This window comes from Paenibacillus profundus (assembly GCF_021369635.1).
Classification (GTDB): domain Bacteria; phylum Bacillota; class Bacilli; order Paenibacillales; family Paenibacillaceae; genus Paenibacillus_B; species Paenibacillus_B profundus.
This window is the reverse complement of the sequence record NZ_JAJNBZ010000005.1, coordinates 115,344-173,014: the sequence shown is the minus strand read 5'-3', so window position 1 is coordinate 173,014 and position 57,671 is coordinate 115,344. Positions and strand designations below refer to the sequence as shown.

Genomic DNA, 57,671 nt, shown 5'->3' with positions numbered 1-57,671 from the left:
GTCGCCAGCCGATGCGAAGCGGCAAGGCATTCATTGCGTGTACCAGGAAGTGGATACGGCTCTGGTGCCACAGCTTACCGTTGCGGAAAATATTATGATGGACCGTATGGGACAAGCCAATCGTTCTTGGTGGGTGAGTCCGCGGCGTATTCGTCAAGAAGCCGAGAAAGCGATGCAGTCATTAGGCGCAGCGATACCGTTGACGAAGCGAGTGGAGCAATGTACGTTGGCGGAGAAGCAGATGGTGCTGCTGGCAAGAATATTGGCGGAGCAAGCCAAAGTCGTCATTTTTGATGAACCGACTGCTCCGCTAAGTCATGAAGAGGCAATGCGGTTGTTCCAAATGATGCGTTCGATGCGCGATCTCGGTGTTGTCGTCATCTTTATTTCACATCGTCTTCCTGAAGTGTTTGCAGAAAGTGATCGTATTACAATCATGCGTGACGGCCAGATCGTCCACTCCTCGCAGACCGATGAGACGACGCCTGAAGAAGTTGTCCGGCATATGCTCGGCAAGACGTTTGAAGAAGAATTTCCGAAGGAACAAGCGGTGATCGGCGATGTTCTCTTGCAGGTGCAAGGCATTACACGCGGCCGGAAAGTGCGTGACGTCAGCTTTGACGTCCGACAAGGCGAAATTGTAGGCATCGTTGGAGTGGTAGGTGCGGGCAAGACGGAACTGTCCCGGCTGCTGACTGGAGTGGATGTGTATGAACGAGGAAGCATGTCATTGAATGGAGTGCCGCTTATACCGAAGGAACCGGCCGATGCCGTTCGGGCTGGCATTGTGCTTGTCCCGGAAGAGCGAAGGAAGCAAGGCGTATTTGTCCAGGAATCGATCCAGCACAACATAAGTGTTCCTTTATTGAAGGCGTTAAGCTTGCTTGGATTTGTAAGGAAGCGGAATGAATCGTGCTTGGCGGAACAAATGCGCGACCGGCTAACAATTAAATCCTCATCCGTCAAGCAAGAAGTGAAATATTTAAGCGGCGGCAACCAACAGAAAGTGTCTATTGGCAAATGGCTTGAGACCCCAGCACATGTGTATGTTCTGGATGAGCCGACCAAAGGTGTGGACATCGGAGCGAAGAGCGACATGTTTCGAATCATCGGCAAGCTGGTGCAGCAGGGGAAAGGAATTGTGTATTTAACGTGTGAATTCAATGAAGTGATAGGGATTGCAGATCGCATATACGTCATGTATGACGGTGAATTGGTGCAAGCCTTTCAGCGGAATGAAGTGACGCAGGAGCAGCTCATGTTCTACGCAAGTGCGGGTCAGGGAGGAGAATGGAAATAATGAATACGGGCTTCAAGGACAGACTGCTGAACTTTTGCTTTCGATACGGTGCAATTATCGTCATCATTGGTGTAGTTGCTTTCTTCTCAGTGCGACTTCCTTATTTCTTCTCCAGTGCGAATTTGGCGGACATTTTACGCTCGATCTCAATCGTTACCTTTGTCGCTATCGGAGTAACACTTTCACTCATTGTCGATGGATTCGACCTGTCCGTCGGTTCTACGGTATCGTTAACAACGGTCGTAACGGCATCGCTTATGATTTGGTATGAAATGCCGCTAGTTATCGTCATTATCGTTCCGCTGCTTGTCGGAGCGGTGATTGGGTGCATCAACGCATTCTTTATCGTCAAATTACGCATACCGGATCTATTGACCACGCTGGCTGTCATGTATATCGTAGCAGGAATTCATAAGACGTATACAAAGGGATATACCGTTTATAACAACATGCAGTTCGAGGATGGAACGAAGGCTCCGGGGAAAATGTATGAATCCTTCTTGCAACTGGGCAAGGGCGAAGTATCATTTGGATTCTTCTCTGTACCGATTCCGGTGCTCCTTATGCTCATTGCCGTCATCGGCGTCCATGTGATGCTGAAGCACAGCCGATTCGGCCGACAAATGTACATGACCGGGGGGAATGAAGAAGCGGCCCGCCTTTCCGGAATTCGCATAAACAGAATAAGAACCATCGCTTATATTTTGTCAGGCATGTGCGCGGCTATAGGGGGATTGATCTACGCGGCACGAGTAGGGAGTGGACAAATCGATGCCGGATCGCCATTGCTAATGGAGGCGGTCGCCGCTGTTTTTGTCGGTTTTTCCGTCTTTGGGGCAGGGAAGCCTAATATTATCGGCACATTTTTTGGTTCGGTCTTAATCGGTGTGCTCGTAAACGGCTTGACAATGATGAACTTGCAATATTACACACATGACATTGTGAAAGGGACGGTACTTATCTTGGCGCTGGCTGTCACATTTTATGTTATACACCGTGCTCGAACCGCCTAACTGAATATTGTTGGGCTTTAATGAGCACATCTCCTCTTGCAATTGTGATTGCAGTATATTACTATAAATTTGTTCCTCAACCATGAAAGGCGGCAGAATGAAGCGTAATCTGACGTTTTTAGGGTTGAAGAGGTATAAATTATCTGCAAACAGTGAAAAAATGGGATAATGATGCTAACTTAGATCGGGAGGTGAACAGAATGAATAAATCCGAATTGATTTCTGAAGTTGCGGAATCGACAGAATTGTCGAAAAAGGACGTAACGAAAGTGGTTGATGCTGTATTCGAAGCAATCTCCACAGCTCTTCAAAACGGGGACAAAGTGCAATTGGTTGGCTTCGGTAACTTTGAAGTTCGCGAACGTTCCGCTCGTAAAGGACGTAACCCGCAAACGGGCGAAGAGATCGAGATTGCTGCCAGCAAGATTCCAGCGTTCAAACCAGGCAAAGCACTTAAAGATGGTATCAAATAAGTGATTACATACTTTTGTCAATTAGGGGAACGCAAGTGAAAGCCGCGACATGTGTCGCGGCTTTGTTCCATTTCACACCCTTGTTACGCTTTACCGGATCGTTGTTCGTCGTTGTTCGTCGCGGACACTTCAGCGTCGTTATCGCTGTATGCGACAAGAACAATTTTCTCGCCGCTGATGCGGCTAAGTTCATGCTCCCATTGCTGCAGTTTCACTACATGACTTTCTTGCAGATGTGCTGGATGCATATGTGATGCTCCTTTCTACATTAACCCCAATCGAAGATAGTATATCCATTGTTGTTGTGGGTAGATAACAATACGTTAGGGAACAAGTTCCATAATTCCGTGGTATACGTGTTATAATACATTACAGAAGAGGAGGGAAGGATTATGGAGAATGACTTTATTGTCATTAAGGCGAAAGACCAAGGCGTTCAGGTCATAGGTCTCACACGCGGGAATGATACGCGGTTTCATCATACAGAGAAGCTCGATAAAAATGAGGTGCTCCTCGCGCAATTCACCGATCATACGTCCGCGATCAAAATTCGGGGAAAAGCGGTAGTTATGACGAAGCATGGAGTTATCCATACGGATCAGGATTAATACACAACTTTAATCGTTACATAACGCGTAGAGCAGGCATAGCCTGCTTTTTTTAATTGTACAATGAGGTATGGACATCCTCACATGCGTCGAAACTGACTGTTAACGAGTCTGGCTGCGGTGATGTCATAATGTGGAGGTGTAAAAGGATTCATGAACAATTTGTTGCGTTTGCGTTCGGTGGCATTGGCGCTCACCGCCACGATTGTGGTAATGTTAGGCTTGGGTTTCATCTCTTCAATGAATGAGAAGAAGCCTGCAATGAATTCGGATGTGGCTGCATTTACACCGGTACCCCGCTTGATTTCGATGAATGATCGGCAGCTCGTCGATCATTTGTCTGACGTGCCTCTGCAGCTGCGGCTCAGCCGTGCGGCATGGCATGAGGGGAAATTAACGGTAGACATTAAGGTGGCGGCAAGTATTGTGCATCCCGAAATCATATATCAAGATATGTATGAGCTGCTGCGGTACTCCTTCACACAGACGAACAACGTCAATCGGTTATTGCTTCGCTTCGTCATACTCGACGAACGCTTGAAGAAAAAGCACGTCCTGTTGGCTCTTGATGCGTTGAAGTCTGAGACGACGCCGGAACGATTGGATCAAATCAAAAAGAGTAATCCGGACATTCCGACAGAGGTGTCGGAAGCGTTGCGCATTATTTACACTCCATTGTGGGAGAAGAAGTTTTCAGCTTCCAAGCCGAATTCCGCGTTGGAACGTTTTTGAACGTGTGTGATCAAAGGGGAACTTTTTAAACAACCTAATTAAATATGTGTTTAAAAAGGTAACTTTTCAGCACCGAGAAGGTTGCAAGAATCCGAAGAAGGAGGAGCGGAGTGTAGGCAAGACTACATGAGCACCGGACTGCGAGGGTGAATGCAAGATTCGATGTTGGATAAGCCGCGGGGTTATACTTCGTGATCAAAAGGGAACTTTTTAAACAACCTCCTATAGGAAGAAAAGTTGTCCCATCAAGTAAAACATATGCTATAATGGTTTAGATTGTGACATCCGTCAGGATGACTAACCGCTACAGTCGGAGGCACTCAGATGAAAGGTAATCACATTTCGCAATTGGCAAAGCGGTATGTTGAACATGACATGATACAGGCGCACACCGACCTGCCTGCGTTTCCGAACGCAAGAGCAGAGTTGTTGTTCGCCTTTTTAAACCGCAGCAAGCCAGCAGATGAACATAGTGAATTATATGCGTTGGTCACTTCACTTGTACAGGTTGGCCTGGATACTCACGATATGATTGAGATGGCTTCCGTTCAAGGAAATGATCGGAACCTTCGCTCACGGCAGTTGAAAGTGCTTGCCGGAGATTATTTCAGCAGCCGCTTCTACAATTTGCTGGCACAAGCTGGACAGATTGAAGCGATTCAGTCGCTGAGCCAAGCCGTATGCAACGTGAACCGTCTCAAGATGACGATGGTTGATAAAATGAAGCAATGGACGATGACGGCTGAAGAATATTTACGCACCTGCGTTTCTTTAAAGAAAATGTTGTTTCAGTCGTTTAACGAACGTCTATCTGCAAAAGATGTGCCCGCATGGGAAGTATTGCTTGACCATGTGACAGAGCTGGAAGTGATGGAACAAGAGAAGGAACGTGCCGAACATTTCGGGCGCTTTGTGGGCAGCTGGTCTTATTGGCATGTGTGGCAGCAAGGAACGGAGGAAGAAAGAAGAAAGCTGAAGCAGAGTGCATTTGATATGTCCTTCTGGCACACGCTGATGTCGAAGTACGAAGTTCACGAGCAGCTCGCCTATCAAGTTCGTGCCGCACAGGACAAACTGCAGACGATTGTGTCTACTTTGCCAGTTGATTCCGTCATGAAGCAGCGTCTTGGCTCTTTCCTCAGCTCCATATATTTTCCTTCGGCTCAAGCACGCTCCGCTTCGGTTCAACAGAGCTAGAAAGAATAGGCGAAGAAAGGGTAAGGTGACATATCGTGGAGACGCATTCGCCTAAGACAGGCGAGTCGAAAGAAAAGTTTGTTCAAGACGTATTTCAGAGCATCGCGCCGAAGTACGACATTATGAACGATATTCTAAGCTTCCGGCGGCATAAAGCATGGCGCAGATTTACGATGCGCAAAATGAACGTGCAACCGGGCGATACCGCCGTTGACTTGTGCTGTGGCACCTGTGATTGGACGATTCAGCTTGCCAAAGCAAGCAAGACAGGCCGTATCGACGGGCTTGATTTTAGTGCAAATATGTTGTCTGTCGGTAAGAAGAAAATTGATCAATTGGGGATGAACAATCAAATCTCTTTAACGGAAGGCAATGCGATGGCGCTTCCGTTTGCGGACAACAGCTTCGATTACGCGACTATCGGATTCGGGCTGCGCAACGTTCCTGATTACGAGCAGGTGCTGCGCGAGATGAAGCGGGTTGTTAAGCCGGGGGGAATGGTCGTATGCCTAGAGCTCAGCAAGCCGACTTGGCAGCCGTTCAAAGCGATTTATTATTTCTATTTCCGCAATATATTGCCAATGATGGGCAAATTGATTGCAAAGCGGTACGAGCAGTATAAATGGCTGCCTGAATCATTGAATACGTTCCCTGATCACAAACAATTAGCCCAGATGTTTCGCGATATCGGTCTGACGCATGTGGAAGCATATCCTTTAACCGGAGGAATCGCTGCGCTTCATATCGGGAGTAAGGGGAATGATGATGTTTAAAAAAGTGCGTGTTTTTCTGGAAATGATAAAAATCGAACATACGTTGTTTGCCCTTCCGTTTGCATTCATGGGGGCTTTGCTCGGATCGATGGTGATGGACAATCGCTTTCCGACACTCCCGGAATGGGGTTGGATCTTGTTGGCGATGGTTGGTGCGAGAAGTGCCGCCATGGCGCTGAACCGCCTTATCGATGCGGCAATTGATGCTAAAAATCCGCGAACCGCGAACCGGGCCATTCCTGCCGGACTGCTGAAAGCGGGCGAAGTGATTCTTTTTACGGCCGTATCATTCGGTCTTTTATTTTGGGCGGCGGCTAACTTACAGCCGTTGGCGGTGTATTTGATGCCGATTGCCGTCTTCATGCTCGTTTTTTATTCATTTACGAAACGCTTTACTTGGTTATGTCACGTTGTATTAGGTTTGACGATTGCTCTGGCGCCGCTTGGCGGATGGGTTGCAGTAACGAATGAAATCAATTGGACGTCGATTATTTTCTTCTTGGCGGTGGCCTGTTGGACGACAGGCTTTGATATTGTATACGCGTGTCAGGACTATGAGTTTGATAAAAATGAAGGTTTGAAATCAATTCCAGTTCGATTCGGCATCGCGAAATCGCTGTGGATCGCGCGTGGATTTCATATTGTTACAGCAATCGGTTTTGTTCTGCTATTATTCTTAACTCAACTTAGCTGGTGGTACATCATCGGCACAATAATTGCCAGTGCCCTGTTAGTGTATGAGCATATGCTAGTGAAGCCTAACGATTTAAGCAAGATGAATACGGCATTTTTCACGATGAACGGAGTGCTCAGCATCGTAGTGTTCAGTTTCACCTTAATTGATTTGGTGGTGTATCAGCTATGAGCCACGTGGAAAGGCAGTGCTTTATCGTTGGGATTACCGGAGCCAGCGGTGCCATTTACGGCATCCGGTTAGTGGAGTCGCTCTTGCATGCGGGTTACGGTGTGCATCTTGTCGTGTCCGACGCAGGGTGGCGCGTGCTGAAGGAGGAGCTAGGGTGGGATGTGACCCGACGCCAGCTCGCGATTGAGTCGGCGTTCGGCGAACAAGCGGCCCACATTCAGTACCATCCGATTCAAGATATCGGTGCAAGCATTGCTAGCGGCTCCTTTCGGGTACGGGGCATGATTATTATGCCTTGCTCGATGGGAACATTATCATCCATCGCCCACGGATCCTCCGATAACTTGATGAGCCGTGCGGCAGATGTGATGATAAAAGAGGGTCGTCAGCTTGTTATCGTCCCTCGCGAAACGCCTATGCACGCTATTCATTTAGAGAACATGCTGAAATTGGCAAATATGGGCGTTCGAATGGTGCCGGCGATGCCTGCTTTTTATTACCATCCGAAAACATTGGATGATATCGTGAACTTCCTTGTCGGCAAAGTGTTGGACTGCTTGAACATAGAACATCAATTGTTTACAAGGTGGGGAGAATCGGATGAATCAGAAAATGGGAACGATGAGTAACCATCATCCTGCTGCCATTACGATCGGTGTCATCGATTACGCGAACGTATGGCCGCTCTTTTATCATTTTCATCCGAAAGGAATTGCAGCGGACATTGAGATGATTCCCGCCGTCCCTTCGGGTTTAAATGTCGCCATGCGAGAAGGCAGCATCGATATGGGGCCGATATCGGCCTTCGCCTACGGCGAGTCATCGGAACAGTATTCTTTGTTTCCGAATTTATCGGTAAGCGCGCACGGTCCTGTTCATTCGATTTTGCTGTTTCTAAAAAAACCTTTACTCGAGGCTTTAAAAGGTACGGTAGCTCTGACGACAACATCCGCAACATCCGTCAACTTGTTCAAAATTATCGCCGCCAAGTTCTATCATGCCGCTCCGGAATACGTTAATATGGATCCGAATCTGGATAAGATGATGGAAGCGGCAGATGCTGCGCTTCTTATCGGTGATCATGCCATTCATGCCTCATGGAGCAATACTTCCTATGAAGTTATTGATCTGGGTGAACTATGGCAGCAATGGACAGGTCATTGGATGACGTTCGCCGTATGGGCTGTACGCAATGAAGTGATTCGGAAGCATCCAGCTGACATACGGCACATCGTGGAAGCTTTCGAAGCGAGCAAGCAGCTCAGTCTGAAGGAGCCAGAACCGCTTGTGCAGGAGGCGGTGCAGACCATTGGCGGAACCGAGGACTACTGGCGGCATTATTTTTCCCATTTACATTATGATTTTGACCGCCCGCAACAAGAAGGGCTTCAGCTTTATTTCCAGTATGCGTTTGAATTGGGACTCATCGATCACAAAGTTCAGTTTGAGCTTTGGTCGGAAAATATGGTTGGTTAGGTGAAGGCATGAAACTGTGGGACATATATGCGACAATGAAACAAGACGTTTCGTATATCGAGCGGGAATTGGAACGGACGATAACGACCGACAATGAGCTGCTGAACGAGGCGTCGCTTCATCTGCTGAAAGCAGGAGGCAAGCGAATACGACCTGTATTTGTCCTGCTTTCAGGCAAATTTGGTACATATGATATTGAACAACTTAAGCGGGTAGCCGTACCTCTGGAGCTCATCCATATGGCTTCCTTGGTTCACGATGACGTTATCGATGATGCTGAAACTCGAAGAGGGCAGCTCACGGTAAAAGCAAAATGGGACAACCGTGTCGCGATGTATGCGGGGGACTATATACACGGCAAGGCACTGATGGTGGCAACCGAATTAAAGCAGCCTGAAATTCACCGTATCCTATCCAAGGCGATGGTTGAGATGTGCATCGGCGAGATGGAGCAAATTCGCGATTTCTTCAATACGGAGCAATCGGTACGCCAATATATGCTGCGCATCCGTCGCAAGACCGCGCTGCTCATCGCCGTAAGCTGCCAACTGGGCGCTATCGCGGCTGGTGCGGATCGGCGGATCGACCACGCATTGTACCGATTCGGGTATAATGTAGGCATGGCCTTCCAGATTCGCGATGACGTGTTGGATCTGACGGGAACGGAAGCGCAGATCGGCAAGCCTCCCGGAAATGACATTCGCCAAGGCAACTTAACGCTTCCGGTTATTTACGCGCTTCAGGATCCGGAATTGCGGCGGCCGTTATTAACTGAAATCGAACGCATTCGGGAATTGAACGGTGAGACGGATGTAAATGAAGCGTTGGATATGATTCGTAAGAGCGCGGGAATTATACAGGCAGAGCAATTGGCCAACCGCTACACCGATAAAGCGCTGTCTGTGTTGGAGCAGCTGCCTAACATTCGAGCACGCAAAAACTTAAAAGATATCGCGCATTTTATAGCGAATCGTTCCCATTGATTAGGTGATAAGAAAAATATGGATGCGCCATGATGAAAAATTTGGTATAATGCATATGTTGGACAACTTCACATCAATTGAGGAGTGAACATATGGAACGCACATTCATCATGGTCAAGCCTGACGGCGTTCAAAGGGGTTTTATCGGAGAAATAATAAGCCGCTTTGAACGTAAAGGATTCAAGCTCGTATCCGGGAAACTGATGATTATCGCGCGCGATCAAGCCGAACGCCATTACGCAGAACATGCGCAAAAGCCTTTCTTTGGTGAATTGGTTGACTTCATCACATCCGGTCCAGTATTTGCAATGATCTGGGAAGGGGATGACGTCATCAGCTTGTCGCGCTTGATGATTGGCAAGACGAAGGTAGGAGAAGCATTGCCAGGAACCATCCGTGGGGATTACGCTTCACATACGAACTTCAACTTGGTGCACGGTTCGGATTCACCTGAAAGTGCGGCTAGGGAAATCGCAAACATATTTTCCGAACAGGAGATTGTAAGCGTTGAGCATGCGGTTCAACCTTAGCTTTAAATGCGTGTTCAAAAAGGTAGCTTTATGATCATCGTGATCAAAAGGGGACTTCTTGAACAACCTCTATAATAGTTCATCGCAACTTGAAGTCAGTCTGATTAATATTGAACTTATTTTGATTTTTGTTGTAAGAGCTTACATGAAGCAGGATTAAAGAAGAACGCGGCGAATATATATGTTCGACCGTGTTTTTTTTATACATATATACGAGCACGATGGAAGTGGCGAGGTGTGGAGGCAATGCAAGAACATAAAGGGGCAGTCACGACAGACGATCAAGATTATTTTTATTTTGTAACGGAAATTAAGAAGCGGACAGGAATCGATTTGACTCAATATAAGGAAGCGCAAATGCGTCGTCGCTTAACAACATTGCGTTTAAAGAACGGCTATAGTACCTTCCGGGCGTTCTATGAAGCGATGAAGTCTAACGAAGGTCTGCTCGATGAATTCCTCGATCGGATGACGATTAACGTATCTGAATTTTGGCGAAATCCAAATCGATGGGAGACGTTGCGAGATCGCGTGCTGCCAGCGATTACGGAGCGAAATAGCAGGTTGAAATGTTGGAGTGCGGCCTGCTCCACGGGTGAAGAACCTTATACGTTAGCCATGATTTTGGACGACGCGGGATTGCTCGGGTCATCGCAAGTGATGGCGACGGATATTGATGATAATGCATTGGCTAGGGCAAAAGAGGCTTGCTATATTGAACGTGCTTTGAAAGATGTGCCCGCATCGTTCAAGCAGCGATACTTCTCACGGACTGAAGATGGTTATCGCGTGTCTTCAGCCTTGACGCGCAACATTCAGTTCCAGAAGCAGAATTTGTTGGAGGACGCTTTTACAGGTCAACAGGATTTAATCATATGCCGCAATGTTATGATCTACTTCACTGAAGAGGCCAAGCATCAGCTGTATTTCAAATTCTCCGAGGCTTTAAAGCCAGGGGGCGTGCTCTTTGTTGGCAGTACAGAACAAATTTTTAACCCGAACCAATACGGCTTAGAGACGATGGAGACGTTTTTTTACCGGAAAATGTAAAGAAGCGTATAAGCAGCTATCATCTTTCCGATACTAGGGAGGAAGGGACCTTGCATCCTAGACGGAGGGATAACAATGGATAAGAGGACCGTTATTGCCGCCTATCAACGAGGAGACATAACCATTCACGAATGTGCGCAAATTATCGGATTGGAGGCCCCGCTGCAGGGGTGGATTCCCTTCATGTCTTCGCAGGAAGACAGAGATGGAATGCCTCCACAGTCCCATATACTGCCCCTCGTTCTGAATCTATCTTCGGTGAAGATGGATTTCATGTGAATTGGTTTCTATTTCAGCCTTGAGCAAGCGTACGGATAGCGTTGCTTATCTGTATTCAATACGCGTCTAATGTGCATGTTCTGTGCGCATCAGACGCGTTTTTGTATTCTTGTCAAACGATGCCTCCTATACTATAATGAGCAAAAGAGTTAAGGATTTTAGTCATTTACAGCTTTACAGCTAAAAGGGGGAGCAACTCGTGAGTCTACGTTATTTGACAGCAGGAGAAACGCACGGACCTCAATTGACCGCCATTGTTGAAGGCATGCCGAGCAATATGGTACTCGATTTTGAACAACTCAATTTCCAATTGCAGCGTCGGCAAAAGGGATACGGGCGCGGCCGGCGGATGCAGATTGAGCAGGATACAGCATCTATCGTAGGCGGCGTGCGCCACGGACGCACAACAGGTGCTCCGATTGCCATCGTGGTAGAGAATAATGATTGGAAGCATTGGACGAAGATTATGAACGTTGAACCGATTGAGGGGACGGACGAAGAGAAGCGCCGTGTGCATCGTCCGCGTCCCGGACATGCCGACTTGAACGGGGGCTTGAAGTATCAGTTGAAGGATCTCCGCAATGTGTTGGAGCGATCCAGCGCGCGTGAGACGGCGGCACGGGTTGCCGTCGGCGCAGTGGCACGTCAACTGCTTGAAGCTTTCGGCATCAAGATTGCAGGACAAGTTATCCGAATCGGCGAGATTGAAGCCCCTCCGCATCAGCTTGCCGTTGACGAGATTATACAGCTTACCGAAGCGTCTTCCGTTCGCGTCGTAGATGAAGAGACGGAGAAGAAGATGGAGGCCTATATTGATCAGATTAAGGGAGAAGGCGATTCCATCGGTGGAATTGTGGAATGCATCGTAGAAGGCTTGCCTGTTGGCCTTGGCAGCTATGTGCAATACGATCGCAAGCTGGATGGCAGAATTGCGCAGGCGGTCATGTCCATCAATGCGTTCAAAGGCGTGGAGATTGGCATCGGCTTTGAAGCGGGTCAGCTTCGCGGATCGCAGGTACATGATGAGATCGTATATGATGCCGATCAAGGCTTCTCGCGGGCATCCAACCGGTTGGGCGGCTTTGAAGGCGGCATGACGAACGGGATGCCGATTGTCGTGCGTGGTGTCATGAAGCCGATTCCGACCTTGTACAAACCGCTGCGCAGTGTCGATATCGATACGAAGGAAGCATTCACCGCTCAAGTGGAGCGTTCAGATGCCTGTGCCGTGCCAGCAGCAAGCGTCGTGATGGAACATGTCGTCGCGTGGGAAGTGGCGAAAGCGTTCTTGGAGAAATTCGGCGGTGATTCAATGGAAGAAATTCGTGCGAACTACGAGAACTATTTAGAGCAGGTATCCCGTTATTAAACGGGTTGTTCGAAAATTTTCGTTTTTGAACACTCACTAAATGGAGGTGGGCGCGATGAACATGAATGATCAAATTGGGGCCGCTCAGCTCATGGTTGAGTTGGGGGAGCGGTCTTATCCGATATGGATTGGGAGCGGTCTGATTTCACGTATCGGCCGTGCGTTTCAGTTGCAACATATTCCGACTGGAAGTCCGATTCTTGTCATTACAGATGATAAGGTCGGACCGAAGTATTTACATCAAGTGGCGGAAGCGTTGGAGTATGTGGGCTACTCGGTGAGCACTCACCAGGTTCCTTCTGGCGAGAAGTCCAAATCCCTCCGCGTATTCGAGGACTGTATTAGCGCAGCGCTTGAAGCGGGGTGTGACCGCAAGTCTACCGTTGTCGCTCTGGGCGGAGGCGTAGTAGGAGACTTGGCTGGGTTTGTCGCAGCTACCTATATGCGCGGCGTTCGCTTTGTGCAAGTGCCGACGACTATTTTGGCACACGACAGCAGCGTTGGCGGCAAAGTGGCGGTCAATCATCCGTTAGCGAAAAATATTATCGGGGCGTTTCACCAGCCCGACATGGTCTTATATGATACGTCTACATTGCAAAGCCTACCTGACCGCGACGTTCGCTCCGGTCTTGCGGAAATGATTAAGCATGGATTGATCTGGGATCAATCGTTCGCTGCATGGTGTGAAGAGCACGCAGAGCAGCTCTTAGCCAAAGACGAGGAAGCACTGACGTACGGGCTGCTTCAAGGCTGTGCCATCAAAGCAGCTGTCGTGTCTCAGGATGAACGGGAGAATGACTTGCGAGCGATATTGAATCTTGGTCATACAATTGGTCACGCACTCGAGGCTGTCGCTGGATACGGTGAGCTGCTGCACGGCGAAGCGATCGCGATCGGCATGATCGGATCCGCGCGTCTGGCGGAGCAGATGGGAATGGCAGCTGGAGTTGCGGAATATACGGAGCGCCTGATGAAGTCCTTTGGATTGCCGACCGCAATACCGGCCCATTACGATACGGAACAGATTATTGCGGCGATGATGCATGACAAGAAATTCAATGAAGGCCGTACTATGTTCGTGCTGCCGACTGCGATCGGCCGCGTGGAAATTCGACGGGATGTGCCGGTCGAACAAGTCCGAGACATCATAGAAGAATTGAAAGGGGCAGGAACATGGCAGTAAGAGGAATTCGCGGGGCGACAACGGTTCGTCAAAATGACGCTGATGAAATATTGCAGGCGACGACGACAATGCTTCAGCATATTATTGCGCAAAATAATGTGCAGCCAGAGGATATTGCGAGCGTCTGGATTACGATGACAGAGGATTTGAATGCAACGTTCCCTGCACGGGCGATTCGTGCCATGCCGGGATGGGAGCTCGTGCCGCTCATGTGTGCCATTGAGATTCCGGTGCAAGGGAGCTTGCCGCTGTGCATCCGTTTGATGGTAACGGTCAACACGGATAAAGCTCAGCGAGACATTCGACATGTGTATTTGAATGAAGCGATCAATTTGCGTCCGGATTTAGCTTCGACCTAAGGTTATTTGCCAATGGCATTGATATGCAAGCCTTACATCCTAAGGGGTGTAGGCTTGTTTTCTTATGTAGTCTGTTTGGAGCTGTTTGCATCCCTTGCCGTGCTCTCCCATTCATTCAGCATGGAACCCCTTATACGAAAAACTGTTATCGGATTTGCCCTTATGTTCATTCTCCCGCGGGGTCAGGAAAGAGATGACGACGAGGAGAGGGCATGCCGTAGCGTACAGATTCAACTTATAAACTCATTCGACAGTTGGGGCGTTGCTGGAGTTGCCAGAGCTGCCGGCGCAGGACGGTCCTTTAAGGTGCACTCTCTAGCCATACCTATGGTGCTGAGGGGGCTGCTGAGTCTCCCGTATTGGCGGGGGGGCATACGATATCTGAACCAGCGGGAGAGTGGATCAAAGGGTAGTCCCTTGAACCATTCGTTCCATTGGAAAATGTACAGTCTTTTGGCTATTTTCATCTCAAATACACAATATCGCATGGCATAAAGCGCCCGATGATAATGGCAGGCATACCAGATTCAAGTTGGCTGTGCCGTCTTCTGATCGAAGCCTACTCATGGAGTCGATTCAGAATCCAGACACCGGGTGCTGACACGGATTGAAAAGAAAATTAGTTGACGCTGCCTCTGTTTACAAGTATAGTGAAGACAGCAGAGTTGAGCAGAGTTGAGTTTGAGATTGAGATGAGCCGAGTTGAGAAGCAATTACATGTCGTGTTTAGGTGACGCGTATTTTCGTTATCGTCATTGTAGTGACCACTGCGCTTATTTATTGAAGATAAGTGTACATGGCCATTTCTAAGCAGACATATCCCTATACTAATTTTCACTCATCCACAATTTCATCGTAAACCAACAGACCTCTACGTTGCGTAGAGGTCTTTTTGTCGCATAAGCATGTTTTATTTGACATTCCTGTTGGTTATCGCTCTGATTCTCCATCCGCTAAGCAAGTTATCGACGGAGTTGAAAGGAGTGGAAAGCGATGTTTCCCCATGTGAACGAAGTCATTCAATCGTCGCAATATTATAACGTAATTCCAGTGTCTGAGACGATGATGGCCGATACCGAAACCCCCATCAGATTATTTCAGCGGCTCGAGCAAGAACCGTATGCATTTTTATTAGAAAGTGTTGAAGGTGGCGTCAAATGGGCCCGCTTTTCCTTCATTGGAACCGACCCTTTCCTTCTCCTTCAAGGGAAGAACGGATGCTTGCGAATGATGGAGCAGGGGCAAGTTACCGAAGTGCAGGATCGTCCGCTTGAAGCAATCAAGAAGCTGCTGCGTAAATATCGCAGTCCAGTCGTGCCGGGTCTTCCTCCGCTTACGGGAGGCGCAATCGGATTTTTCGGATATGATTTGGTGCAACAGTATGAACGGCTGCCGCGCCATGAACGTGATGATCTGTTGATGAACGACATCCAGTTCATGTTCTGTGACCAACTGGTCGTCTTCGATCATGTGAAGCAGCAAATGCAGTTCATCGTCAACATTCATATCTCACCGGAAGATAGCGATGATGACATTCGCCAACGATATATTGCCGCAGGAGAGAAATTGCGGCGCTTGCAGCATAAGCTGACGGCTCCGTTTGAATATGATGTGCCGGGTGTGCGCTGCTCGGTGCAAGGGAGCAACAGTGAATTATCCGTCACTCACTCCAATGAAACAAAAACATCATTTATGAACAAAGTGGAGCGGGCGAAGGAATATATCCGTTCCGGCGACATTTTTCAAGTCGTGCTGTCGCAGCGCTTTGAACGGCAGACGACGGTTCACCCGCTTGATGTGTACCGGGTGCTGCGGATGTCGAACCCGTCACCATACATGTATGTAATGAAGATGGAAGATGAGACGCTAGTGGGAACATCGCCGGAAGCGTTAGTCCGGGTTAACGACGAGCGTGTTGAGACGAGACCGATTGCAGGAACGCGCCCGCGTGGTCTAACGCCTGAACATGATACCGCATTGGAAGAAGAACTGCTGCGCGATGAGAAAGAGAGAGCCGAGCATGTCATGCTCGTCGATCTCGGGCGCAATGATCTGGGCCGAGTATGTGAGTTCGGTTCCGTACACTGCGATTCCTATATGGGCATCGAACGTTACTCCCATGTGATGCACATTGTCTCGAACGTATCGGGAACGCTGCGGAAGGACAAAGATTTCTTCGATGCATTCTTGTCCTGTCTTCCCGCGGGAACGGTGTCTGGCGCACCGAAGCTGCGTGCCATGGAGATTATTGCCGAGCTGGAGCAGGAAGCTCGCGGGGCTTATGCAGGGGCCATTGGATATTTGGGCTTCAATGGGAATATGGACACGTGCATTACGATTCGGACCATTATTTTCAAGCAGGGTAAGGCATACGTGCAGGCAGGCGCCGGCATCGTATGGGATTCAATCGCAGAGAAGGAATACGAAGAAACGGTCAACAAAGCGAAGGCCCTGCTGTTAGCGATTCAGACAGCCGAGGAGATGTTCGGAGCAGCGGTCTCGACGGCTTCTCAGACGGCTCAAGCAGAAGAAGAGCCAGCACCGCTTCCGGTGAACTGGGATTATTACGTGGAGGCGGGTTGTGAACGAGTACCCGTGACGGAGGGGAGAGGAATCCAATGACCACGACAGCAACACAACACAGCATTCATGTAAAAGACGCGCTGGCTCAAGTGCTCACCGGGGGTCATCTGAACCGGACCGAGGCCCGCGAGGTGATGTTGGACGTCATGGACGGCAAAGCGACTTTTGCGCAAATCGGCGCTTTATTGGCGAGCATGCGGTTGAAAGGGGAGACGGTGGAGGAAATCGTCGGCTTTGCCGAGGCGATGCGCAGCCGGGCTCACCAGGTTGTGACGACGCAGGACCGGCTATTGGATACGTGCGGAACCGGCGGTTCCGGCATCCATAAGCTGAACATCTCTACGATATCGGCCATCATTGCTTCCTCCGCCTCTGTTCGTGTCGCGAAGCACGGCAACCGTTCCGCCTCGAGCCGGTCGGGCAGCGCGGATGTTCTGGAAGCGCTGGGCGTGAACATCCAGCTTACAAGCGAACAAGCGGCTGAGTGCTTGGAGCGAATTGGCATTTGCTTCATGTTCGCGCAGGTGTTCCATCCGGCGATGAAGCATGCTGCGGGCCCGCGCCGTGAATTGGGTGTGCGGACCGTATTCAATATGCTGGGCCCGCTGACGAATCCAGCTGGCGCGGATCGGCAAGTATTAGGCATTTATGACCGCAGCAGAACAGAAACAATCGCCGCCGTGCTGCGGGAATTGGGCCTGAAGCGGGCGCTCGTCGTCGCGAGTGAAGACGGATTGGATGAAATCAGTCTCTCTGCTCCGACACGGATCAGCGAATTGAAAAATGGAGAGCTGCTGACATACGATATTACTCCGGAGCAGCTCGGATTGTCGACGCAGCCGCTCGCGAGTGTGCTCGGGGGCGATGCCGTCACGAACGCGCATCTCATTACAGCGATATTAAAAGGTGAATTTGGACCGCATCGCGATATTGTGCTTGCCAATGCCGGCGCATGCATTTACGTGGCTGGTCAAGCGGACTCCATCGCGGAAGGCGTACAGATTGCAGCGAAATCGATAGATAGCGGGAACGCATATCACAAGTTAGAGCAGTGGATTGAAGCGACAGGAGGACTGAGCCATGTTTCTTGAACGAATTGTACGAACGAAAAAAGATGAGGTGCAGGAGCTTAAGACGAAGCTGAATGTTCAGGAAGCTGAGCGGGAGATAGCAGAGATGCCTGCATGCCGTTCATTAACGGAGGCGTTGACCGTAAATAAGAAACGAACGGTTGGCCTTATCGCTGAGGTCAAGAAGGCATCGCCCTCAAAGGGACTGATTCGAGAACGCTTCGTTCCCGCAGATATCGTCCGAGGCTATGAAGCTGCCGGCGCCGATGCGCTTTCCGTGCTTACGGATCGAGACTACTTCCAAGGCGGAAATGAAATATTGAAGGAGGTCCGGACTCTGACGAATCTCCCGATACTGCGCAAGGAATTTATTATCGATGAGCTGCAAGTGTTGGAAGCCAGGCTGATAGGCGCGGATGCGGTACTGCTGATCGCCGCAATCTTAAACGATGGACAATTAATACATCTGAATCGCAGCGCAAGGGCGCTTGGGCTGGACGTATTGATTGAGGTTCATGACGAGGCAGAATTAAGCCGGGTAGCAACGATGGACAATGTGACCCTAATCGGCATCAATAACCGTAACCTGCATACGTTTGTTACCGATTTGGCCCAGACTGAACGCTTGCGGGAACTCGTGCCTGCACATTGTGCCATAGTAAGCGAGAGCGGAATACATTTACCGGAACATATGGGCCGCTTGGAGCAAATGAATGTGAACGCAGCGCTCATCGGGGAGCACTTTATGAGACAGGACGATGTGAAAGAAGCGGTTGAACATATTATGAGCGGACTATCTACTGAGTCAAGCCATGTGAAATAGGGGATTAGTTCAATGACCATAGCATATCCAGCAGACAGAGCGGAATTCGGATCGCGTACCGTGAAAGCTAAAATATGCGGATTAACGACACTTGACCTAACACGTCGTGTGGCAAGGTGTGGACCGGACCACATCGGCTTCGTGTTCGCACCGAGCCGCAGACAGGTGTCACCGCTAGAGGTGAATCATTGGCTGAAGACGTTGGAAGCGGAAGGGGAATATGTTCCCGACACAGTAGGCGTGTTCGCGCAGCCGACGCGACTAGCGTTGCAAGAAGTGCTGGACGCGGCTCCGCTCAATGCCGTCCAATTCAATGCGGAACACGACCCTTCGCTTCCAGAGTGGGTGAAAACCCACTATGATGTCGACGTGTGGTTGACCGTACCGGTATGTTCGGGTACGCATGCGGAGCAGGATGGGAAGGAACCGTTCATTCCGGGTGTGGACATTAACCGTCCAGTCCCGTTCATAGACGTAATACTGCTTGACACCCATCATCCCGCTCAAGGCGGCGGCTCAGGAAAAACGTTCGATTGGAACGTCATTCCATCGTATGGAGAGCTGTTGCGGAACTGCGGCATTCCATTGTACGTTGCAGGTGGACTGGGGCCTGATAATATAGCAAGTTTGCTTGCGCAGCATCAGCTGCAAGGTGTCGATGTATCTAGCGGCGTGGAGACAAATGGAACGAAAGATATCGATAAAGTAGCCTCATTTATTGAAAGGGTGATCCAATATGACAACTAATTCAACGACAACAGTGCTTCCGGATGCGAAAGGGCGATTCGGACCTTTTGGCGGCAGATTCGTTCCGGAAACGTTAATGACCGCTTTGCTGGAATTGGAGGAAGCGTATCAGAAATATTCACAAGAACCGGATTTTCAAGCCGAGTTGATCAAGCTGTTAACGGAGTATTCCGGTCGTCCAACATCATTGTATTATGCTGAACGATTATCCCAATCTTTGGGTGGAGCAAAAATATATTTGAAGCGTGAGGATCTCAACCATACGGGTGCGCACAAAATCAACAATACAATCGGCCAAGCGCTGCTCGCCAAACGTATGGGCAAGAAGAAGGTCATCGCCGAGACGGGTGCCGGACAGCACGGTGTCGCGACGGCAACGGTTGCCGCGTTGCTCGGTATGGAGTGCAAGGTGTTCATGGGTGAAGAGGATATGAAGCGCCAACGGTTGAACGTCTTCCGGATGCAACTGCTCGGAGCGGAAGTCGTTCCTGTGCTGTCCGGAACGAGAACGTTGAAGGATGCGTGCAGTGAGACGATGAGATATTGGGTCAGCAACGTGACGGATACGTTCTACATTCTCGGTACCGTCGCCGGTCCGCATCCGTATCCGATGATGGTCCGTGATTTTCAGCGCATCATCGGCGACGAGACGCGCCGGCAAATCGTGGAGCGTGAAGAGCGGTTGCCTGACTTAATTATTGCCGCTGTGGGCGGCGGGAGCAACGCAATGGGGATTTTCTACCCGTTCATTCAGGACGAATCCGTCCGCCTAATGGGAGTCGAGGCAGCAGGGAAAGGAATTGATACCCCGCTGCATGCGGCAACGATGACACTAGGTACTCCGGGAGTATTCCAAGGAACGTTAAGCTATTTGCTCCAGGATGAGCACGGACAGGTGCAACCAGCACATTCCATATCGGCTGGACTAGACTATCCAGGCGTCGGGCCGGAGCACTCCTATCTCAAATATACGGAGCGGGCAACATATGTGCCGATTACCGACGATGAGGCGCTGCACGCGCTGCAGCTGTTGAGCCGTACCGAAGGAATTATTCCAGCGCTTGAATCCTCTCATGCGGTGGCGCAGGCGATTAAAGTAGCTCCGATGATGCAGCCAGATGAGATTATCATCATTTGCTTATCCGGGCGCGGAGATAAAGATGTGAATACGATTATGGAAACGTTGGGAGGGGATTTGGCATGAATGAAACATTGACGAATCAGAGCAACCGGTTGGATGCAACCTTCTCGCGCTTGCGGGAAGAGAAGAAGGCGGCCTTGATGCCCTTTTTCACGTTAGGAGACCCGAGCTGCGACATTACTCTCGAATTGCTGCTTCGCATGGAAGAAGCGGGCGCGGATATTATTGAGCTTGGCATTCCATATTCCGATCCCTTGGCTGACGGTCCTGTTATCGAACGGGCATCGGCGCGGGCATTAACGAACGGAGTGACGCTGGAAGACGGATTCCGCATTGCCAAGCAAGCGCGTGCACGGGGGGCGCAAATTCCTTACGTGCTGTTCACATATTATAATCCGGTGATGCAGCTTGGCGTCGAGAAGTTCTTTCAAGCTGCGGCGGAGGCTCAATTAAGCGGAGTCATTATCCCTGACTTGCCTTTTGAAGAAAGCGAGCTGGTTCGCATTGCAGGGGACAAATACGGCATCCATCTCGTCCCGCTAGTCGCTCCGACATCGTCAGAGCGTATCGGCCGCATTACAGAGCAAGGGCGCGGATTCATTTATTGCGTATCCTCACTCGGCGTCACAGGGGCACGGGAATCGTTCGACGACCAAGTGGAAGCTTTCATTCAACAAGTTCGGCAGACGACCTCCTTGCCGCTTGCCATCGGGTTCGGTATTTCGAAGCCAGAGCATGTGCGCCGCTTCTCCTCATTTTGCGATGGGGTCATCGTCGGCAGCGCTATCGTGCGCCGCATTGAAGAGTCGCTGCCGTTATTAACCAATCCGGAAACTGCCGCGGAAGGGATCTTGCAAATTTGTAATTTTGTGCGACAATTAAAACATTAACTTTGTGTACAAAAAGTTAACATTTCAGCATTAAGGAGTACAGGTGTTCGCAGAAAACTACATCGGAAGCAGATGTTCTTCAAGGGTGGATGCAAGACTCACTTGTGCAACAATTTCCATAGGTTAGAAAGGTGGTTACCGGATGCAACCGAAAAGCAGTATTGTTCATCTCCCTGTGTACCAGCCGGGGAAATCAATTGAAGCAGTCAAGCGCGAGCTGGGCTTGGAACGCATTATTAAGCTCGCGTCTAATGAGAATCCATTCGGGTGCTCTGACAAGGCTAAGCAAGCGATTCAGCAAGAAATCGAGAATACGAGCCTCTATCCGGACGGCGCGGCGGTAGCTGTAACGGAAGCTGTAGCGAAGTATTTGGATGTTCAGCCAAATCAAGTTATATTCGGTGCGGGTTCAGACGAGATCATTCTTATGATCTGCCGGGCGTTCCTCGTTCCGGGGGACGAGCATATTATAGCGGATCAGACCTTCCCGCAATATAAGCACAATGCAGATATTGAAGGCGCGGTTACGGTTGAAATCCCGCTGCGTGACGGAACGCACGATCTGGAAGCGATGCTCGCCGCCGTCAATGAACGGACGAAGATTGTCTGGATTTGCAATCCGAACAATCCGACGGGCACGATCATATCGCAAGCAGAGCTGGATCGCTTCATGGAAAGAGTGCCTGGCCATGTGCTTGTCGTGTTAGACGAGGCATATTGCGAATACGTTATGGATGACTCCTTTCCGGACAGCTTGAAGCTGATTTCGCAATATAACAACGTCATTTCATTGCGCACGTTCTCCAAAATTTATGGGTTGGCTTCTCTTCGAATCGGCTATGGGATTGGTCATCCGGACGTTATCCACTTGATTAATCAAGTGCGCGAGCCATTCAACACGACGCGCTATGCTCAAGCGGCAGCCCTTGCGGCGGTAGAGGATCAAGCCTTTATCGCAGATTGCCGGGAGAAGAATGCAGCTGGCATCAAATATATCGAGCAGCAACTTGAGCGGCTTCAGCTTACAAGCTTTCCGGCTCACGGCAACTTCATCATGGTCGATGTCGGCAGACCTGCCGTTGACATGTTCGACGCACTCCTTCGTCGCGGCATTATAACGCGCGCAGGACATAAGAAATACCCGAATCACTTGCGCATTACAGTCGGAAGCCAAGAGCAGAACGAAGCAATGATACAAGCATTAGAATCAGCGTTAGCAGAATATAAGGTGACATCATGAGAACCAAGATAACGATTTTGGGCGTGGGGCTTATTGGTGGCTCCCTCGCCCTTTGTTTTAAGAACAAGCCGGGACTGCATGTCGTCGGCTACTCGCCCAATCCCGCCTCTACAGAGAAATATATAAAGCGGGGCGTGGTCGATGAAGCTACGACGTCCCTGAAGGAAGCCGTCCATGAAGCGGACTATATATTTGTCTGCTCACCGGTCGGGATGTTGGAGTCAATGCTCGGCCAATTGCGTGAACTGGATTTGAAGCCGGGTTGCATCGTGACCGACGTCGGCAGCACGAAAGATTCGGTCGCACGCTGCGCGCGTTCGCTTGGCTGGCATGATATCCACTTTATCGGAGGGCATCCGATGGCTGGTTCAGAACGTTCTGGGGTGGAAGCGGCCTCGACCTTGCTGTTCGAGAATGCATTCTACGTGCTGACACCGGATCAGGACGTCGATGAGGATGCATACAGCCGTCTTGTGTCGCTGCTTCGCTACACGAAAGCGCACATCATCCGCATGAATCCGGATGAGCACGACGAAGTGGTGGGGGCGATTAGCCACTTGCCGCATCTCGTCGCCGTTGCCCTAGTCAATCAAGTCAGACGCTATAACGAATCGAATGAGCTGCACGAGCTGTTGGCAGCCGGAGGATTCCGCGACATTACCCGCATCGCTTCGAGCGATCCGGTCATTTGGCGGGACATTTTGTTAAATAACAGGGATATTCTTCTCCATTTGCTTCAGGACTGGAAAGCGGGCACGGAGCGCTTTATTGATTTATTACAGCGTCGTGACGGAGAAGGGATTATGCAGCAATTCGCGGAAGCGGGGGAATTCAGAAGCCGGATGCCGGAGCGCCGCAAAGGGGTTATTCACGCGCTGTACGATCTCTATATGGACGTACCGGACCATCCGGGGATTATAGGAAAGATAGCGTCGGAGCTTGGTAATCACCTCATCAACTTGAGCAATTTACAAATTATTGAGAGCCGTGAAGACGTTCCCGGTGTGCTCCGATTGTCTTTTCGCCATCAGAGCGACGCAGATCGTGCCAATGAGCTTCTAACTTCCAAAGGATTCACAATTTACGTCTAGCGGAAAAATTTGTGAAATTAAGAAAATATTTTACGAAACCTATTGACTAAATGAAAACGGATACAATATAATAACAGTACAGTATGGTTTCTCTCCACTCCTATCCAATAGAATTGCACTATGTGCAACCACTCCCTCTGGGAGTGGTCTTTTTTTTGTTAATATGCATTTCTTAAAAATTTTTAATCATATTTCGACTTTATTATGATAAAATACGACTATATCTGATAAGGTTGTGTAACATGTTTGTTTTACATATTACATACCCATAGTAAGGTGAACGGGGGTCTTCGTATGACTCCGATTATTGAACTCCGATCCGCAACTTTTTAAGACTTCAAGAGTATAACCTTTCAGTAGCGCATCGGGAAGGATATGGAAAGCAAGGAGGAACTTGAGTCCATGACCGATTCCCAAATCATCCGCGACATTAAAGACGGAGATGTCGAACAATTCGCGGAATTGATGAATCGTTATCAGCGCAAATTGCTATCATTCATTTTTCATATGTTGAAAAGTTCCCAGTTGGAATTGCTCGCTGAAGATTTATGTGCTGAGACGTTCTATAAAGCGTATCGAAGTCTGCATACGTTCCGTGAGGCGGATGCATCCTTTTCGACTTGGTTATATACGATTGCACGCAATACGGTGCTGAGTGAGCTCCGTAAGCAGCGAAGCATTCAAGTATCATTGGATGAAGACCATAGCATCGTTCCGGAAGCACCGAAGGAGGTAGCGCCGGAGTATGCGCTGCTTCGCAATGAGAAGGTAACCTTGGTGCGTGAAGCGATTAACCGCTTGCCGGAGAAACAGCGTTCAGCCCTTATTCTTCGTGAGTACGACCAATTGGACTATCAGGAAATTGCCCAAGTGCTGGGGCAGACGGTAAGTTCAGTTAAATCGTTGCTATTCCGTGCTCGAGCCAGCGTAAAGACGCAGCTGGAGGCTTACATAGCAGAGCCGGGTGTTGAAGGGATGAACTAAAAATGAAATGTGCGGAAGCGCTCGAGTGGTTATCGGTTTACTCCGATATGCCTGCAGACGATCCGCAACGTCAAGCTATCGACAAGCATTTGAGCGAATGCGAGGCATGTGCGGAACAATTTGCAGTGTGGGCTGCAAGCGAACATTGGGTGGAAGAAGAAGCGGACATGGAATACTCGGCTAATCCCGCGGCTGGATTCCAGATGAGCAGCGTAATGGACCGCATCTATAAGGAGCAGGATTGGCTAATGCCGGTTCATCGCCGCTCGCAAATTTTATCCCTGCGTTCGCGTAATATGCTGGCAGGGATAATTTCTTTTTGTATGGCTATCTTCCTATGCGCCCTCGTTGTTCTTTTGATTCGTAATGGACAGTCGAATATGGAAGAAATGAGCGGACTGATTCCGACGGTGCTTGCCGGTAGTGAGCAGTCCTCCTGGTCGACAATGAGTATAGAACTGCCTGTGGCCAGTGTCAGCGATCCTATGATATTGCATGTCGTGCCTACGATACCTAACTATTGGATCGCGTTGTCTTTGTTCGGGGTCACGTTTGCGTTATTATTGTTAAATTGGTTGACGCGTGTGCGCAAATAACGTAGAACGGAATATAGAGGAGAAGATATGAGTCAAATCATCGGATTAGTGCGTCACGGATTAACCGATTGGAATGCACAAGGGAAAATACAAGGGCAGACGGATATTCCGCTCAATGAAACTGGACGCGAGCAAGCCAGGCTGCTGTCAGAACGATTAATCGCGGAGACGTACGCGTTTGACGTCATTATCTCAAGCGGTCTCGGGCGTGCGGAAGAGACGGCTCGCATTATTGCTGACGCGTTGCATATCCCATTGCTCAAGCCTGAGACAGGCTTGCGGGAACGGGCTTACGGGCTAGTCGAAGGAACGACGCCTGAGGAACGGGAGAGTCGGTGGGGAGCGGACTGGCGTCAAATGGACCTTGGTCAGGAGCACGACGAGACGTTGAGACTGCGTGCCGCACAGGCGCTTGAATCGATTGCGAAGCAGCATGAAGGCAAGAACATATTGCTTGTTACCCACGGCAGTTGGTTGGCTCAACTCTTTATTGCAATATTCGGAGATAAGCTGCAAGGTCATATCGCTAATTTATCTTATTCCATACTTGAGCGCACGGGAGAAGGATGGCATCCGCTATTATATAACTGCACGAAGCATATGCAGTTATCGGATGCATTCACTTTACAGCGGAAGCTCTAACCTCAGGCAGTTCGTTTTCACTATCGTGATGCGGGCTGCTTTTATTTTGCACAAAATTGAAACGTTTCGAATGAAGTTGTGCGTCTAATCCTACATGACTGGGACCCCTCTGATCCTATACAGGCAAAAAGGGTCGCATCGTTGAATCGGTGGGGGAGGTGAGCAAGGCAATTGCTGACCAAGATCGAAAGCGATTGCGATTGGGGGGAGAGAGCACTCCTTGATGATGGGCAGGTCTTATGTGAGCAGATATGAATAGGATGAAATAACCGCTTCGGGATAGAATTCATATCGATTATAGCTGGGGTGGGGAACATCCAGAAGAAATCGGCAGGGTAGAGAACAATCAACGGTCGAAAGGAGAGTCTGTTGTGAAGAAGATGGTTCATCAGAGAAGAAGCAAGTCGAAGAAGGCGGTATTCATTTTATTAGTGCTCGCTACGATGGTGTTTACGACAGTTCCGCCGCCTGCCGCATTTGCTGCAGAGACGGATTTTGCAAAAATGCCCGATGAAGAGCTCTTGGATTATGAAAGCCGCAAATCATTCGATTTTTTCTGGGAAATGGTGAACACGAATCCGGACAGTCCAGGCTATGGGCTCATTCGCGATCGGGCGCCGAACGATGACAAGATGAGCAGTGTCGCTTCGGTAGGCTTTGGTCTGAGCGCGATTGTGATCGGGGTGGAGAGAGGCTGGATTACGGAAGAAGAAGGGAAAGAGAGAGTTAAGGGCACGCTGAACACGCTATTACATAAAGCCGAGCAGATCGAAGGCTTTTTCTATCACTTTCTTGATATGAATACGGCCAAACGATACGGTAATGTTGAAGTATCTGTAATCGATACCGCTATCGCCGTCAGCGGAGCGCTCTCCGCTGGAGAATATTTCGGCGGGGAAATTAAAGTCATGGCGGAACAGTTGTATGACAAGGTCAATTGGGGATGGTACCGGGATTCTGACACGAACCAATTCTATATGGGATATTCGCCAGAAGATGCGGGTGACGGATTTAGCGGACATTGGGATTTCTATGCCGAACAATTCATGCTTTACTTTTTGGGCGTAGCTGCTCCGAATCCAGAGCATCGCGTCAATTCCGATATGTTCTATGATTTTGTGCGGCAATATGGGTCGTACGGAGGATACCCGGAATTTATTCACTCGTGGTTCGGTTCCATTTTTACACATCAGTTTTCTTACGCTTGGTTTGATGTAAGAAACAAAGCCGATCGGGAAGGCGTGGATTGGTGGCATAATTCGGTCATTGCGACGAAGACAGCACGGCAATTCAGCATCCTCAATTCGGATCAATACAAAACGTTCGGACCGAACGCATGGGGGATGACGGCAGCGGACGGACCGGATGGGTATGTGGGACGGTATGGCTCTGCCCCTTCGGGCTACGACAATGATCAGCACCGCATCGACGGAACGATTCCTACCGCCGGAGCGCTCGGATCGATCGTATTTGCCCCAGATGACGTCATGGACGCTTTACGGCATTATTATTCTTTTCCCGAATTAATCGGCCCCTACGGGTTGAAGGATTCCTTCAATCTCGATATCCGTAAGGAAGGCTGGTTCGCTGATGATGTCATCGGTATAGACAAAGGAATTACTTTATTGATGATTGAGAATTATCGCACAGGCTTGGTATGGGATTTGATGAACAAAAATAAATATGTGCAAGCTGGCCTGAAACGAGTCGGGCTCACTGAGAACGGCACGACCGTCATCGACGATTTTGAAGGCAACCGCATACATTCGAACTGGTTCGATGGGGGCGAAGGCGCCTACACGTTATCCCCGGTGTTTGATACAACCCATACCGGGTTGGGAGCGCTGAAGGTGGGGTATAACAAAACAACGGAATGGGCTTATTTTGTGGCTGATTTCAAACAGGAGAACCATTTTTCACAAGCGGATTCATGGTCAGCTTTTGTGAGCGGAACGACGGATTTGCTAATCAAATTCGAAACGGCAGCGGGAATGATCGAGAAATCGTTTCACATAAGTGGTGATGAGTGGAGCAAGCTCGAATGGGTGTTCTCTCCTGAAGAGAAAGGGAAACTCGTGGATACTAAAAGAATGCTCGTGTTTGCAGCGCCAGGGGAGCGTGACGTTACCGGAACGTTCTATATGGATGATGTACAATTCAATGGGAAAGGCACGCAGGTGTCGTCCCAATGAATTGGATTCAACAGCGACGAAAGCGGATATCCATACCATCCTTGTTTCCTTTTCACTTGATGTTGATTTCTCGGCAAGTTAAGTCCGGTTCACGATGAACCGGGCTTATTTTATTTTCAGAAACTGAATAAATGCTGAACTTTTTCCAATAATGGTTAATGTACATCGAGGATACGGCCAAGCGCAAAGTCTGATGGGAACGGAGGAATTGCATGAATTTGGCGGATATGCTCAGTTACGCGGACATTACTCAGTTAACTCGGATTGCTAAGCGTTACGGCTGCGTATGTAATGAAAATTCCAAGCATGAGCTCATCCAATCCATTCTGACCGTCTTAGGAAGGAAGGACGTATTCGAGCAGCATGTCATGGAGATGACGCTCGAGGAGCTGCGCTTTCTCAATTCGATTTTATTCGATAAGCGTTCCTCATTCAGCTTGGAAGAGCTCGTTGCGCGCGTACAGCAGACCAAATTTGAGACGGAGCGAAATGAAGAAGCTCCTCTTCTGCAGAAGGAGACGCACCCGCGTGATACGATCTCGAAATTTAAGCATAGCGGTTGGTTGTTTAACGGATGCAGTCAGCAGACAAAGTATCTGTTTCAAGTTCCTACTGACTTGAAGCGAAGATTCAAAGACGTGCTGCAGCAGTCATTCGCCACCAGATTGACCGTTACTGCCGAGCCTCAAGCCTATAGGGATGAGGATGGGCGAATGGGCGATGACATCGTACAATTGCTCACATTCGTCCGCAATGAGAACATCCAGTTGAATGCCGAAGGCGTCATGTACAAAAAGATGCAGCAGCAGCTTCTTGAGACATTCGCCATTCATGAATCAACCGTGCCCAAAGGAGAATGGAGATTCGGCTACGGTCGGAGGTTTCATGATTATCCGAATCGGTTATCCTTAATCTATGACTACGCCTTCTTTCAAGGCTGGCTTGAGGAATGGGATGGCCGACTGCGTTGTTCACAGTCGGGAGAAGAGCGATTGGCGCAGGCCGGCACTGAACCATCCGCGTCACTGTATCGGTTCTGGCTTAAGCTTTACAAAAATGCAATACCGAATTTATTGTCGCTCGTTCATTGGATTCAGCTGTGCACGATGCGATGGACTACGATTGAGTCTTTGGAAGCAACATTGCTGCCGTATGTCAGGCCTTTTTACTACGATACGCCAACGGCAATCTTCAGGCAACGGATCATTATGATGATGCTGCATCTGGGGTTGATTCGGCTAGGTGAAGATGTCGTGCAAGGACAAGTGGTGCAAATTACGAAGAAAGGCCAGCATATTATTGACGGCGTGTATATTGCATACGAGGATAAAATTCAGCTAAGCGTTGACAAGCCACGTGCCCGTTGATACGATGAGACCAAAATTTTCCGGTTGAAAGTGGGATTAAACGCCCATTTAACGATGGAAATAAGGTCAATTCGGAGGGGATAATGGTGTACATACCTTATAAGGGCATCTTGCCAAGCATCGAACAGACAGTCTTCGTGGCGGAAGGCGCTAAAATTATCGGTGACGTGTCGGTTGGGTCGGAATCGACTGTGTGGTACAATGCTGTACTGCGTGGGGACTTGGCTCCGATTGTAATTGGAAATCGCGTCAACATACAAGACGGCGTCATCGGTCACGTCAATACGAATCAACCTTTAATCGTTCAAGACGGGGTCTCCGTCGGACATGGGGCAATCATTCATGGCTGTACGGTAGGCAATGGCACATTGATCGGCATGGGGGCGATTGTATTGAACGGTGCCGAGATCGGTGAATATGCTTTAGTAGGAGCAGGTTCTGTCGTCACTGAAAATAAAAAGATACCGGCCTATACTCTTTCTCTCGGTTCACCAGCTAGAGTCATACGCGAGCTGACAGAAGAAGATTTGCAACGCATGAAGAGAACAACGGAAAGCTATGTGGTGAAAGGAAAGGAATATAGGATCTCTTAATCGTGCAGGTTGGAGGTTGAATCCTATGGATAAAATGAAAGTAACGTATGAAGCAATGCTCAGCTTGACCGCTGAGATGATCTGGGACGAAGCTATACGTAAACATCGTACGGAACGCATATATGAGGAAATTGACAAAGCGCTGGCTTCTGGAGATGAAACGACGTTCCGGACGTTAACGGATGAATTGAAGACGTTGAGGTAATACCCCGATGAAGAAACGCTCACCGCGATTCTTCATTTTTTTGTATAACATTGTATAATGGAGAGGAAGATACAGGAAAACGGGGGGGGACAGCATGAAGTTTAGCGAATTGACATTGGAGCAGTGGAAGGAATGGGAGCCTTATCTCGATACGTGTGTATTGCCGATTACCGGGCTTACAGGAGAGGAGTCGCCTGTAGAAGCAGCCGAACGTCTAGAAAGATTGCGGGACTGGCTGGACGGGGTGGAGATTCCGTTTCGCGGTCGTATGGTAACCTATCCTGCGTATCACTTCGTAATGGACAAGCAGCCGGAGCAGCAAGATATTTCATTAATAAATGGCGTATGCTCCCGGCTGCGTGAGCGTGGATTTGCGTATATTGTCATAATTTCGGCTGACGTACGTATAACGAAGGACATGCTGGAGACAGCGGATGAGGTGTTCACTCCGATGGAATTGCCATGGCAGGAATTAACTTTAGTCAAACAGGAAATGAATAAACGCATACAAAAGATGTGGTTTCAATCACAAACCGTTGTATAATTGTGACAAAATATAAACAATTCATAAGGTAAAATGTGTATGTCAAGGCAATTCGACTGGTAAATTCTTGACGCTTTCATGGGGCTGGGATATTATAGTGATGTCCTAGTTAGAATGTGATTATCGTCATAGCAACTTGCCAGAACGGTTGGGTAAAGGGGGTAAGACAGTATATGAGTAAACCGCACAATAATGAGCAAACACCTCAAAAGCCGGGCAAAGAAATGTCGCGTCGACAATTTCTTACTTACACATTGGGTGGCGCAAGCGCATTCATGTTCGTCGGTCCTGCGATTCCGATGGTTCGGTTTGCCGTCGATCCACTTCTACAGAAAAAGACAGAAGGTAAATACATCAAAGTAGTGGAAGCGAACAAAGTTACGAATGAACCGCAAGAATTTAGTTTCGAAATTACACAGATTGACGGCTGGTATGAGAGCAAGCCGACGCTTGTCGCCTGGGTCAGCAAAGATCAGCAAGGCAATATCTTTGCGCTATCTCCGATATGCAAGCACTTGGGCTGTACGGTAGACTGGAACAACAATGCGAAGTTCAAGGACCAGTACTTCTGCCCGTGCCACGGCGCGCACTATACGAGAGAAGGCAAACAACTCGCTGTTGCTCGTGCACCGCTCGACGAATACAAAGTCAAAGTGGAAAACGGCTTTGTATACTTAGGTGACATCATACCGAACCAACATGTGCAGTAACAAGGAGGCGTAATAACAGATGTTTAAAGGAGTGTACAGCTGGATTGACGAACGTCTGGATATCACGCCGATGTGGCGCGACGTGGCGGATCATGAAGTGCCGGAGCACGTAAACCCCGCGCATCATTTTTCCGCATTCGTGTACTGTTTCGGCGGTTTGACGTTCTTTATTACCGTTATTCAGATTTTGTCCGGAATGTTCTTAACAATGTATTATGTGCCGGACATCGTGAATGCGTATTACAGCGTCGAATATTTGCAAACGAAAGTGGCCTTCGGCCAGATTGTTCGCGGCATGCACCATTGGGGAGCCAGTCTAGTTATCGTTATGATGCTCTTACATACGCTACGGGTATTTTTCACCGGTTCATATAAGGCTCCTCGTGAAATGAACTGGGTTGTAGGCATGTTGATTTTCTTCGTCATGCTTGGTCTTGGGTTCACAGGGTATTTGTTGCCTTGGGACAACAAAGGTTACTTTGCTACGAAAGTCAGTATGGAGATTGCGGATACCGTTCCTTACATCGGACCGTATTTGAAAGAACTGCTGCAGGGCGGTACGGTTGTCGGCGCGCAAACGTTGACTCGTTTCTTTGCGATTCACGTCTTCTTCTTGCCGGGGGCTCTGCTGGCCTTGTTGGGCGCTCACTTCTTTATGATTCGCCGCCAAGGCATTTCGGGACCGCTATAAGAGAGGAGGAATCGAGATGGCACACGGAAAATCAAAAGATGAAAAAGTTGTATATGTCGGAGACTCTCGCGTCAAGCAGAAAGTGAATGATATTACGCCGTTGGATTATTCATCCTATCCGGGCAAGTCAGAGGCGTTCATTCCGAACTTTCTGTTAAAAGAATGGATGGTCGGCTGCGTCGCGTTGGTCGCGATCTTCGTACTGACTATATCCGAACCGGCACCGCTCGGCTATCCGGCGAACCCTAACAATACCGGATTCGTACCGATTCCGGACTGGTATTTCTTGTTCCTGTATCAATTTCTGAAGTATCCGTACGCAGCGGGAAGCTACGTCGTCATTGGTACGGTTTTGATTCCAGGCTTAGCATTCGGGGGATTGCTGCTCGCTCCATTCTTGGATACGGGCAAGGAGCGCCGCTTCTACCGCCGACCGATCGCATCATCGTTAATGATTCTTTCTTTGCTCTCTTGCGTCTATCTGACCAAGACCGCGTGGGATGGCTACAAGCATGAGATTGCAGAACTGAACATTACACCAGAGCATATCGAACGGGAAGAGAAAGCTCGTGAAGCGGCACTGGCTGGCAAGCCAGCCGGTCAGCCGAAGCCGAACAAATCAATTGCGATCGTCGATAAAGACGATCCTGCCTTCGCCAACATGAAAAAGGCCGGTTGTCTTGCATGTCACGCCACTGATATGAAAGGTGCTTCTGGTCCTGCCTTGCTAGGTATCGGGGATACGATGAATAAAGACCAAGTCTTGGACGTCATTAAGAACGGCAAAGGAAACATGCCGCCAATGGTGGATAGCGCCAAGGCACAAGGTCTTAATGACGAAGATATCGAGCATATCGCGGATTGGCTTGCGAAACAGAAAGCAGCACAGTAAAATAAGGATGAAAGAGAAACCTGACTGCATGAGCGGTCAGGTTTTGTTTCTGATCGTGAACCATTTCTGATCGTGTTGAAAAATTACATGCAGTACGTGAAAAGGCGGGTGAACGTTGCCGCTATACGATTGCATGTGGGAAAGAAGGGAATGCATGAAGCCGCTTTCGTTAATAAGCCGCAGCTTTTTATCGCGCCGCTGGGTGCTGGGATTGCTGTTCTGGTGCAACCTGCTGGGAACGATTTACGGGTACTATTGGTACAAAAGTCAGCTCATCTATACGTGGGAGCATCATCCGTTCTGGCAAATCGTCTTCGTGCCGGATAGCCCGACAGCAAGCTTGTTTTTTACCATCAGCATCGGGATGTTGCTGATCTGTCCGCGTCCGCGTTCCACATGGGGGACGGTCGTGAAAAATATAATCGAAGCGCTTGCCGTTGTCACCTCGATAAAATATGGGGTATGGGCATGTGCGATGATTGTCGCGGGAGCCTATAAAGGGTCGCCGATGATATGGCAGGATTGGATGCTTATCGGCTCTCATTTGGCCATGGCCGTTGAAGCGCTGTTGTATGTGCGCTTATTTAGCTACGGCAGTGCAAGTCTGACGATTGCGGCTTGTTGGACATGGCTCAATGACACGGTGGATTATAGCGCGGGAATTTACCCTTGGCTGCCGAGCACTTTACAGGATGATATACTTGTCGTCTGCCTGTTCACGTTCATATTGACCGGAATGAGCGTCTTGCTCGCTTGGGTAACGATGCGTCAAGCGAGAGGAAGAAGTGCTAGCTTACATATGAAGTAGAACGATAGATGCTTGTTCTAAATGTGGACATCTCCCCATACGATGATGAGGGAGGGATGTACATGCGTGCGCTCATCGTCATGTTCGGAATTTTCGGATTATGCTTGTTTGCTTATGCACCTGCAGCTGTGGCGTTGACCGGCGAAAAGCTGGATACAGGGCCTGGCGCGAATTGGCGTATGTTGGACAAACAAGCGGAGGAACTATACCGTTTTGTCGTCGCCGGAGAGTGGGAAAAGGCACAGCACAAAGTGACAGAGATGGGTAAGTTGATGACAGAGACTTCGTTCACGGGTGTGACGGGTGTTGAGGGTGTACGAGCTTTGAGCGATGCGATTGTGCAGGTAAAGCGAGCCCTGCCCGCCGTTGAAATCAATGAACCGAAGCTAATGCACGTAACGGCGCGCCTGCGCTTGGCTACGGATGCGTTAACCCATCCGAAGCAAGCAATGTGGCTGCAGTATGAGCAGGTGCTGCGTGATGATATGAGTCGTCTTATGCAAGCGGAACGAAAAGAAGATTGGCAGATCAGGGCAAACCAATGGCTGGAGCATATAGACCGGATAAGAGCGGCCGCCATCATTCAACGCAATCCACAGTCGATAGAAATAATGGAGTCCATCGTTCAGCTCGTTCAGCGGGGCGTGCAAGGTGAGATTCGAACGGCAGAAGTGAATCAAGCGCTGAATAAGTATGGAGATGTGCTGTTAAGCCAATTGTTCGGCAAGTCGAAGGAAGAACCTGCGTTAGGACCATTGCAGAATGATTCGCTGCCAATGCAGTGGACGTTCATGCTCGCATTTATCGTCTGCTTGACATTAACCTACGTTGCCTTTCAGAAGTATCGCTATGAGCAGGATGTGATTCGTCCTGGTCGTTTCAGAAAATGAGCAGGATAAAAGAAGGCCAAAACGCATTCGTCCCTGACGAATGCGTTTTTGATGTTTTAACTGAATACATTCGTGATGGTAACGACTTGAAGGAACGACTGAATCGGAAGGCGAAGTCATATTTTTCAAAGTTCGGCACGACGACCAGAGAACTGCTGAGGCATCGGCTTCGGCTCTGGCATGTCTGCTGACACGTCGATAATCCGTCATTTGTTAGCGTGTCACTGGGGTGAATAACTTGGCAGAAGTCAGCCATGAGAGAGACTCAATTGCCGCGCAGATTAAAAAAGAGCGCTTTCATCGTAGATTAGGTCGTATCTTGCATGTGAATAGCTTGATAAAATGGTGACAACGCTTACAACTAGGAGGTCCAAACCAATGAAAACGCGATTCATTAAAGGGGTAACCGTAGCATTGGCAGCAATCCTGCTGCTAGCTGGATGTTCCAGCAGATCGGGAGATACGAAGATAGATACCGATCAAACGAAGAAAAGTAGTTCGGCCGCGTCAAGAATAACTGTCGACAGCAGTGTGAATGATCCGGTTGTTCAAAGAGTGTACAAAGATATCGTGGAGGCGTTCAAGCAAGAAAATCCAGATATTGACGTCGACCTGCAGTTCCCGGGCTCTGAGCATGATAACATCTTGAAAGTAAAGATGGCAGCGAACGAAATGCCGGACGTCTTCGATACACATGGCTGGGCGCAGGTGCGCTATGGCAATTACTTGGCGGATTTGCGTGATGAAGCGTGGGTTCCTCAATTAACGGACACCATCAAAGATGTTGTCACTGACAAAGATGGCAAAGTATACGCACTCGTGTTGAGCGAAGCGAAAGACGGGTTCACCTACAATGCCGATCTGCTTGAAAAATTGAATATCCCGGTTCCAAAGACATTTGACGAATTGATGGCGGCAGCCGATAAGATTGTGAAAGAAACGAACGGCGAGACGGTTCCGTTCCACTTCTCCGGCATCGACGATTGGACGATCGGCCAATACTTCGATCTGATGGCGACACCGCTGCTCATCAGCCCGGAGAACAATGAGAAAGATGCGCTTCTGGACGGAACGTTCGATTGGACGAAGTGGACGCCACTGCCTGAGAAGTTTCAAGAGATGCACGAAAAAGGCTACATCAACAAAGATGTCATCACTGCAAAATACAGCGATGCTTCCCGTCAGTTTGCAGAGGGAAAAGTAGCATTCGTTATGGTTAACCCAAGTTTTGCGGAAGAAGTGCGCAAAATCAATAAAGACATGAAAATCGGCTACATGCCTGTGCCTGCGCTGATTGCTGGCGATGAGCCAAGCTTCTCAGGCGGCGAGCGCTTTACGATGGGGATATGGAAAGACTCCGAAAAAATGGAGCAAGCGAAAAAGTTCCTCGCATTCTTTGCCAAGCCAGAGAACATGAGCAAAATCGCCAACGTCACGATGCTTCCTCCGGGACTCAACGGCGTTGAAGCGCAGCACGAATTCTCTCCTTTCTATGAGCAATACAAAGATGTTCGTGTATTCCCTTACTTCGACCGCGTCTTTTTGCCGAGTGGAATGTGGGATGTATTGTGCAAGCAAGGTACAGAGCTCTTGGCGGGACGTACCACGCCGGAGAAATATTCCGAAGTAATGAAGCAAGAAGTAGAACGTCTGAGAAATAGATAGACGACAAGCTTATGTGAAGAGGGCGTTGTTCATCCGAGCAAGCCCTCTCTCCATTAGAGGTCAGGAGTGAGGTAACGATGGATACGAAGAGAAAGCTATCATCGGGCAGCGTTTTGAATTTATTTTATATTCCCGCCCTAGCGCTGTTTGCTGTGTTTGTGTTCTATCCCTTTATAAAGGGAATCCAGATTTCGTTTACGAACTGGGACGGGTATTCTCAAGATTTCAGATGGATCGGCTTTGACAACTACAGCCGGATGTTCTCTGATCCACAGATTGTTAACGTCATGAAAAACACGCTTATTTACGGTATGGGCAGCACTTTTTTGCAAAATATGCTCGGTCTGTTGTACGCTTTATACTTGAACCGCTCGATTCGGGCCAAAGGACTTATCCGAACTATCGTATATTTACCGGTTATTATTAGTCCGCTCATTATGGGCTACATCTGGTATTTCTTCTTCCAATACAACGGGGGCGCTCTGAACGATATTGTTCTATTGTTCCAGGACGAGCCGATTAACTTATTAGCAAATGCGGATATAAACGTATGGATCATCACTTTTGTCAATACGTTCCAATACATGGGGATTGCGATGGTTATTTATTTGGCCGGTTTGCAATCGATTTCAAAAGAGTATTATGAAGCTGCGCAAATTGACGGAGCATCGTCACTCAAGCAATTCCGCAACATTACACTGCCGCTGCTCGCGCCATCCATCACGATTAACGTGGTGCTCAATCTGATCGGCGGGTTGAAGCTGTTCGACGTTATTATTGCCATGACCAACGGCGGACCGGGGTATGCGTCTTCGTCGCTGTCCACGTTGATGTATCATCTGTATTTCTCTAGACAAGATGCGGGTTATGCGGCTTCGCTCGGCAACCTGATGTTCGTCATTATATCCGTCATTAGTATGTCTGCGCTGTACTTCTTGCGGAGAAAGGAGATGCAGCAATGATGAAAGCGTACAAAAAATGGCTCATTGCAATCGGTTCGATTTTGCTCGTTGCGATTCATACGATTCCGTTTTATATTTTGTTGACCAGCTCTTTCAAGGCGACGGACGATCTTTCTTCCAAATGGGCATTTCCGGGGTATTTGTATCTCGACAACTTCGTGAATGCTTGGAATGAAGCGAATCTCGGCAGAGCGTTCATTAATAATACCATTATTACAGGAGTTGCGATGGTTCTCGTCGTCGTCATCGGCTCGTTGGCTGCCTATCCATTAGCGCGTCATCAGACGAAGTGGAACAAATTCATGTATATGTTGTTCATCTCGGTGCTCATCGTGCCGCCGTTGGCGATTCTGGTGCCATTGTACCGTTTCTACGTTGATATCCAAGCGCTCAATACGTACTGGGGAATTATTCTCATCCATGTGACGTTCAACTTGCCGATTACGATATTTTTGTATACCGGGTTCATCGGAACGATACCGAAAGATTTGGATGAAGCGGGCATGATCGACGGATCCAGCCGTATCGGACTATTTTTCCGGCTCATTATGCCGCTGCTGAAGCCAGTGACGGCGACCGTTATTATTTTGGCGGGGGTTGCGATTTGGAATGACTATCAATTCTCGGTATTTTTCTTGGAAAAGACCGAAGTGCGGACGATCACTGTATCATTGGCGAAATTTTTCGGACAATATAACAGCAATATCGGTTGGGTTGCCGCAGGCTCGCTTATGGGGGCGCTGCCGATAACATTGGTTTATTTGGCACTGCAGAAGCAGTTCATTCACGGCTTGTCTTCTGGCGCGGTCAAAGGGTAGAAAGCGGCCTTTTGACTACGTACTAAACGGTAGGAGGGCATCATGACATTACAGAAATTGCACTCGCTGCGCTCTAAACTGCTCGTTCTGTACTTCATCGTTTTGATGATTCCGATGATTGTCATCGTGTACGTGATGCCCTCCTATTTTTATAACGTCATTACGGACAAGACGTCGATGCAGACGGAGACAATTTTGGAATCGCTGTCGAAAAATATGGAGACGTATTTAGACGACTTGGTACGGCTTACGATTACGCCTTATTTGAGCGATGAAGTTATGACCGCGCTGAAATTGAAAGCGAGTTCACGCTATAGCGAGGTAGACGATTATACGAAGCTGCTGTCGGAGCGCGCGCTGCGCAACAGCTTGCCGAATTTGATGCGCAATCTGCGGAGCGACATTCTTGGAATTGTGCTGCTGCCGCTGGACGGTTCTACTTATATGATCCCTTCCTCACAAGGGGGACAGATTACAGAGAATTACCCATTCCGGGATCAAGCTTGGTATAAGAAAGCGTACGATGCCGATGGCAAAACGGTATTCATTAGTCCGCATCCGCGTGATTATGTTACGAATCCGGCCGTGTCGCACGCCTTCTCGGTAGCCCGGCTCATTCAGGATCCAGATTCAAGGCAACCGCTTGCTGTTCTGATGGCTGATGCGGATCTGTCGATCATTAATCATTTGGTCAAGGATATCGAATTCGATGTCTCTTCGGTGGTGAGCATCTATGATCAGGACGATAAGTTGATCTTCTCCAATCACGATCTGTCAGAAGAGATGCAACTGCAAGTTGTCCAAGCTGGTGAAGTGGTTAAAGGCGAGCACGATTCGTATGTCAAAATCGCGAAGAAGATGAGCAGTTCAGGATGGAGCATCGTCGTGCTGCTGTCCGAGACGGAATTAATGAATAATATCCGTTGGTTCTATATCGTCGGCGCATTGTTCGCCATTGCCGGAGTGGTGGCGACATTCCTGCTGTTCAACCTGTTATCGCGTTGGATTATCAATCCATATAACAAGCTGCTGGCCGCTATGAATCGCTTCCGGCGCGGAGATTGGCAATCGCGCATTGAAGTGAAGAGTGGTTCAGGCGAGATACATGAGTTATCGCTTGCCTATAACATGATGGCGGATCAGATTAGCGATATGGTCATACGAGAATATATCGGCAAGCTGCAGCTGAAAGAGGCGGAGTACCGTGCGCTGCAGTCGCAGATTCAGCCGCATTTTCTCTATAATACGTTGAATGGATTTATCGGTTTGAACCGCATGAACAAGCGGGATGTGTTGGAGGAAGCCATCGTATCGCTTAGCCGAATGCTGCGCTATACATTAGAAGATAGGACGAAGAGCACCGTTCGTGAGGAATTCGATTTTTTGCAGCGATATTGCGAGCTGCAGCAGATGCGATTCGGCGACAAGTTTACATTCCGAATCGCGCATGAGGAGGAAGTCGGCGAGTATACGATTCCGAAGCTGCTGCTTCAGCCGCTCGTCGAGAACGCGATCATTCATGGCATCGAACCGCTCAGGCGTCCAGCCGCCTTGCAGGTGAATGCTGCGATGGAGCTGGTGGATGGCGAGCAATGGCTCTCGATTGTAATCGAAGATACCGGAAAAGGCTTCGATGCCGCAGCGGTCCGGCCGAATGCGGTCGGGCTGGTCAATACGAAGGAACGCTTGAACCTGCTGTACCAGTCGCCGGTCTTTGCCGTGCAGAGCGCAGTGCATGAGGGGACGAAGATTACGATTCAAATCCGGAAGGAAGAAGTGAGTGCATGAGAATTATCATTGCCGATGATGAATATCTGGTGCGCATGACTCTGGTGAGCATGATTCAAGAGATGCCGCATCCGTTTGAAATATGCGGCCAAGCGGAGAGCGGAGAGGAACTGCTTGACCTGCTGCCGGATTGCAGACCCGATATTGTGCTGCTCGATCTGCGGATGCCGGAGATGGGCGGGTTGGAGGCGATGCGCATCGGGAAAGATCAATCTCCGTTGACGCATTGGATCATTCTTACCGGCTTCTCCGACTTTGACAGTGCGCGGGAATCCGTCAAGCTGGGGGCCTCCGATTACCTGCTGAAGCCATCGAGCGCCAAGGAATTGGAGCAGGCGCTGCATAGAGTCGCCAAGATGGTGCAAGAACAGCGCAACCTGCTTCAGAAGCAGTTCGAGAGCAATTTAAACGCGGCCTTCTCGGGTTGGATTGACCCTGCATTGGCGCGCAAAGATACATTTATGGAGCGGGCGCATTATACCGGCGTCTCGTTCGCGATCGACAGTGGTATGGAAGAACGGGCGGAAGCGTTCCACCAGCAATTTTTTTCGCAGCTGCGCCTTGAGATGGAAGCTGCCGTATCAGAGTCATTCTATCCCGCTCTATTCATGCTTCCCAATGGAGAGATGGCCTTTATCGGCGCTTGGCTGCCAGAGCGGGAGGAGGAGGGAAGCCGGGTGCTGCGCAGGCTCCTGCGCAAGCTGGAAGCAGATGTGCAGGCACGAAGCGGCAAGCAGGCTGCCGTGACGTTATTCTCGACGGGGGTATGCCTCTCGTTGCAGGAGCTGCGGCTGGAGCTGAACGAATGTTCGCGCGCAGCTCCGCTGCGCGTGACGAAAGGGATTGGCAGACATTGGAGCAAGGAGCAGCTCGTCGGCCAGCACCCCGAATGGCTTATGGAACTCGGCCAACTATGGCTCGATCTGAGTGAAGCCTATAAGGCACACCATTATTTGGCCTATATGAAGACGGTTGATCGTCTCCGCCAGCATTTCATTACAGAAGGATTGCACAGTTTGCCTCAGCCTGTGGCTCAACCGATTGAAGAGTATGCTTGTGTAGCTTTGAACCGCCGAATCAGTTTACAGGGAGATGAATGGGTTCGGACACTATATGAGATCGGGGAATCGCTGCTCCAGCACCATGCTTCGAAGGATAGCGGTTCACGGATGATCGAACAGGTCATTTCCTATTTGGAACAGCATTATGCATGTGAAATCACATTGGCGGAGCTGGCCCGGGACTTCCGTGTGACGCCGAACTATTTAAGCACGTTATTTCATCAAACGACAGGCACGACCTTTGTGAAATATGTAACCCGGCTGCGGATGATGCAGGCGAAGCAGCTGCTTGCGGACCAAGCTCTGCAGGTGCAGCAGGTTGCCGAAAAAGTCGGTTATTACAGTACCAGACATTTTACGAAATGCTTCTTCGAATTCGAGGGATGCTCGCCGTCCGAATATAAGAAGAAGCGGAAGCTGCAAGATTTGCATTAAGGTATTCATGCTTGCAACAAATAGATGAAGAAAATACTTGGGAGGGGTAATGATGAATATAGTCTACAACGAGGCGGAGCAGCTTTTTCACCTGCAGACCAAAGGGACTAGCTACATGATGCAAGTGGTGAAGGGCGGTTACTTGGCCCATGTGTATTGGGGACGCAAGCTGAGAGGAATTCATGAGATGGAGCGGATCAGCTATGTGGATCGCTGTTCGTTCCACCCGAATCCAGACCCGCGGGACCGCTCGTTCTCGACCGACACGCTCCCGCAGGAGCTGCCAGGCTATGGGTGCGGGGATTTTCGCCATCCGGCCTATGAAGTGCAGTTCGAGCAAGGAGCAACTGCTTCTGAGCTTATCTATAAAAGTCACACAATTATAAGTGGGAAGCCTCGATTAGAGGGACTGCCTGCGACATATGTCGAGTCTGAGGAAGAAGCGATGACGCTCGAGATCGAGATGGAAGATGCGGTCACAGAGCTGCGAGCGGTTATGCAGTATACCGTATACGCAGAGCATGATGCCATCATCCGCTCTGTCCGCTATAGGAATGCGAGCACCTCAGAGATGAAGCTGCAGCGGGCGCTTAGCATGAGCGTCGACTTCCCGCATGCGGAGTTCGACTTGCTGCGCTTGCCGGGCGCTTGGGCGCGCGAACGCCACATCGACCGGCATCCGCTAGCCACTGGCACGCAATCGGTGGAGAGCCGCCGCGGGTCGAGCAGCCATCAGCAAAATCCGTTCATTGCGCTGTTGTCGCGCGGGGCGGATGAGGAGCACGGCGATGTCTATGGCTTCAGCCTCGTCTATAGCGGAAGCTTCCTGGCGCAGGCGGAAGTCGATCAATTCCGCTCGACGCGCGTCTCGATGGGGATGAATCCGTTCGACTTCGAATGGCTGCTTGAACCAGACCAATCGTTCCAGACGCCGGAAGTGGTCATGGTCTATTCTGGCGCAGGGCTGGGCGAAATGTCACGAACGTATCACCATCTATATCGTACCCGGCTATGCCGCGGACATTTCCGCGATCGCGAGCGCCCGGTGCTCGTGAACAATTGGGAAGCGACGTATTTTGATTTTACGGCAGACAAGATTGAGGCATTGGCGGGCTCGGCTGGAGAGCTAGGCATTGAACTGCTCGTACTGGACGACGGCTGGTTCGGCAAGCGGAACGATGACCGCAGCTCGCTTGGCGATTGGTTCGTCAATACCGAGAAACTGCCGGGCGGTCTGGATGATGTGGCGCGCCGGGTAAATGCGCAAGGTGTGCAATTCGGCCTCTGGTTCGAGCCGGAAATGATCTCGCCAGACAGCGAGTTGTACCGAGCTCACCCGGATTGGTGCCTGCATGTGCCCGATCGCAGACGGACGCAGGCGAGATCCCAGCTTATTCTGGACTTCTCGCGCCAAGAGGTGTGCGATGCGGTCGTAGAATCACTGTCCAACATTTTGGCGAATGCCCCCATTTCTTATGTGAAGTGGGACATGAACCGCAATATGACGGAGATCGGTTCGGCCAGCTTGCCGCCGCAGCGGCAGCGGGAAACTGCTCATCGCTATATGCTGGGTGTATACAGCGTAATGGAGCAGGTGACAACCGCCTTCCCACACGTGTTGTTCGAGAGCTGCTCTGGCGGCGGCGGGCGCTTCGATCCCGGCATGCTGTACTATATGCCGCAGACGTGGACGAGCGATGATACCGATGCGGTAGAGCGGTTGAAGATTCAATACGGCACAAGCCTCGTCTATCCGATTAGCACGATGGGTGCGCATGTGTCAGCGGTGCCGAACCATCAGATTGGCAGAGTCACCTCCTTAGAGATGAGGGGGCATGTCGCGATGTCGGGGAACTTCGGCTATGAGCTCGATCTGACCAAGTTCACGGACGCCGAGAAGACGGCTGTTAAGGAGCAAGTAGCATTCTATAAGTCAGTGCGCGCCTTGGTTCAGAATGGGGACATGTACCGGCTGTGCAGTCCGTTCGAAGGCAATGACACGGCGTGGATGTTCGTCTCCGCGGATCGATCGGATGCGCTGCTCGGTCACTTCCGCGTGCTTGCAGAACCCAATCCAGCTAGCTGCCGCATTAAGCTGAGAGGTCTGTGCCCGGATACGATGTATCATTTAGAGCAGACCGGACGCATCTATGGCGGGGATGAGCTCATGTATGCGGGGATTTTTATACCGCAGATGGAGCACGATTTCTGTAGCATTATGTACCGATTTACAGCTTTGTAGGAACTGACCGCCACCTTTGCGCGTAATGAGCAGAGGTGGCGGTTGTGGCATAACTGTCGGAAATCTACAGTGCTTTGAACCTCTTATTTCAGAAATCGCTGAAAAGCAGCCGGATCCACTGGACGAAATATAAGTCCACACGCCGTTTACCTGTCTATGCCATACATTTTGCTGTATATTTTTCATTGGGCTTACTTCGATCACGAAAATAATGTAGTTCAACTCTACGCTCAGCACGCCAATTGTCCACCACTTATATAGTTGTGATTTGACGAATGCGGGTGAAGCGTATAGAATGCAAATTATTAAGGAACCACTTTGGTGGAATTTAGCACAGGAGTGAGCTCCAGATTGATCACCATCTATGACATTGCCAAAAAAACCGGCTACTCACCTACAACGGTATCCAAGGTATTCAACAATTACTCCGACGTGAGAGCGAGAACGAGGCAGGAGATTTTGCAGGCAGCCGAAGAGCTCGGCTATGTGCCCAATGCCCATGCTCGCACGCTTACGACGAAGAAATCGTGGACGATTGGCGTGCTGTTCGTAGAATCATCGGGAATCGGAATTCGTCATCCCTACTTCAGTGCTGTGATTGAGAGCTTCAAGCAGGTCGCAGCTTCGAAAGGCTATGTGCTGATGTTCATCTCGAAAGACGTGGGCGGCAGGCGCAGCGGGTACTTGGAGAACTGCAAGCTTCGCGGTGTTGACGGCGTGGTCGTCATTTTGTCGGATTATGATGATCCCGACCTGCAGGAGCTGTTTGACAGCAACATCCCGTGCGTAGTCATCGATTACGATACGACGCAAGCCCATGCGGTCTACTCGGACAATATCGAGGGCAGCTACCGGGCCGTCGAATACTTGCATTCATTGGGGCATCGGCGTATCGCTCACATTACCGGCGGCATGAATACGTTTGCGGGCGCCAAGCGGGAGACGGGCTACACAACTGCGTTGAAGCGCTTGAAGCTGCAGCCGCAGGAAGCGTACATCGTAGCGGGCGCTTATTTTTCCATTGAAAGCGGATACGCTGCCATGATGAAGCTGCTTGAGCTTGAAGAGCGGCCGACCGCCGTGTTTGCGGCAGGAGATCATCTGGCCTTGGGAGCTATGATAGCGGCTAAGGAGCACGGATTATCGCTCCCTCGCGATATGTCGATTATAGGATATGACGATATCGATCTAGCCCAGTATTTGACGCCGGCACTGACGACGATTCGTCAAGACAGTGTTCGTATGGGGAGCCGGGCGGCTGAGATTCTTATCCAATCCATCGATAACGACACAACCTCGTTAGAAGCGATCGTGCTGCCAGTGGAGTTAGTAGTGCGGGAGTCGTGCATCCGCGTTGAACAATAAGAATGAATATGCTTTGTGTGCGGGAACGCAGGCAGGGCGTTTCGTTCTTATTCACGGGGAAGGCAAGCCGCCGGAACCGAAATCTTTTTTTTGCAGTTTTTCGAAACCGGTTTCGATTCATATATATCAAAGGAGTTGGATGAAATGGCACAAGGAAAATGGATACTTACAAGCAAGTCAGATCGGCTTAGTGACAAGGGGGTTGTTTCCTTCACGGCAAGAGTAGAGGGTCGAACGGCGGATATCGAGTTGGATCCTAACGTTACATATCAGACGATACTCGGTTTCGGCGGAGCATTTACCGAGGCTTCGGCGTATACGCTTTCCCGCATGAGTCAAGAGAAGCGGGCTGAAGCTATCCGCAGCTATTTCGATGCTAGCGAGGGACTGGGATACACGATTGGACGCGTTCATATTCATAGCTGCGACTTTGCGCTGGAGAACTATACGTACGTGGAGGACTTTGATTCCGAGCTGAGCACCTTCGATATTTCCCGTGATCACCGCTGGGTGTTGCCGTTAATTAAAGATGCAGTCAAAGTGAAAGGCGGAGACATTACGATGCTGACGTCTCCTTGGAGCCCGCCCGCATGGATGAAGACGAATGGAGAGATGAATCACGGCGGTCAGCTGAAGGCGGAATACCGCGACGTCTGGGCCCGTTACTATACGAAATTTATTGAGGCGTACCGCAATGCGGGTGTGCCGATCTGGGGCATCACGATACAGAATGAGCCGGACGCGGTGCAGACATGGGATTCCTGCATTTATAGCGCGGAAGAAGAACGCGATTTTATTAAAAACCACCTCGGTCCGGTTATGCATGAAGCAGGTATGCAGGATGTGAACATCCTCATCTGGGATCACAACCGCGACATTATAGTAGATCGCGCCTCGGTTGTCCTGTCCGATCCGGAAGCGGCGAAATATGTATGGGGCACTGGCTTCCACTGGTATGTTAGCGAGGAGTTCGAAAATGTGGGAAAGGTGCATGACATGTTCCCAGACAAGCATCTCCTCTTCACGGAAGGATGCCAAGAGGGCGGCGTTAAGCTCGGCGAATGGTTTACAGGCGAGCGATACGGGCGTAACATCATCGGCGATCTGAACAATTGGACCGAAGGTTATTTGGACTGGAACATCGTATTGGACGAGACCGGCGGACCTAACCATGTGAACAATCTATGCGATGCCCCGATCATTGCGGATACGACGACAGATACGCTGCACTATAACAGCTCTTATTATTACATCGGTCATTTTAGCAAATACATTGTGCCCGGCGCCGTGCGCATAGGTTTGACGTCTGCGGTAGACGGGGTGCTGGCGACGGCGTTCCGCAACCCGGACGGCAGCATTGCCGCCGTGCTGATGAACGAGAGCGACGAAGCCCGCCAAGCTGCGATCGGTCTAGGTGAACAGATTACGGAAGCTGTGCTGCCGCCGCATTCCATCGCTACCATCCTGATCCACAGTTAAGCCGTGCCATAACCGGCGAAGCCGTTCGCTCAAGTGGGCATCCGGCTTCGCTGCACTCACGAGGAGGTTATTACGTTGGTTAACTATTCATATGAACAGCAATCATTCGTTATCGAAGGCTTTGATCAAGCGAAGCCATTCTCCAGCTTTTTGCCTGGCATGGCCGGCCTGAAAGGGATTCCGATGTGGACGTTCTATGTGAATCGCGGCCAAGCGGTATGCAGCTTCGGCATTCGGGATAAGAATTCGTCCATCATGGAATTCTCGCCTGCGAGCATCACCTATAAGAGCATTGCGACGAATGGCTTCCGCACCTTTATTAAGATTCGCGGGGTAGAGACCGTCTATGAGCCTTTTCAGACGAGCTGTCCCGATTCTGCCGCGAAGCGTGTCATGCGCATACGTCCGAACGAACTTACGATTGAGGAACAGAATGTGATCCAGGGATTGGAGACCCGTGTCACTTATTTCAATCTGCCGCATGAAGATTATGCGGCATTGGTGCGGCAAGTAGAGGTGAAGAACGTCTCGCAGCAAGCGTTGGAGCTCGAGATTCTGGACGGCATGCCGGAAATTCTTCCATACGGTGTGGAGAACGGCGGTTTTAAGGAAGTGGGCAACCTGCTGCGCAGCTGGATGGAAGTATATAATCTGGAGCAAGGAATTCCGTTCTACAAGGTGCGATCGAGCACGCATGATGAAGCAGAGGTAAGCGAAGTCGCGAACGGACATTTCTATTTGTCGTTCAGCGAGGATGGTCAGCCGATAACGCCCATTGTCGACTTTGAAATCATTTTCGGCAGCAATACGTCGCTCGCTTATCCAGAGCGCTTCGCCGATACAACGCTATCCGACCTGGTTCAACAGCCGCAATACCCATACAATAAAGTGCCGTGCGGATTTACCGGTACGGCCCGGACACTGCAGCCGGGACAGAGCCTCCACATCTATACCTTGATCGGACATGTGAACGACATTGGAAAGATAAACCGGCGGGCAGCGAGCATCTGCAGCGCTCAATATGTGTTACGCAAACGCCAAGAAGCCAACGACTTGACCGAGCAGCTGACCGAAGACATCGCCACACATACGTCTTCGCCGATGTTCGACGCCTATAGCCGCCAATCGTACATGGATAATTTCTTGCGTGGAGGGTATCCGTTCCTGTTCGACAATGGCAAGGATGGCTTCGTCATTCATTTGTATTCGCGCAAGCATGGCGACTTGGAGCGGGACTATAATTTCTTCTCGCTAGCGCCTGAATATTACTCCCAAGGCAATGGCAACTTCCGCGACATGAACCAGAACCGGCGCAACGATGTGTTCTTCAATCCGCAGGTAGGGACCTTCAATATTTGGATGTTCTTTAGTCTCATGCAAGCGGACGGATACAATCCGCTTGGCGTTGCGGGCTGTACGTTTCAGGTGCCGAGGGTGAACGCAGGTAAGCTGGCGGAGTGGATCAAGACCGCGGCGGCAGACAAGCATGAGCCGTTGCTGGCTATATGCAGCAGCAAGTTCACGCCAGGCAAAATTATTAATTACATTGCTGACCACGCGGTGCCGCTTCAGATGAGCGAAGAGCAGTTCCTGACTGGTCTGTTCGCCTTGGCTGAGCAGCAGATCGAGGCTGAATTCGGCGAAGGGTTCTGGACAGACCATTGGACTTACAACATGGACCTCGTAGACGGCTATCTTGAAATCTTCCCGGACAAAAAGGAAGAGCTGCTATTCGGAGAGGATACATACGCTTTCTACGACAGTCCGGCGTATGTGCTGCCGCGCAGCGAGAAGTATGTGCTGAGCGGCGATAAAGTCCGCCAATACGGAGCTCTTATCCGGGACGAAGAGAAGATGGAGCAACTCGGGCGCAAAGTGAAGGAGACTCATTGGCTGCGTACACATAACGGTCGCGGGGAAATCTATCGGACGAATCTGTTCGTGAAAATGCTGTCGTTATCCTTGAACAAGTTCTCCTGCTTGGATCCGTACGGAATGGGCGTGGAGATGGAGGCGAACAAGCCGGGCTGGAACGATGCGATGAATGGGCTGCCAGGCTTATTCGGCTCGGGCATGAGCGAGACATTCGAGCTGAAGCGTCTCGTCCAGTTCATGCTGAATGCTCTGGATGAATACAGCAGTCGCACGATACGCGTGCCCGAGGAAATGGCCGAACTGCTGCACGAAGTCCATCAAGCTATTAAGGAGTACGCGGAAGGCCGAACGGAGCAGTTCGTATTGGGATCGCGTGGCATCCCTAAGAGAAAGCTATCGCGAACGCATCCGCTTCGGCATTAGCGGAATAGAAGCTGAAGTGTCTCTGGATGTTGTCCAAGCCGCATATCGGAAATTTATAGCCAAGATTGACGAAGGCATCGAGCAAGCGATAGAGTTCGGCACTGGACTCACACCGACATACTTCCGCTTTGAAGCGGAAGCGTACGAAGCCATTACCGATGAGCAGGGACACGCGGTTATGAGCGGATACGGCCTGCCGAAGGCGAAGGTAAACGGCTTCAAGGCGTACGCCCTGCCTTATTTCTTGGAAGGTCCGACACGTTGGTTGAAGACGATCGATGATCCGACACAGGCGAAACATATCTATGATCGGATCAGATCGACAGATCTGTTCGATCCGACGACGCACATGTACAAAACCTCGGTCAGTCTGGAACAGGAATCGCATGAGATCGGCCGGATGCGCGCCTTTACGCCAGGATGGCTGGAGCGGGAATCGAACTTCCTGCACATGTCATACAAATATTTGCTTGCGCTGCTTAAAGCTGGGCTGTACGAGGAGTATACGAATGAATTGAAGACATCGCTCGTCCCGTTCCTCGACCCGGCCGTATACGGTCGAAGCACCTTGGAGAACTCGTCATTCATCGCGACCGGCGTCAATCCGGATCCGCATGTGCATGGCCGCGGCTTCGTCGCCAGGTTAAGCGGATCGACGGCGGAATTCATCAGCATGTGGAGATATATGATGGTTGGCAAGAGATTGTTCCGCATGCATAACGGCGAACTAGAGCTTACTTTCTGTCCGATCCTTCCAGGCTGGCTGTTCGATGATTCCGGCCAAGTGTCATTCAAGTTTCTCGGCCGTGTGCAAGTGACTTACCACAACCCGCGGCGAGCGGATACGTTCGGTGAAGCGGCGGCGGTCGTACGCAGTCTTACCGTCACGCTGAACAATGGTCAAGTCATCGAGGTGGACGCTGGCACCCTTCACGGTTCTGTAGCGGAAGCCATACGCAGTGGTGAAGCGGCATCCATTGATGTATACCTGACATAGCTGCGCGTTCTGAACCATAACTCGAGCTAGTGCCGCGTAAGCCGTCACCGTCATCACGGTGGAAATGGTGGAAAAGGCTGCTGGCTCAGCGGCATCTGCAATGAAAGAAAATTATTTTCGGCCGCTGAATATGGCGCTGGTGAGCAATCATGTATCGTCCAGCTACACTTTTTTCAGCGAAGCATTCAAGGCATTCACCGGAGATACTTCGTATCGTATCTGAAAAAGGTTAGAATTCGAAAAGCGATGGAACTGCTTGCTCATAGCTCCATGCGACTGGCTGAAGCAGGGAACGCGGTTGGCTTTGAGAATACGAAGCAGCAGTTCTCACGTATGTTCAAGAAACTGGAGGGAATATCCCCGCACGAGTACCGATTGAAGGTCCGAGTGGATATTCAGTTATCTGACCCGTCCATAATGTCTGATATAGTCTGATTCCATCAATACAGTTGACCTGCAAGAGGCGCATGATTCTGAGCAGCGCCTCTTTGTCGCATCAAGCTGTACCGTCTGGATAATAAGATAGCTAGATAGCTGAGATAGTTGACGAATGGAGCAGAAAGATCTATATTATACCCATAGGGGTATATAGTGACAACTAGTTAGGAGGAATATAGACATGACAACGGTGGAATTAACAGACAGCACGATTGAAGCTTTTATCCAGGACAATAAGCTGGTATTGGTCGACTTCTGGGCGCCGTGGTGCGGACCTTGCCGCATGATTGCGCCGACGCTCGATAGATTGGCCGAAGAAATGGGAGATCGGGCGATTATAGCTAAGGTCAATGTGGATAGCAACCCATATGCAGCCATCAAGTATCAGGTGCAGGGGATCCCGAATTTGAAGCTGTTTTATGAAGGCAAGGAAGTGGAAGGCTTTGTCGGCGTACAGCCATTGGAAACTTTGCAGCGCGCAGTAATGAATTATGTCCGATAATGCATGTAAGACCGTGAGCTGGCACCAAGCTGCACGGTCTTTTTTGATCGGCAGGACAACCGGTGTGTGGGAGAGAGGTGTGATAGAAAAGGGAATACGCATTTCTTTGTTGACAATGATAATCAATATCAACTATTATAACTAAAGAATATGATAATGATTCTCATTATCGACAGAGTAAAGATATGAGGATTCAATTTTATCATCCATCATGATCACTCATCGCTACTCACTACATATCCATAGGAGGTATTTTTCATGTTACGTTCTGTTGTCCGCCATTCCGGTAAGCTTATGCTAGCTGCCGCATTAGTATGCTCGTCGCTTGTACATGCCGCATTCAATGCGCCGGTAGCGAGCGCGCAGGCCAACATTGTCGTTAAGGATTTCGCCGACCGGGAGCTGACATTAAGCAAGCCAGTCGAGAAGGTGGTCACGCTAGCTGCTGGAGATGCACAGATTGTGGCGGCATTGGGCGGAAAAGTCGTTGGTCGCCCGAACACGAGCAATAAGACATTGCCAAAAGAGGTGTTGGACGCACCGGTTATCGGATCGGGTCATGCGCCGAATTACGAGAAGATTACTTCATTGAAGCCAGAGTTGGTCATTGCAAGCAAAAGCTTGAACATAAAGGATATTAAAGCGTTGGAAGCAACTGGTGCGCTAGTGTACGTGGCCAGCTCTGAATCCGTTAATGAAATTAAGGAGAATGTGCTGAAGATCGGACAATTGCTCGGCAAGACGGAGAAGGCCAAGGCGACCGTTAAAGCAATGGACATCAAGCTGCAAATTGCCGGTAAGGTCAATAAAGACAATCCGAAGAAGGCCTTAATCGTGTACGGCGCTCCCGGCACATTGCTGGCTGCGCTCCCATCTTCGCTTCCAGGCGATCTGTTAACGAGAGCCGGGGGCAGAAATGTAGCTGCACAATTTCCGAAGCTGGATAAAATGTCTGGTTATGCGCAGCTGAGTGCGGAGCGTGTCATTGCAGCGGATCCAGATATTATTTTGCTCATTACGCACGGAGACCCGGAAGCAGTACAGAAAGCATTTAATGAAGAAATTAGTAAAAATGCAGCCTGGAGCAGTATGACAGCCGTGAAGAACGAAAATATCATCGTGCTTCCTTCACATCTGTTCGGCACCAATCCAGGTACGAAAATCGCAGACGCCTTAAATGTTCTTGCGACTCATCTGAAACAGGCGGAGTGATAACGGATGACTATCGATGCCAAGCTGAAGGCTCCCGAAGCGTTCAGCGAGGGGGTACAGAGTCAAGACCCGCGTAAGTGGAAGCGGACGGTGACCATCATTGCAACCGTAGTGCTTCTGGTGGCAGCATTTCTATACGGACTGTCGACAGGGGCGGTATCCATTCCCGTGAAGACGATATGGGAGGTGCTAATTCACCGCGAGCCTTCGACCGATGATCAGATTATTTGGAACTTCCGGCTGCCGCGCACCTTGTTGGCTATGGTGGTAGGGAGCTCCTTAGCCATCTCCGGCGCATTCATGCAAGGAGTCATGCGCAACCCGCTTGCCGATCCGGGCATTATCGGCGTATCGGCAGGAGCGGGCCTGATGGCCGTCATCATCATGCTCATTTTTCCGGAAATGATTTATTTGGTTCCGGCAGCCGCTTTTGTTGGTGCATGGGTCGCCGTTATGATTACTTACAGCCTCGCCTGGAAGAAAGGGGCCTCGCCGCTGCGCATCATCTTGGCAGGGGTAGCCGTCAACGCTTTGGCAGGGGCTGTCACATCAGGCATTATGCAGCTTTACAGCGACAGAGTGCAAGCCGTGCTGCCTTGGCTGTCTGGAGGTCTTGCCGGTGTGAGCTGGTACCATCTCCAGATGGTGCTGCCTTACTTTGCCGTTGCTCTCCTCCTGTCGGTGTTCGGCATTAGGCATGCGAATGTTCTGCTGCTTGGCGATGAGGCAGCGAAGCTGCTCGGGCATCCGACGGAAAAGAGTCGTCTGTTCCTTATTTCGATCAGCACCCTGCTGGCCGGCATCGCCGTGAGCGTGTCAGGATTGATAGGCTTCGTCGGCCTTGTCGTCCCGCATATGGTACGGCTAATTGTCGGCAACAACTATGCGTACTTGCTGCCGGTATCCGCCCTGGGCGGTGCGGCGCTGGTCGTGTTCGCCGATACAGCCGCACGGAGCTGGTTCGACCCGCTGGAATTGCCAGTAGGAATTTTGCTGGCCGTGGTGGGGGCACCATTCTTCCTCTATTTATTAAGACGCGGAGGTGTGTTCAGTGGCCGTGCTTAGTGCGGAACAGCTGTGCTTCGACATGTCACAGCATTTTGGAATTAAGGATGTGTCCCTTTATGCTGAGCAGGGTGAGCGGATTAGCATTATTGGACCTAACGGCTCAGGCAAGTCTACGCTGCTGAAGCTTATGGCCAGACTGCTCAAGCCGCATCAGGGTCTGGTCATGCTGGATGGCAAGGATATCGCGGTTATGAAAGGGAGAGAGACGGCGAAAGCGCTGTCGATGCTGACCCAAATTCAGCCGCAGCTGACCGACATGACCGTCCGCGATCTGGTGCAATATGGTCGACATCCCCACAGCAGCATGCTGTCAGGCACATCCCGAGAAGACCGCGCCGTGACGGAATGGGCCATCAGCGCCACGCGCATGGAGACATTGGCTGATCGGCCGCTGGAATCGTTATCTGGAGGAGAGCGCCAACGCGCATGGATTGCGATGGCTTTAGCCCAACAGCCGAAGGTCCTGCTGTTGGATGAACCGACGACCTATTTGGATATTGCTAACCAGCTTGAGGTTCTGGAGCTGATGAACCAGCTGAATGGACAGATGAACATGACGATTGTGATGGTGCTGCACGATATCAATCAGGCGGCTCAATACAGCGATCGCATGATTGTGATGCATGACGGAAGCGTCGTTCATCATGGACCACCCCGTGACGTGATGACACCGGACATGTTCGAGAGCGTGTTCCGCATCCGGGTTCGCATTCATCAAGAAGAAGCATATCCCTATATATTTCCGCTGGCTGTTGCGGCCGGCACCCTATGAGAGGTTGTTCAAGAAGTCGAAGTCGAGAATGATTTCGATATAGTTTTCTTGCAAAAACATGTACTTCTCGATGCTGAAAAGCGATCTTTTTGAACACGCACTATAAGGAGGAATCCCCATGATTGCTGTAACGAATTGCATTCGCGTGCATAAAGGGATGGGAGGCCATTTGGAGACAAGATTTGAACGACCGAAGCACGTGCATCGGATGCCGGGATTCGTGAGCATGGAGCTATTAAAGAACGGACAGGAGGAGGAGTACGACGAATTCGTAGTCCGCACGGTCTGGCAGGACCGTGCCGCGTTCGACAACTGGGTCCAGAGCGAGGAATTCAAGCGTGGTCATTCGCGCCGCGAGCAGGCCGATGGCAACATCATCGACTTTAAGGTGACAATATATGAAGTGGTGCATCGCCATCAACCAGATGCCGAGTCCGATTCGGCTGCCGAAGCGGCCATATAAGGGACGAGATAAAATACAAAAAGAGCTGGGATATACCGTGTTGGTATATTCCAGCTCTTCTCGTTGATCCAGAAGACGCACTACTGCTCGTGTTCGCAGTATTAATTGGCCACCGAGCAGAATTGCTTCTATTGTATAACTCGATTTCGTCATTCCGCCCTGTGGAGAACATGCTGTGGCGATAACAAGCTGTCACGATAGTATATGCCCACTCTCCCTTTTACTCAGCTTTTCACGCAGAGCCTCTCTCCTGACGGCAAGGGAGAGTGAAGCTAGCGATGGCACGAACGTAACTTATACCTGCTGCATGTATGTACGAACTGTCACGATGCGTATATGCCCACTCTCCCTTTTACTTAGCTTTTCACGCAGAGCCTCTCTCCTGACGGCAAGGGAGAGTGAAGCTAGCGATGGCAGTAACGTAACTTATACCTGCTGCAGGTATGTACGAACTGTCACGATACGTATATGCCCACTCTCCCTTTTACTCAGCTCTTCACGCAGAGCCTCTCTCCTGACGGCAAGGGAGAGTGAAGCTAGCGATGGCACGAGCATATCTATTGCCTACGGCCAGTCTGTACCATTTATTCATCTTCAGCTTGCGGCTTGAATGTGGAATCCCAATTCTCGTTACTCTTCGCGGAAGCCTTCGCCCAACACATCATGAACATCGTTGACGACAATGAAGGCGCGCGGATCAATCTCTTTCACCAAAGTTTTAAAGCGGCGAATCTCCGTGCGGCTGACTACGCAGTATACCATTTGCTTCGGTTCGCGCGAATAAGCACCAATGACTGGGACGAGTGTTACGCCACGCTCCATTTCCTTCGTAATGGTATTTGCGATTTGGTCCGAATGATTGGTAATGACCGTAAAGGCTTTGGCCGCATAAGCGCCTTCTTGAATGAAATCGATCATTTTCGAGGAAATAAAAACGGCCACCAATGTATACAATATCTTTTCCTTCGGTATGTAGAACAGCGCTGCGCCGATAATGAAAATATCGAGGAAAAGAATGAACTGCCCCATGCTGATGCCGAGGCGGCGATTCGCCATGCGTGCAAGAATATCGACGCCGCCGGTCGTGCCGCCGAAGCGGAAGACAATACCGAGCCCCGTTCCTAAGGTAACGCCGGCGTATAGGGTAGCCAAAATGAAATCATGCTCCGTCTGGAAGGGAATGATCCACTCGCGGGCAACCGCCTGCTCAAACAGCCATAGGAACAAAGTGAGCGAGAGAACGCCGTAAACGCTGTACACCATCTGTTTGCTGCCCAGAGCGCGCCAGCCAATAGCGAACAAAGGAATGTTTAGCACTAACGTGGATAAGGAGGGTTTTATGCCTGCCGCGTAATTAAGCAGTACCGTAACTCCCGTGACTCCGCCCTCCATAAGCTGATTCGGAATAATAAAGTAAATTAAACCGAATGCATAAATTGCCGTGCCGACCGTTATCGGAAGAAAGGTATGCCATACGCGCTGAAACAGGGATGAATTCACGTAATTCAGGGCTCCTTTTAGTGGGTTATAACTTACATCTTCATTAGTATATCGAATTCATTATTAGATAAAAAGCATTTGTTTTCCATACGGGTATACGTTAACATAGTAGCAGAATGTACTTTAAAAATGTACTGCGTAAAGAAGGGGATTGCATGACAAATACAGACGTAAAATCACTCTTGTCTTCGCTGCGCGACAAGCCGCTGTCACAGATGCAGCGAGAGGTCGATGAGTACATATCTCAGTTTCAAGAAGGATACTTCAGCCCGCTTGCCATGTTGGCCAGATTGTCTGAAGAAGTGGGAGAATTAGCTCGCGAAGTGAACCATTATTATGGTGAGAAGCCGAAGAAGTCTTCTGAGGCGGATAACTCAATTGATATGGAGCTAGGGGATATATTATTTATCCTGCTTTGCTTTTCCAATTCGCTTGGTATTGACCTGACGAAGGCACATGATGCATGTATGCACAAGTTCAATACCCGTGATGCGAATCGTTGGACTCGAATAGAGGAGCAGACAGAGGAATAGTCGCAGAAAGGATGAGGGCGAGATGGAACGAATTCGTGTAGCTGTAACGGGAGCTAGCGGGCGTATGGGCAGAGAAGTCGTGAAGATGGTATTGGAAGATGAAGCGTTGCAGTTGGTTGCCGCCATTGCTACGTCGGCAGGGTCGGTAGATGCCGCTTCGCTCGTTGGACTTCCGCCATGCGGCATAAAGGTGACTTCGGATCTGGAAAGCGCCTTGCAGCACACGCAGCCAGACGTTATGGTCGATTTTACGACGCCTAACACTGTCATGAACAACACGCTGCTCGCAATTCGCAGTGGCGTGAGACCAGTCATCGGCACGACGGGATTCAGCCCCGACGAGATCGAGCAATTGCAGCAGATGTGCCGCGAGCAACAGCTTGGCGGCTTGATTGCGCCTAATTTCTCGATCGGCGCAATCTTGATGATGCGCTTTGCCGCGCAAGCGGCAAAGTATTTACCCGATCTGGAAATTATCGAGTACCATGGCGATCAGAAGCTGGACGCACCTTCCGGTACGGCGGTGAAGACGGCGGAAATGGTGTCGAAAGTACGTGAGGAGCACCGTCAAGGCAATCCGCGTGAAGAAGAGAAAATCGAGGGCTCACGCGGAGGCTATTATGACGGATTTCGCATTCACAGCGTGAGATTGCCTGGTATATTTGCACAGCAGGAAGTGATTTTTGGAGGTTATGGACAAACTCTGAAAATCCGCCATGATTCGTATGATCGCGCGGGTTATATGCCGGGCGTTAATATGGCAGTGAAGAAAGTCGTTCAACTTCAGGAGTTAGTCTACGGATTTGAGCATTTGCTTGATGATTGATTGCCGCACCATTTGACTAGGGGATAGACAACGGAGGGTTACGACATGTTAAATATCGCATTTATCGCACATGACCGAAAAAAAGACGAGATCGTTAATTTCGTTACCGCCTATGAAAAGGTATTTGAGGATCATCAATTATACTCTACGGGCACGACGGGCCTGCGGATTATGGAGCAGACCGATCTGCGCATCCACCGCTTTCAATCCGGTCCATTGGGCGGAGACCAGCAAATCGGCGCCCTTGTGGCGGAAAATGAAATGGACTTGATTATTTTCCTGCGCGACCCGCTGATGGCACAGCCGCACGAGCCGGATATTATCGCATTGCTTCGTCTATGCGATGTTCAGGGCATTC

The 57,671-nt window shown here is 50.0% G+C and carries 59 protein-coding genes (2 of these 59 cut by a window edge); 57 read left to right on the top strand and 2 right to left on the bottom strand.

What is annotated here, in order from left to right; all coding sequences use genetic code 11:
* The 3 genes from LQV63_RS09535 to LQV63_RS09525 form a co-directional block, all read left to right on the top strand.
* Positions 1–1,300, top strand: partial view of a sugar ABC transporter ATP-binding protein gene (locus LQV63_RS09535; protein WP_233696511.1) — the 3' portion only. The gene continues 302 nt to the left of window position 1, outside the view; the window shows 1,300 of its 1,602 coding nt (coding positions 303–1,602); the start codon falls outside the window, past its left edge; its stop codon occupies positions 1,298–1,300.
* Complete coding sequence (locus tag LQV63_RS09530) at positions 1,300–2,313, top strand: ABC transporter permease (RefSeq protein WP_233696510.1); 1,014 nt, start codon at positions 1,300–1,302, stop codon at positions 2,311–2,313. The genes LQV63_RS09535 and LQV63_RS09530 overlap by 1 nt, the downstream gene beginning before the upstream one ends.
* Before the next feature lie 200 nt (positions 2,314–2,513).
* A complete protein-coding gene (locus tag LQV63_RS09525; protein ID WP_019419158.1) occupies positions 2,514–2,786 on the top strand; it encodes an HU family DNA-binding protein in 273 nt (90 codons plus the stop codon).
* 83 nt (positions 2,787–2,869) lie between these two features.
* On the opposite strand, the gene LQV63_RS09520 is transcribed toward LQV63_RS09525, so the two are convergent.
* Positions 2,870–3,034, bottom strand: a complete 165-nt coding sequence (locus LQV63_RS09520; RefSeq protein ID WP_233696509.1) for a hypothetical protein — start codon at positions 3,032–3,034, stop codon at positions 2,870–2,872.
* A gap of 144 nt (positions 3,035–3,178) precedes the next feature.
* Here LQV63_RS09520 and mtrB point away from each other — a divergent pair, with 144 nt between their 5' ends.
* The 51 genes from mtrB to LQV63_RS09270 all read left to right on the top strand — a co-directional run bounded on the left by mtrB (position 3,179) and on the right by LQV63_RS09270 (position 54,454).
* Entirely contained in the window at positions 3,179–3,394 is a 216-nt protein-coding gene (gene mtrB, locus LQV63_RS09515; RefSeq protein ID WP_233696508.1) for a trp RNA-binding attenuation protein MtrB, read from the top strand.
* A 153-nt stretch (positions 3,395–3,547) separates the two neighbouring features.
* On the top strand, positions 3,548–4,126 hold the full coding sequence (locus LQV63_RS09510) for a hypothetical protein (RefSeq protein ID WP_233696507.1): 579 nt from the start codon (positions 3,548–3,550) through the stop codon (positions 4,124–4,126).
* Between the two features lie 324 nt (positions 4,127–4,450).
* Positions 4,451–5,323 carry a heptaprenyl diphosphate synthase component 1 gene (locus tag LQV63_RS09505; protein ID WP_019421830.1) on the top strand — a complete coding sequence of 291 codons (873 nt, stop codon included), beginning with the start codon at positions 4,451–4,453 and terminating at the stop codon, positions 5,321–5,323.
* Between the two features lie 35 nt (positions 5,324–5,358).
* On the top strand, positions 5,359–6,096 hold the full coding sequence (locus LQV63_RS09500) for a demethylmenaquinone methyltransferase (protein ID WP_019421831.1): 738 nt from the start codon (positions 5,359–5,361) through the stop codon (positions 6,094–6,096).
* Positions 6,089–6,961, top strand: a complete 873-nt coding sequence (locus LQV63_RS09495) for a UbiA-like polyprenyltransferase (RefSeq protein ID WP_026011101.1) — start codon at positions 6,089–6,091, stop codon at positions 6,959–6,961. The genes LQV63_RS09500 and LQV63_RS09495 overlap by 8 nt, the downstream gene beginning before the upstream one ends.
* Positions 6,958–7,590 carry a UbiX family flavin prenyltransferase gene (locus LQV63_RS09490; protein ID WP_233696506.1) on the top strand — a complete coding sequence of 211 codons (633 nt, stop codon included), beginning with the start codon at positions 6,958–6,960 and terminating at the stop codon, positions 7,588–7,590. Before LQV63_RS09495 ends, LQV63_RS09490 begins: the two co-directional genes overlap by 4 nt.
* Positions 7,562–8,437: a menaquinone biosynthesis protein gene (locus LQV63_RS09485; protein ID WP_233696505.1), complete on the top strand. Its 876-nt coding sequence runs from the start codon at positions 7,562–7,564 to the stop codon at positions 8,435–8,437. The genes LQV63_RS09490 and LQV63_RS09485 overlap by 29 nt, the downstream gene beginning before the upstream one ends.
* Positions 8,438–8,445: 8 nt before the next feature.
* Positions 8,446–9,420 (top strand): heptaprenyl diphosphate synthase component II, encoded by a 975-nt coding sequence (gene hepT, locus LQV63_RS09480; RefSeq protein WP_233696504.1) that lies wholly within the window; start codon positions 8,446–8,448, stop codon positions 9,418–9,420.
* A 92-nt stretch (positions 9,421–9,512) separates the two neighbouring features.
* The gene (gene ndk, locus LQV63_RS09475; protein WP_019421836.1) at positions 9,513–9,950 is read left to right on the top strand and encodes a nucleoside-diphosphate kinase; all 438 of its coding nucleotides are present in this window, start codon (positions 9,513–9,515) and stop codon (positions 9,948–9,950) included.
* Positions 9,951–10,196: 246 nt separating this feature from the next.
* On the top strand, positions 10,197–11,000 hold the full coding sequence (locus LQV63_RS09470) for a CheR family methyltransferase (RefSeq protein WP_233696503.1): 804 nt from the start codon (positions 10,197–10,199) through the stop codon (positions 10,998–11,000).
* A 75-nt stretch (positions 11,001–11,075) separates the two neighbouring features.
* Positions 11,076–11,279, top strand: coding sequence for a hypothetical protein (locus tag LQV63_RS09465; RefSeq protein ID WP_233696502.1), 204 nt, complete (start codon positions 11,076–11,078; stop codon positions 11,277–11,279).
* Positions 11,280–11,478: 199 nt separating this feature from the next.
* A complete protein-coding gene (aroC, locus tag LQV63_RS09460) occupies positions 11,479–12,648 on the top strand; it encodes a chorismate synthase (protein WP_233696501.1) in 1,170 nt (389 codons plus the stop codon).
* Between the two features lie 55 nt (positions 12,649–12,703).
* A complete protein-coding gene (aroB, locus tag LQV63_RS09455) occupies positions 12,704–13,831 on the top strand; it encodes a 3-dehydroquinate synthase (RefSeq protein WP_233696500.1) in 1,128 nt (375 codons plus the stop codon).
* Complete coding sequence (gene aroH, locus LQV63_RS09450) at positions 13,822–14,190, top strand: chorismate mutase (protein WP_019421841.1); 369 nt, start codon at positions 13,822–13,824, stop codon at positions 14,188–14,190. Before aroB ends, aroH begins: the two co-directional genes overlap by 10 nt.
* 993 nt (positions 14,191–15,183) lie before the next feature.
* Complete coding sequence (gene trpE / locus LQV63_RS09445; RefSeq protein WP_233696499.1) at positions 15,184–16,812, top strand: anthranilate synthase component I; 1,629 nt, start codon at positions 15,184–15,186, stop codon at positions 16,810–16,812.
* Positions 16,809–17,864, top strand: a complete 1,056-nt coding sequence (gene trpD, locus LQV63_RS09440; protein ID WP_233696498.1) for an anthranilate phosphoribosyltransferase — start codon at positions 16,809–16,811, stop codon at positions 17,862–17,864. The genes trpE and trpD overlap by 4 nt, the downstream gene beginning before the upstream one ends.
* Positions 17,854–18,666, top strand: a complete 813-nt coding sequence (trpC, locus tag LQV63_RS09435; protein WP_019421845.1) for an indole-3-glycerol phosphate synthase TrpC — start codon at positions 17,854–17,856, stop codon at positions 18,664–18,666. The genes trpD and trpC overlap by 11 nt, the downstream gene beginning before the upstream one ends.
* A gap of 12 nt (positions 18,667–18,678) precedes the next feature.
* Positions 18,679–19,413, top strand: a complete 735-nt coding sequence (locus tag LQV63_RS09430; protein ID WP_233696497.1) for a phosphoribosylanthranilate isomerase — start codon at positions 18,679–18,681, stop codon at positions 19,411–19,413.
* On the top strand, positions 19,403–20,617 hold the full coding sequence (gene trpB, locus LQV63_RS09425) for a tryptophan synthase subunit beta (RefSeq protein ID WP_233696496.1): 1,215 nt from the start codon (positions 19,403–19,405) through the stop codon (positions 20,615–20,617). Before LQV63_RS09430 ends, trpB begins: the two co-directional genes overlap by 11 nt.
* On the top strand, positions 20,614–21,444 hold the full coding sequence (gene trpA, locus LQV63_RS09420) for a tryptophan synthase subunit alpha (RefSeq protein ID WP_233696495.1): 831 nt from the start codon (positions 20,614–20,616) through the stop codon (positions 21,442–21,444). Before trpB ends, trpA begins: the two co-directional genes overlap by 4 nt.
* A 142-nt stretch (positions 21,445–21,586) precedes the next feature.
* On the top strand, positions 21,587–22,684 hold the full coding sequence (gene hisC / locus LQV63_RS09415) for a histidinol-phosphate transaminase (protein ID WP_233696494.1): 1,098 nt from the start codon (positions 21,587–21,589) through the stop codon (positions 22,682–22,684).
* Entirely contained in the window at positions 22,681–23,775 is a 1,095-nt protein-coding gene (locus LQV63_RS09410; protein WP_233696493.1) for a prephenate dehydrogenase, read from the top strand. Before hisC ends, LQV63_RS09410 begins: the two co-directional genes overlap by 4 nt.
* 402 nt (positions 23,776–24,177) lie before the next feature.
* On the top strand, positions 24,178–24,759 hold the full coding sequence (locus tag LQV63_RS09405) for an RNA polymerase sigma factor (protein WP_019421851.1): 582 nt from the start codon (positions 24,178–24,180) through the stop codon (positions 24,757–24,759).
* A 2-nt stretch (positions 24,760–24,761) separates the two neighbouring features.
* Positions 24,762–25,355 carry an anti-sigma factor family protein gene (locus tag LQV63_RS09400; RefSeq protein WP_233696492.1) on the top strand — a complete coding sequence of 198 codons (594 nt, stop codon included), beginning with the start codon at positions 24,762–24,764 and terminating at the stop codon, positions 25,353–25,355.
* Between the two features lie 27 nt (positions 25,356–25,382).
* Positions 25,383–25,997 (top strand): histidine phosphatase family protein, encoded by a 615-nt coding sequence (locus LQV63_RS09395; RefSeq protein ID WP_233696491.1) that lies wholly within the window; start codon positions 25,383–25,385, stop codon positions 25,995–25,997.
* 380 nt (positions 25,998–26,377) lie between these two features.
* Positions 26,378–28,189 (top strand): glucoamylase family protein, encoded by a 1,812-nt coding sequence (locus tag LQV63_RS09390; protein ID WP_233696592.1) that lies wholly within the window; start codon positions 26,378–26,380, stop codon positions 28,187–28,189.
* Positions 28,190–28,401: 212 nt separating this feature from the next.
* Complete coding sequence (locus LQV63_RS09385) at positions 28,402–29,556, top strand: hypothetical protein (RefSeq protein ID WP_233696490.1); 1,155 nt, start codon at positions 28,402–28,404, stop codon at positions 29,554–29,556.
* Positions 29,557–29,642: 86 nt separating this feature from the next.
* Positions 29,643–30,149 (top strand): gamma carbonic anhydrase family protein, encoded by a 507-nt coding sequence (locus LQV63_RS09380; RefSeq protein WP_026011104.1) that lies wholly within the window; start codon positions 29,643–29,645, stop codon positions 30,147–30,149.
* A 25-nt stretch (positions 30,150–30,174) separates the two neighbouring features.
* Positions 30,175–30,354, top strand: a complete 180-nt coding sequence (locus tag LQV63_RS09375; RefSeq protein ID WP_019421857.1) for an IDEAL domain-containing protein — start codon at positions 30,175–30,177, stop codon at positions 30,352–30,354.
* A gap of 94 nt (positions 30,355–30,448) precedes the next feature.
* Entirely contained in the window at positions 30,449–30,898 is a 450-nt protein-coding gene (locus LQV63_RS09370; RefSeq protein ID WP_233696489.1) for a DUF2487 family protein, read from the top strand.
* 173 nt (positions 30,899–31,071) lie between these two features.
* Positions 31,072–31,608 (top strand): QcrA and Rieske domain-containing protein, encoded by a 537-nt coding sequence (locus tag LQV63_RS09365; RefSeq protein WP_019421859.1) that lies wholly within the window; start codon positions 31,072–31,074, stop codon positions 31,606–31,608.
* Between the two features lie 19 nt (positions 31,609–31,627).
* Positions 31,628–32,299 (top strand): menaquinol-cytochrome c reductase cytochrome b subunit, encoded by a 672-nt coding sequence (qcrB, locus tag LQV63_RS09360; protein ID WP_019421860.1) that lies wholly within the window; start codon positions 31,628–31,630, stop codon positions 32,297–32,299.
* Between the two features lie 16 nt (positions 32,300–32,315).
* Positions 32,316–33,191 (top strand): menaquinol-cytochrome c reductase cytochrome b/c subunit, encoded by an 876-nt coding sequence (locus tag LQV63_RS09355; RefSeq protein WP_233696488.1) that lies wholly within the window; start codon positions 32,316–32,318, stop codon positions 33,189–33,191.
* A gap of 154 nt (positions 33,192–33,345) precedes the next feature.
* A complete protein-coding gene (locus LQV63_RS09350) occupies positions 33,346–33,999 on the top strand; it encodes a DUF1405 domain-containing protein (RefSeq protein ID WP_233696487.1) in 654 nt (217 codons plus the stop codon).
* Positions 34,000–34,061: 62 nt separating this feature from the next.
* The gene (locus tag LQV63_RS09345) at positions 34,062–34,889 is read left to right on the top strand and encodes a sporulation protein YpjB (protein ID WP_019421863.1); all 828 of its coding nucleotides are present in this window, start codon (positions 34,062–34,064) and stop codon (positions 34,887–34,889) included.
* 378 nt (positions 34,890–35,267) lie between these two features.
* A complete protein-coding gene (locus tag LQV63_RS09340; RefSeq protein WP_019421865.1) occupies positions 35,268–36,554 on the top strand; it encodes an ABC transporter substrate-binding protein in 1,287 nt (428 codons plus the stop codon).
* A gap of 77 nt (positions 36,555–36,631) precedes the next feature.
* On the top strand, positions 36,632–37,516 hold the full coding sequence (locus LQV63_RS09335; protein ID WP_233696486.1) for a carbohydrate ABC transporter permease: 885 nt from the start codon (positions 36,632–36,634) through the stop codon (positions 37,514–37,516).
* Complete coding sequence (locus tag LQV63_RS09330) at positions 37,513–38,334, top strand: carbohydrate ABC transporter permease (protein ID WP_019421867.1); 822 nt, start codon at positions 37,513–37,515, stop codon at positions 38,332–38,334. The genes LQV63_RS09335 and LQV63_RS09330 overlap by 4 nt, the downstream gene beginning before the upstream one ends.
* Positions 38,335–38,376: 42 nt before the next feature.
* A complete protein-coding gene (locus LQV63_RS09325; protein ID WP_233696485.1) occupies positions 38,377–40,122 on the top strand; it encodes a sensor histidine kinase in 1,746 nt (581 codons plus the stop codon).
* Positions 40,119–41,618: a helix-turn-helix domain-containing protein gene (locus LQV63_RS09320; RefSeq protein ID WP_019421869.1), complete on the top strand. Its 1,500-nt coding sequence runs from the start codon at positions 40,119–40,121 to the stop codon at positions 41,616–41,618. The genes LQV63_RS09325 and LQV63_RS09320 overlap by 4 nt, the downstream gene beginning before the upstream one ends.
* Before the next feature lie 52 nt (positions 41,619–41,670).
* Positions 41,671–43,860 (top strand): alpha-galactosidase, encoded by a 2,190-nt coding sequence (locus LQV63_RS09315; protein ID WP_233696591.1) that lies wholly within the window; start codon positions 41,671–41,673, stop codon positions 43,858–43,860.
* Positions 43,861–44,211: 351 nt separating this feature from the next.
* Complete coding sequence (locus tag LQV63_RS09310; protein ID WP_233696590.1) at positions 44,212–45,225, top strand: LacI family DNA-binding transcriptional regulator; 1,014 nt, start codon at positions 44,212–44,214, stop codon at positions 45,223–45,225.
* A 144-nt stretch (positions 45,226–45,369) separates the two neighbouring features.
* The gene (locus LQV63_RS09305; protein ID WP_233696484.1) at positions 45,370–46,704 is read left to right on the top strand and encodes a glycoside hydrolase family 30 protein; all 1,335 of its coding nucleotides are present in this window, start codon (positions 45,370–45,372) and stop codon (positions 46,702–46,704) included.
* 75 nt (positions 46,705–46,779) lie between these two features.
* Entirely contained in the window at positions 46,780–49,002 is a 2,223-nt protein-coding gene (locus LQV63_RS09300; RefSeq protein ID WP_325175869.1) for a hypothetical protein, read from the top strand.
* The gene (locus LQV63_RS31750) at positions 48,953–49,999 is read left to right on the top strand and encodes a hypothetical protein (protein ID WP_325175868.1); all 1,047 of its coding nucleotides are present in this window, start codon (positions 48,953–48,955) and stop codon (positions 49,997–49,999) included. Before LQV63_RS09300 ends, LQV63_RS31750 begins: the two co-directional genes overlap by 50 nt.
* A gap of 93 nt (positions 50,000–50,092) precedes the next feature.
* Positions 50,093–50,434 carry a helix-turn-helix domain-containing protein gene (locus tag LQV63_RS09295; RefSeq protein WP_325175870.1) on the top strand — a complete coding sequence of 114 codons (342 nt, stop codon included), beginning with the start codon at positions 50,093–50,095 and terminating at the stop codon, positions 50,432–50,434.
* A gap of 184 nt (positions 50,435–50,618) precedes the next feature.
* Positions 50,619–50,939, top strand: coding sequence for a thioredoxin (gene trxA, locus LQV63_RS09290; protein WP_233696483.1), 321 nt, complete (start codon positions 50,619–50,621; stop codon positions 50,937–50,939).
* A 258-nt stretch (positions 50,940–51,197) separates the two neighbouring features.
* Positions 51,198–52,151, top strand: a complete 954-nt coding sequence (locus LQV63_RS09285) for an ABC transporter substrate-binding protein (RefSeq protein ID WP_233696482.1) — start codon at positions 51,198–51,200, stop codon at positions 52,149–52,151.
* 6 nt (positions 52,152–52,157) lie between these two features.
* Positions 52,158–53,216 (top strand): FecCD family ABC transporter permease, encoded by a 1,059-nt coding sequence (locus LQV63_RS09280; RefSeq protein WP_019421877.1) that lies wholly within the window; start codon positions 52,158–52,160, stop codon positions 53,214–53,216.
* Positions 53,209–53,991 (top strand): ABC transporter ATP-binding protein, encoded by a 783-nt coding sequence (locus LQV63_RS09275; protein WP_036704431.1) that lies wholly within the window; start codon positions 53,209–53,211, stop codon positions 53,989–53,991. Before LQV63_RS09280 ends, LQV63_RS09275 begins: the two co-directional genes overlap by 8 nt.
* 118 nt (positions 53,992–54,109) lie before the next feature.
* Positions 54,110–54,454, top strand: a complete 345-nt coding sequence (locus LQV63_RS09270; RefSeq protein WP_019421879.1) for an antibiotic biosynthesis monooxygenase — start codon at positions 54,110–54,112, stop codon at positions 54,452–54,454.
* 630 nt (positions 54,455–55,084) lie between these two features.
* Here the strand turns inward: LQV63_RS09270 and LQV63_RS09265 are convergent.
* A complete protein-coding gene (locus LQV63_RS09265; protein ID WP_019421880.1) occupies positions 55,085–55,954 on the bottom strand; it encodes a YitT family protein in 870 nt (289 codons plus the stop codon).
* 155 nt (positions 55,955–56,109) lie between these two features.
* On the opposite strand from LQV63_RS09265, the gene LQV63_RS09260 reads away from it, so the two are divergent.
* The 3 genes in view from LQV63_RS09260 to mgsA are tightly spaced (at most 45 nt apart) and all read left to right on the top strand, a layout consistent with a single transcriptional unit that may run on beyond the window.
* Positions 56,110–56,487, top strand: coding sequence for a nucleotide pyrophosphohydrolase (locus LQV63_RS09260; RefSeq protein WP_019421881.1), 378 nt, complete (start codon positions 56,110–56,112; stop codon positions 56,485–56,487).
* Between the two features lie 22 nt (positions 56,488–56,509).
* Entirely contained in the window at positions 56,510–57,313 is an 804-nt protein-coding gene (gene dapB, locus LQV63_RS09255; RefSeq protein WP_233696481.1) for a 4-hydroxy-tetrahydrodipicolinate reductase, read from the top strand.
* A gap of 45 nt (positions 57,314–57,358) precedes the next feature.
* Positions 57,359–57,671, top strand: partial view of a methylglyoxal synthase gene (gene mgsA, locus LQV63_RS09250; protein WP_019421883.1) — the 5' portion only. 110 nt of this gene lie beyond the right edge of the window; the window shows 313 of its 423 coding nt (coding positions 1–313); it begins with the start codon at positions 57,359–57,361; its stop codon lies off the right edge, out of view.

What these genes read in the sequence shown, in the direction of transcription:
- LQV63_RS09530 (WP_233696510.1), top strand. Translation starts at nt 1,300, where the DNA reads ATGAATACGGGCTTCAAGGACAGACTGCTGAACTTTTGCTTTCGATAC.
- LQV63_RS09525 (WP_019419158.1), top strand. Translation starts at nt 2,514, where the DNA reads ATGAATAAATCCGAATTGATTTCTGAAGTTGCGGAATCGACAGAATTG.
- LQV63_RS09520 (WP_233696509.1), bottom strand. Translation starts at nt 3,034, where the DNA reads ATGCATCCAGCACATCTGCAAGAAAGTCATGTAGTGAAACTGCAGCAA.
- mtrB (WP_233696508.1), top strand. Translation starts at nt 3,179, where the DNA reads ATGGAGAATGACTTTATTGTCATTAAGGCGAAAGACCAAGGCGTTCAG.
- LQV63_RS09510 (WP_233696507.1), top strand. Translation starts at nt 3,548, where the DNA reads ATGAACAATTTGTTGCGTTTGCGTTCGGTGGCATTGGCGCTCACCGCC.
- LQV63_RS09505 (WP_019421830.1), top strand. Translation starts at nt 4,451, where the DNA reads ATGAAAGGTAATCACATTTCGCAATTGGCAAAGCGGTATGTTGAACAT.
- LQV63_RS09495 (WP_026011101.1), top strand. Translation starts at nt 6,089, where the DNA reads ATGTTTAAAAAAGTGCGTGTTTTTCTGGAAATGATAAAAATCGAACAT.
- LQV63_RS09490 (WP_233696506.1), top strand. Translation starts at nt 6,958, where the DNA reads ATGAGCCACGTGGAAAGGCAGTGCTTTATCGTTGGGATTACCGGAGCC.
- LQV63_RS09485 (WP_233696505.1), top strand. Translation starts at nt 7,562, where the DNA reads ATGAATCAGAAAATGGGAACGATGAGTAACCATCATCCTGCTGCCATT.
- hepT (WP_233696504.1), top strand. Translation starts at nt 8,446, where the DNA reads ATGAAACTGTGGGACATATATGCGACAATGAAACAAGACGTTTCGTAT.
- ndk (WP_019421836.1), top strand. Translation starts at nt 9,513, where the DNA reads ATGGAACGCACATTCATCATGGTCAAGCCTGACGGCGTTCAAAGGGGT.
- LQV63_RS09470 (WP_233696503.1), top strand. Translation starts at nt 10,197, where the DNA reads ATGCAAGAACATAAAGGGGCAGTCACGACAGACGATCAAGATTATTTT.
- LQV63_RS09465 (WP_233696502.1), top strand. Translation starts at nt 11,076, where the DNA reads ATGGATAAGAGGACCGTTATTGCCGCCTATCAACGAGGAGACATAACC.
- aroB (WP_233696500.1), top strand. Translation starts at nt 12,704, where the DNA reads ATGAACATGAATGATCAAATTGGGGCCGCTCAGCTCATGGTTGAGTTG.
- aroH (WP_019421841.1), top strand. Translation starts at nt 13,822, where the DNA reads ATGGCAGTAAGAGGAATTCGCGGGGCGACAACGGTTCGTCAAAATGAC.
- trpE (WP_233696499.1), top strand. Translation starts at nt 15,184, where the DNA reads ATGTTTCCCCATGTGAACGAAGTCATTCAATCGTCGCAATATTATAAC.
- trpD (WP_233696498.1), top strand. Translation starts at nt 16,809, where the DNA reads ATGACCACGACAGCAACACAACACAGCATTCATGTAAAAGACGCGCTG.
- trpC (WP_019421845.1), top strand. Translation starts at nt 17,854, where the DNA reads ATGTTTCTTGAACGAATTGTACGAACGAAAAAAGATGAGGTGCAGGAG.
- LQV63_RS09430 (WP_233696497.1), top strand. Translation starts at nt 18,679, where the DNA reads ATGACCATAGCATATCCAGCAGACAGAGCGGAATTCGGATCGCGTACC.
- trpB (WP_233696496.1), top strand. Translation starts at nt 19,403, where the DNA reads ATGACAACTAATTCAACGACAACAGTGCTTCCGGATGCGAAAGGGCGA.
- trpA (WP_233696495.1), top strand. Translation starts at nt 20,614, where the DNA reads ATGAATGAAACATTGACGAATCAGAGCAACCGGTTGGATGCAACCTTC.
- hisC (WP_233696494.1), top strand. Translation starts at nt 21,587, where the DNA reads ATGCAACCGAAAAGCAGTATTGTTCATCTCCCTGTGTACCAGCCGGGG.
- LQV63_RS09410 (WP_233696493.1), top strand. Translation starts at nt 22,681, where the DNA reads ATGAGAACCAAGATAACGATTTTGGGCGTGGGGCTTATTGGTGGCTCC.
- LQV63_RS09405 (WP_019421851.1), top strand. Translation starts at nt 24,178, where the DNA reads ATGACCGATTCCCAAATCATCCGCGACATTAAAGACGGAGATGTCGAA.
- LQV63_RS09400 (WP_233696492.1), top strand. Translation starts at nt 24,762, where the DNA reads ATGAAATGTGCGGAAGCGCTCGAGTGGTTATCGGTTTACTCCGATATG.
- LQV63_RS09395 (WP_233696491.1), top strand. Translation starts at nt 25,383, where the DNA reads ATGAGTCAAATCATCGGATTAGTGCGTCACGGATTAACCGATTGGAAT.
- LQV63_RS09390 (WP_233696592.1), top strand. Translation starts at nt 26,378, where the DNA reads ATGGTTCATCAGAGAAGAAGCAAGTCGAAGAAGGCGGTATTCATTTTA.
- LQV63_RS09385 (WP_233696490.1), top strand. Translation starts at nt 28,402, where the DNA reads ATGAATTTGGCGGATATGCTCAGTTACGCGGACATTACTCAGTTAACT.
- LQV63_RS09375 (WP_019421857.1), top strand. Translation starts at nt 30,175, where the DNA reads ATGGATAAAATGAAAGTAACGTATGAAGCAATGCTCAGCTTGACCGCT.
- LQV63_RS09370 (WP_233696489.1), top strand. Translation starts at nt 30,449, where the DNA reads ATGAAGTTTAGCGAATTGACATTGGAGCAGTGGAAGGAATGGGAGCCT.
- LQV63_RS09365 (WP_019421859.1), top strand. Translation starts at nt 31,072, where the DNA reads ATGAGTAAACCGCACAATAATGAGCAAACACCTCAAAAGCCGGGCAAA.
- qcrB (WP_019421860.1), top strand. Translation starts at nt 31,628, where the DNA reads ATGTTTAAAGGAGTGTACAGCTGGATTGACGAACGTCTGGATATCACG.
- LQV63_RS09355 (WP_233696488.1), top strand. Translation starts at nt 32,316, where the DNA reads ATGGCACACGGAAAATCAAAAGATGAAAAAGTTGTATATGTCGGAGAC.
- LQV63_RS09350 (WP_233696487.1), top strand. Translation starts at nt 33,346, where the DNA reads ATGAAGCCGCTTTCGTTAATAAGCCGCAGCTTTTTATCGCGCCGCTGG.
- LQV63_RS09345 (WP_019421863.1), top strand. Translation starts at nt 34,062, where the DNA reads ATGCGTGCGCTCATCGTCATGTTCGGAATTTTCGGATTATGCTTGTTT.
- LQV63_RS09340 (WP_019421865.1), top strand. Translation starts at nt 35,268, where the DNA reads ATGAAAACGCGATTCATTAAAGGGGTAACCGTAGCATTGGCAGCAATC.
- LQV63_RS09335 (WP_233696486.1), top strand. Translation starts at nt 36,632, where the DNA reads ATGGATACGAAGAGAAAGCTATCATCGGGCAGCGTTTTGAATTTATTT.
- LQV63_RS09330 (WP_019421867.1), top strand. Translation starts at nt 37,513, where the DNA reads ATGATGAAAGCGTACAAAAAATGGCTCATTGCAATCGGTTCGATTTTG.
- LQV63_RS09325 (WP_233696485.1), top strand. Translation starts at nt 38,377, where the DNA reads ATGACATTACAGAAATTGCACTCGCTGCGCTCTAAACTGCTCGTTCTG.
- LQV63_RS09320 (WP_019421869.1), top strand. Translation starts at nt 40,119, where the DNA reads ATGAGAATTATCATTGCCGATGATGAATATCTGGTGCGCATGACTCTG.
- LQV63_RS09315 (WP_233696591.1), top strand. Translation starts at nt 41,671, where the DNA reads ATGAATATAGTCTACAACGAGGCGGAGCAGCTTTTTCACCTGCAGACC.
- LQV63_RS09305 (WP_233696484.1), top strand. Translation starts at nt 45,370, where the DNA reads ATGGCACAAGGAAAATGGATACTTACAAGCAAGTCAGATCGGCTTAGT.
- trxA (WP_233696483.1), top strand. Translation starts at nt 50,619, where the DNA reads ATGACAACGGTGGAATTAACAGACAGCACGATTGAAGCTTTTATCCAG.
- LQV63_RS09285 (WP_233696482.1), top strand. Translation starts at nt 51,198, where the DNA reads ATGTTACGTTCTGTTGTCCGCCATTCCGGTAAGCTTATGCTAGCTGCC.
- LQV63_RS09280 (WP_019421877.1), top strand. Translation starts at nt 52,158, where the DNA reads ATGACTATCGATGCCAAGCTGAAGGCTCCCGAAGCGTTCAGCGAGGGG.
- LQV63_RS09270 (WP_019421879.1), top strand. Translation starts at nt 54,110, where the DNA reads ATGATTGCTGTAACGAATTGCATTCGCGTGCATAAAGGGATGGGAGGC.
- LQV63_RS09260 (WP_019421881.1), top strand. Translation starts at nt 56,110, where the DNA reads ATGACAAATACAGACGTAAAATCACTCTTGTCTTCGCTGCGCGACAAG.
- dapB (WP_233696481.1), top strand. Translation starts at nt 56,510, where the DNA reads ATGGAACGAATTCGTGTAGCTGTAACGGGAGCTAGCGGGCGTATGGGC.